This is a genomic window from Mycobacterium paraffinicum, assembly GCF_025822865.1.
GTDB lineage: Bacteria > Actinomycetota > Actinomycetes > Mycobacteriales > Mycobacteriaceae > Mycobacterium > Mycobacterium paraffinicum.
On the sequence record NZ_JACKUR010000014.1, the window covers coordinates 1 to 57,671 of the forward strand.

42 protein-coding genes and 1 pseudogene (1 of these 43 running past the window's edge) are annotated in these 57,671 nt (G+C 67.4%); 22 read left to right on the plus strand and 21 right to left on the minus strand.

Annotated features, from left to right (window positions below):
- Positions 1-115: 115 nt before the first annotated feature.
- Positions 116-187, minus strand: a pseudogene (locus H7J89_RS25715) (cysteine hydrolase); the annotation flags it as partial.
- Between the two features lie 59 nt (positions 188-246).
- On the opposite strand from H7J89_RS25715, the gene H7J89_RS03705 reads away from it, so the two are divergent.
- Positions 247-2,289 carry an NAD(+) synthase gene (locus tag H7J89_RS03705; protein WP_264036591.1) on the plus strand — a complete coding sequence of 681 codons (2,043 nt, stop codon included), beginning with the start codon at positions 247-249 and terminating at the stop codon, positions 2,287-2,289.
- A gap of 48 nt (positions 2,290-2,337) precedes the next feature.
- Here the strand turns inward: H7J89_RS03705 and H7J89_RS03710 are convergent, their stop codons facing one another.
- From H7J89_RS03710 to H7J89_RS03735, 6 genes are all read right to left on the minus strand, one after another.
- Positions 2,338-2,745: a hypothetical protein gene (locus tag H7J89_RS03710; protein WP_264036594.1), complete on the minus strand. Its 408-nt coding sequence runs from the start codon at positions 2,743-2,745 to the stop codon at positions 2,338-2,340.
- Positions 2,746-2,874: 129 nt separating this feature from the next.
- Positions 2,875-3,423, minus strand: coding sequence for a YbhB/YbcL family Raf kinase inhibitor-like protein (locus tag H7J89_RS03715; RefSeq protein ID WP_264036597.1), 549 nt, complete (start codon positions 3,421-3,423; stop codon positions 2,875-2,877).
- The gene (locus H7J89_RS03720; protein ID WP_264036599.1) at positions 3,420-3,980 is read right to left on the minus strand and encodes a LeuD/DmdB family oxidoreductase small subunit; all 561 of its coding nucleotides are present in this window, start codon (positions 3,978-3,980) and stop codon (positions 3,420-3,422) included. Before H7J89_RS03720 ends, H7J89_RS03715 begins: the two co-directional genes overlap by 4 nt.
- Positions 3,977-5,224, minus strand: coding sequence for a 3-isopropylmalate dehydratase large subunit (locus H7J89_RS03725; RefSeq protein WP_264036601.1), 1,248 nt, complete (start codon positions 5,222-5,224; stop codon positions 3,977-3,979). Before H7J89_RS03725 ends, H7J89_RS03720 begins: the two co-directional genes overlap by 4 nt.
- On the minus strand, positions 5,215-6,099 hold the full coding sequence (locus tag H7J89_RS03730) for an isocitrate lyase/PEP mutase family protein (protein WP_264036603.1): 885 nt from the start codon (positions 6,097-6,099) through the stop codon (positions 5,215-5,217). The genes H7J89_RS03725 and H7J89_RS03730 overlap by 10 nt, the downstream gene beginning before the upstream one ends.
- 10 nt (positions 6,100-6,109) lie before the next feature.
- The gene (locus tag H7J89_RS03735) at positions 6,110-7,531 is read right to left on the minus strand and encodes an MmgE/PrpD family protein (RefSeq protein WP_264036605.1); all 1,422 of its coding nucleotides are present in this window, start codon (positions 7,529-7,531) and stop codon (positions 6,110-6,112) included.
- 78 nt (positions 7,532-7,609) lie between these two features.
- Between H7J89_RS03735 and H7J89_RS03740 the strand changes: the two genes are divergently transcribed.
- Positions 7,610-8,428 (plus strand): GntR family transcriptional regulator, encoded by an 819-nt coding sequence (locus H7J89_RS03740; protein ID WP_276041702.1) that lies wholly within the window; start codon positions 7,610-7,612, stop codon positions 8,426-8,428.
- On the opposite strand, the gene H7J89_RS03745 is transcribed toward H7J89_RS03740, so the two are convergent.
- Together H7J89_RS03745 and H7J89_RS03750 are read right to left on the minus strand one after the other, a co-directional pair.
- Positions 8,425-9,303 carry a ribokinase gene (locus H7J89_RS03745; protein WP_264036609.1) on the minus strand — a complete coding sequence of 293 codons (879 nt, stop codon included), beginning with the start codon at positions 9,301-9,303 and terminating at the stop codon, positions 8,425-8,427. The genes H7J89_RS03740 and H7J89_RS03745 overlap by 4 nt on opposite strands.
- A 63-nt stretch (positions 9,304-9,366) precedes the next feature.
- Positions 9,367-9,990, minus strand: a complete 624-nt coding sequence (locus H7J89_RS03750; protein WP_264037082.1) for a cation efflux transmembrane domain-containing protein — start codon at positions 9,988-9,990, stop codon at positions 9,367-9,369.
- 203 nt (positions 9,991-10,193) lie between these two features.
- On the opposite strand from H7J89_RS03750, the gene H7J89_RS03755 reads away from it, so the two are divergent.
- From H7J89_RS03755 to H7J89_RS03800, 10 genes are all read left to right on the plus strand, one after another.
- On the plus strand, positions 10,194-12,434 hold the full coding sequence (locus H7J89_RS03755; RefSeq protein ID WP_264036611.1) for an adenylate/guanylate cyclase domain-containing protein: 2,241 nt from the start codon (positions 10,194-10,196) through the stop codon (positions 12,432-12,434).
- On the plus strand, positions 12,431-13,876 hold the full coding sequence (locus tag H7J89_RS03760) for a mechanosensitive ion channel domain-containing protein (protein WP_264036613.1): 1,446 nt from the start codon (positions 12,431-12,433) through the stop codon (positions 13,874-13,876). The genes H7J89_RS03755 and H7J89_RS03760 overlap by 4 nt, the downstream gene beginning before the upstream one ends.
- 190 nt (positions 13,877-14,066) lie before the next feature.
- Positions 14,067-15,296 (plus strand): glutamate-5-semialdehyde dehydrogenase, encoded by a 1,230-nt coding sequence (locus H7J89_RS03765; protein ID WP_264037083.1) that lies wholly within the window; start codon positions 14,067-14,069, stop codon positions 15,294-15,296.
- Between the two features lie 34 nt (positions 15,297-15,330).
- Positions 15,331-16,206 (plus strand): AAA family ATPase, encoded by an 876-nt coding sequence (locus tag H7J89_RS03770; protein ID WP_264036615.1) that lies wholly within the window; start codon positions 15,331-15,333, stop codon positions 16,204-16,206.
- 10 nt (positions 16,207-16,216) lie between these two features.
- A complete protein-coding gene (locus H7J89_RS03775; protein WP_264036617.1) occupies positions 16,217-17,662 on the plus strand; it encodes a vWA domain-containing protein in 1,446 nt (481 codons plus the stop codon).
- Positions 17,663-17,818: 156 nt separating this feature from the next.
- Complete coding sequence (nadD, locus tag H7J89_RS03780; RefSeq protein WP_264037085.1) at positions 17,819-18,472, plus strand: nicotinate-nucleotide adenylyltransferase; 654 nt, start codon at positions 17,819-17,821, stop codon at positions 18,470-18,472.
- On the plus strand, positions 18,469-18,858 hold the full coding sequence (rsfS, locus tag H7J89_RS03785; RefSeq protein WP_264036619.1) for a ribosome silencing factor: 390 nt from the start codon (positions 18,469-18,471) through the stop codon (positions 18,856-18,858). The genes nadD and rsfS overlap by 4 nt, the downstream gene beginning before the upstream one ends.
- Positions 18,855-19,529, plus strand: a complete 675-nt coding sequence (gpgP, locus tag H7J89_RS03790) for a glucosyl-3-phosphoglycerate phosphatase (RefSeq protein WP_264036621.1) — start codon at positions 18,855-18,857, stop codon at positions 19,527-19,529. Before rsfS ends, gpgP begins: the two co-directional genes overlap by 4 nt.
- Positions 19,519-20,256 carry a diglucosylglycerate octanoyltransferase gene (gene octT, locus H7J89_RS03795; protein WP_264036622.1) on the plus strand — a complete coding sequence of 246 codons (738 nt, stop codon included), beginning with the start codon at positions 19,519-19,521 and terminating at the stop codon, positions 20,254-20,256. Before gpgP ends, octT begins: the two co-directional genes overlap by 11 nt.
- Before the next feature lie 4 nt (positions 20,257-20,260).
- Complete coding sequence (locus H7J89_RS03800; RefSeq protein WP_264036623.1) at positions 20,261-21,094, plus strand: DegV family protein; 834 nt, start codon at positions 20,261-20,263, stop codon at positions 21,092-21,094.
- Here the strand turns inward: H7J89_RS03800 and H7J89_RS03805 are convergent.
- The 6 genes from H7J89_RS03805 to H7J89_RS03830 form a co-directional block, all read right to left on the minus strand.
- Complete coding sequence (locus H7J89_RS03805; RefSeq protein ID WP_264036624.1) at positions 21,091-23,991, minus strand: MMPL/RND family transporter; 2,901 nt, start codon at positions 23,989-23,991, stop codon at positions 21,091-21,093. The two genes, H7J89_RS03800 and H7J89_RS03805, sit on opposite strands and share 4 nt — an antisense overlap.
- On the minus strand, positions 23,988-24,416 hold the full coding sequence (locus H7J89_RS03810) for an MmpS family transport accessory protein (RefSeq protein WP_264036625.1): 429 nt from the start codon (positions 24,414-24,416) through the stop codon (positions 23,988-23,990). The genes H7J89_RS03805 and H7J89_RS03810 overlap by 4 nt, the downstream gene beginning before the upstream one ends.
- Before the next feature lie 204 nt (positions 24,417-24,620).
- Positions 24,621-25,679 carry an NAD(P)H-dependent amine dehydrogenase family protein gene (locus H7J89_RS03815; RefSeq protein ID WP_264036627.1) on the minus strand — a complete coding sequence of 353 codons (1,059 nt, stop codon included), beginning with the start codon at positions 25,677-25,679 and terminating at the stop codon, positions 24,621-24,623.
- A gap of 74 nt (positions 25,680-25,753) precedes the next feature.
- The gene (gene pe, locus H7J89_RS03820; protein WP_264037086.1) at positions 25,754-26,839 is read right to left on the minus strand and encodes an acyltransferase PE; all 1,086 of its coding nucleotides are present in this window, start codon (positions 26,837-26,839) and stop codon (positions 25,754-25,756) included.
- A 72-nt stretch (positions 26,840-26,911) separates the two neighbouring features.
- Positions 26,912-29,911 (minus strand): MMPL/RND family transporter, encoded by a 3,000-nt coding sequence (locus H7J89_RS03825; RefSeq protein ID WP_264036629.1) that lies wholly within the window; start codon positions 29,909-29,911, stop codon positions 26,912-26,914.
- Between the two features lie 76 nt (positions 29,912-29,987).
- Positions 29,988-31,409 (minus strand): condensation domain-containing protein, encoded by a 1,422-nt coding sequence (locus H7J89_RS03830; protein WP_264036630.1) that lies wholly within the window; start codon positions 31,407-31,409, stop codon positions 29,988-29,990.
- A 329-nt stretch (positions 31,410-31,738) separates the two neighbouring features.
- On the opposite strand from H7J89_RS03830, the gene H7J89_RS03835 reads away from it, so the two are divergent.
- Positions 31,739-42,727 carry a type I polyketide synthase gene (locus H7J89_RS03835; protein WP_264036631.1) on the plus strand — a complete coding sequence of 3,663 codons (10,989 nt, stop codon included), beginning with the start codon at positions 31,739-31,741 and terminating at the stop codon, positions 42,725-42,727.
- A gap of 39 nt (positions 42,728-42,766) precedes the next feature.
- Here H7J89_RS03835 and H7J89_RS03840 read toward each other — a convergent pair whose 3' ends face one another.
- From H7J89_RS03840 to H7J89_RS03850, 3 genes are read right to left on the minus strand one after another with little or no spacing between them, the layout of a single operon-like run.
- Entirely contained in the window at positions 42,767-43,189 is a 423-nt protein-coding gene (locus H7J89_RS03840; RefSeq protein WP_264036633.1) for a PPOX class F420-dependent oxidoreductase, read from the minus strand.
- A 3-nt stretch (positions 43,190-43,192) separates the two neighbouring features.
- Positions 43,193-44,311: an acyl-CoA dehydrogenase family protein gene (locus H7J89_RS03845; RefSeq protein WP_264036635.1), complete on the minus strand. Its 1,119-nt coding sequence runs from the start codon at positions 44,309-44,311 to the stop codon at positions 43,193-43,195.
- A gap of 7 nt (positions 44,312-44,318) precedes the next feature.
- Positions 44,319-45,479: an acyl-CoA dehydrogenase family protein gene (locus H7J89_RS03850; RefSeq protein WP_264036637.1), complete on the minus strand. Its 1,161-nt coding sequence runs from the start codon at positions 45,477-45,479 to the stop codon at positions 44,319-44,321.
- A 194-nt stretch (positions 45,480-45,673) separates the two neighbouring features.
- Here H7J89_RS03850 and H7J89_RS03855 point away from each other — a divergent pair, with 194 nt between their 5' ends.
- Genes H7J89_RS03855 through holA form a run of 3 tightly spaced genes read left to right on the plus strand, consistent with a single transcriptional unit; the run spans position 45,674 to position 49,119 of the window.
- On the plus strand, positions 45,674-46,525 hold the full coding sequence (locus tag H7J89_RS03855) for a ComEA family DNA-binding protein (RefSeq protein ID WP_264036639.1): 852 nt from the start codon (positions 45,674-45,676) through the stop codon (positions 46,523-46,525).
- A 6-nt stretch (positions 46,526-46,531) separates the two neighbouring features.
- Positions 46,532-48,124, plus strand: a complete 1,593-nt coding sequence (locus H7J89_RS03860) for a ComEC/Rec2 family competence protein (protein WP_264036640.1) — start codon at positions 46,532-46,534, stop codon at positions 48,122-48,124.
- 44 nt (positions 48,125-48,168) lie between these two features.
- Entirely contained in the window at positions 48,169-49,119 is a 951-nt protein-coding gene (gene holA, locus H7J89_RS03865; RefSeq protein ID WP_372513712.1) for a DNA polymerase III subunit delta, read from the plus strand.
- Between the two features lie 9 nt (positions 49,120-49,128).
- On the opposite strand, the gene rpsT is transcribed toward holA, so the two are convergent.
- A complete protein-coding gene (gene rpsT, locus H7J89_RS03870; protein WP_264036645.1) occupies positions 49,129-49,389 on the minus strand; it encodes a 30S ribosomal protein S20 in 261 nt (86 codons plus the stop codon).
- Positions 49,390-49,534: 145 nt separating this feature from the next.
- On the opposite strand from rpsT, the gene H7J89_RS03875 reads away from it, so the two are divergent.
- Genes H7J89_RS03875 through H7J89_RS03890 form a run of 4 tightly spaced genes read left to right on the plus strand, consistent with a single transcriptional unit; the run spans position 49,535 to position 53,724 of the window.
- A complete protein-coding gene (locus tag H7J89_RS03875) occupies positions 49,535-51,208 on the plus strand; it encodes a circularly permuted type 2 ATP-grasp protein (RefSeq protein WP_264036647.1) in 1,674 nt (557 codons plus the stop codon).
- Entirely contained in the window at positions 51,208-52,185 is a 978-nt protein-coding gene (locus H7J89_RS03880; protein WP_264036649.1) for an alpha-E domain-containing protein, read from the plus strand. The genes H7J89_RS03875 and H7J89_RS03880 overlap by 1 nt, the downstream gene beginning before the upstream one ends.
- A complete protein-coding gene (locus H7J89_RS03885; protein WP_264036651.1) occupies positions 52,185-53,024 on the plus strand; it encodes a transglutaminase family protein in 840 nt (279 codons plus the stop codon). Before H7J89_RS03880 ends, H7J89_RS03885 begins: the two co-directional genes overlap by 1 nt.
- A gap of 25 nt (positions 53,025-53,049) precedes the next feature.
- Positions 53,050-53,724 carry a hypothetical protein gene (locus tag H7J89_RS03890; RefSeq protein WP_264036654.1) on the plus strand — a complete coding sequence of 225 codons (675 nt, stop codon included), beginning with the start codon at positions 53,050-53,052 and terminating at the stop codon, positions 53,722-53,724.
- Positions 53,725-53,727: 3 nt separating this feature from the next.
- Here H7J89_RS03890 and H7J89_RS03895 read toward each other — a convergent pair whose 3' ends face one another.
- A complete protein-coding gene (locus tag H7J89_RS03895) occupies positions 53,728-54,567 on the minus strand; it encodes a ribonuclease Z (RefSeq protein WP_264036656.1) in 840 nt (279 codons plus the stop codon).
- A 193-nt stretch (positions 54,568-54,760) separates the two neighbouring features.
- Here H7J89_RS03895 and H7J89_RS03900 point away from each other — a divergent pair, with 193 nt between their 5' ends.
- Positions 54,761-55,189, plus strand: coding sequence for a CBS domain-containing protein (locus tag H7J89_RS03900; RefSeq protein WP_264036658.1), 429 nt, complete (start codon positions 54,761-54,763; stop codon positions 55,187-55,189).
- Between the two features lie 160 nt (positions 55,190-55,349).
- Here the strand turns inward: H7J89_RS03900 and H7J89_RS03905 are convergent, their stop codons facing one another.
- Entirely contained in the window at positions 55,350-55,949 is a 600-nt protein-coding gene (locus H7J89_RS03905; RefSeq protein WP_264036660.1) for a type II toxin-antitoxin system PemK/MazF family toxin, read from the minus strand.
- Between the two features lie 128 nt (positions 55,950-56,077).
- Here H7J89_RS03905 and lepA point away from each other — a divergent pair, with 128 nt between their 5' ends.
- Positions 56,078-57,671: the 5' portion of a translation elongation factor 4 gene (lepA, locus tag H7J89_RS03910; RefSeq protein WP_372513713.1), read on the plus strand. 269 nt of this gene lie beyond the right edge of the window; the window shows 1,594 of its 1,863 coding nt (coding positions 1-1,594); the start codon lies at positions 56,078-56,080; its stop codon lies off the right edge, out of view.

Sequence of the window (57,671 nt, forward strand, 5' to 3'; positions counted from 1 at the left end):
GCCCACAACGACGACCCCAAACCGTACGTATGGACCGCCACCGCCGAATCCATCCTCGCCAAGGTTGCGCGCGGACGGATCGCACTCGAAAAAGTCAGCTAAATACAGGACACACCACTAGTTCTTCAGCATCGGGATGCTGATAGGTGTTCATCATGTCGACCACGACCACGGCAGTATCGCTCATGATGGAGGGGATACCCGGCGGCCGCGGGTTGACACAGGTCAGGCGACAATGGAAGGGCGATGGACTTTTACAACGCTTACAGCCAGGGCTTTGTCCGGGTCGCCGCGTGCACGCATCACACCACGCTCGGTGACCCGGCGGCCAACGCGGAGTCGGTGCTGCGGTTGGCGCAGGCCTGTCACGACGACGGCGCCGCGCTGGCCGTGTTCCCGGAGTTGACGTTGTCCGGGTACTCCCTCGAGGACATCGTGATGCAGGACCTGTTGCTCGACGACGTCGCAGCCGCCATCGAGAGCATCGTCGGGTCCTCGACCGATCTGCTGCCGGTTCTGGTCGTCGGTGCCCCACTGCGCTACCGCCACCGCATCTACAACACCGCGGTGGTCATCCACCGTGGCACGGTGCTCGGGGTGGTGCCGAAGTCCTACCTGCCCACCTACCGGGAGTTCTACGAGCGGCGCCAGCTCGCGGCCGGAGACGACGAGCGCGGCACCATCCGGATCTGTGACGCCGACGTCCCGTTCGGCCCGGACCTGTTGTTCGCCGCATCGGATGTGCCCGATTTCGTGCTGCACGTCGAAATCTGCGAGGACATGTTCGTGCCGATTCCGCCCAGCGCGGAAGCGGCGCTGGCGGGCGCGACGGTGCTGGCCAACCTGTCCGGCAGCCCGATCACGATCGGCCGTGCCGAGGACCGCTGCCTGTTGGCCCGTTCGGCGTCGGCGCGGTGCCTGGCCGCCTACGTCTACGCCGCCGCGGGCGAGGGAGAGTCGACCACCGATCTGGCCTGGGACGGTCAGACCATGGTGTGGGAGAACGGCGAACTGCTGGCCTCATCCGAGCGCTTTCCGAAAGGGGAGCGATACAGCATCGCCGACGTCGACATCGACCTGCTGCGCTCGGAACGGCTGCGCATGGGGACATTCGACGACAACCGGCGCCACCACCGCGGGTCGGCCGAGTCGTTCCGGCACATCGACTTTCGGCTGGACCCGCCCGACGGCGATATCGGACTGCGCCGCGACATCGAGCGCTTCCCGTTCGTCCCCGCCGATCCGCAACGCCTGGAACAGGATTGCTACGAGGCCTACAACATCCAGGTGTCCGGGCTGGAGCAGCGGCTGCGGGCGCTGAACTACCCGAAGATCGTCATCGGGATTTCCGGTGGCCTGGACTCGACCCACGCGTTGATCGTCGCCGCACGGGCGATGGACCGCGAAGAGCGGCCGCGCAGCGACATTTTGGCGTTCACGCTGCCCGGGTTCGCGACGGGCGATCGCACCAAACGCAACGCGATCGAGCTGTGCCGCGCACTCGGGGTCACCTTCTCCGAAATCGACATCACCGAGACCGCAATGGTGATGTTCAAGGAGATCGACCATCCGTTCGGGCGCGGGGAGAAGGTTTACGACGTCACCTTCGAGAACGTGCAGGCGGGCCTGCGCACCGACTACCTGTTCCGGCTGGCCAACCAGCGTGGCGGCATCGTGCTCGGCACCGGTGACCTTTCCGAGATCGGGCTGGGCTGGTCGACTTACGGGGTGGGCGACCAGATGTCGCACTACAACGTCAATGGGGGCGTCCCGAAGACGCTCATCCAGCACCTGATCCGTTGGGTCATCTCGTCCGGGCAGTTCGAGTCCGACGTCACCGACGTGCTGCAGTCGGTGCTGGACACCGAGATCTCCCCGGAGCTCGTACCGAAGGGCGAAGAGGAAGAGCTGCAGAGCAGCGAGGACAAGGTCGGACCGTATGCCCTGCAGGACTTCTCGCTGTTCCACGTGCTGCGCTACGGTTTCCGGCCGTCGAAGATCGCGTTCCTGGCGTGGCACGCGTGGAGCGACCCCGAGCGCGGGAACTGGCCGCCGGGATTCCCCGCCGACAAGCGACCGGTGTACTCGCTCAAGGAGATTCGGCATTGGCTCGGCGTCTTCGTGCAGCGGTTCTACTCTTTCAGCCAGTTCAAGCGCTCGGCATTGCCCAACGGCCCCAAGGTGTCGCACGGTGGTGCGCTGTCACCGCGCGGTGATTGGCGTGCCCCGTCGGATATGTCCGCGCGCATCTGGCTCGACGAGATCGAGCGGCAAATTCCCGAGGAGTAGCACGCTCCGAGCCCGCCCGGGATCGCCGGACGGGCCCCGAGCGTCCGCTCACGCCCTCGCGCGGCGCCAGCCCTGGTACTGCAACTCCGCGAAAACCAGCGTGTAGGCGCCCGCGGCCAGATTCAACGCGACGCCGGCCGAGGTCAGCGGGAAGGCATCCGCGAGCACCAGGACGACGGAGGCCACCGTGTAGGCCACATTGGCGATGATGACGCCCATACCGGCGCGCAGTACCGATCGCATCCTGGCGAGCCCGAACACGAGCACGCCGTAGCCGATCAAGAACGCGGCCATGGTGTACTCGAACGCCGTCGTGGTGCCCGAGAGCTCGGCGAGCCGGCCGGCCAGCGGGATACCGGCCAGGCCGACCACCCCGCTGATGGCGGCGTCGGCGCGCATGGCCAGGCGAAGCAGGCCGTCCCGGGTGCTAGTGCGGTCGATGGTGGTGGCGGACATTGATGTTCCTTTCGTCGATGGCTGACAACGGTCGCCACTGACGCTGCTCGCAAACCACTGCCAGATCGACGCCAGACGCTGCCAACCACTGCCAACCGCAGGTCAGGCGGGTCGGGTCGGCCCGTCGGCTCAGCGTTCGTACGTTCCGGTCAGCACACCGCGGGCCAGCACGTGCCCACCGATCGCGGCGAGCAGCGCCTTGGCCGTGGCGATGCTGTCCGGCACCTCCTGATCGATCGCCAAAAGGTGGAATCGGTAGTGGTGCGGGCCGTGGCCGGGGATCGGGCGCGGCCCGGCGTAGCCGCGGTGGCCCAGATCGGCGCGCAGGCACCGGATGCCTGCCGCGTCCGGTTGCAACCCGCCGGTATCGAGGGCGTCCAGCGTCGGCTCGATCACCGCGACGGTGTGCAGCAGCGGGCGGGGCAGCGGCACGTCGACGTCGTCGATGATGAGCACCAGCTGCCGGGTTCCCGGCGGCGGTGCGCTCCACCGCAACGGCGGCGAGACATTGTCCCCGACGCCCTTGCCGGCGCTGGAGGTCGGCATGCCGCCGCCATCGGCGAACGCGGTGCTGCTGAGGCTGATGGAGGCGGGCGCATCGAACGCCGGCCCGGCGAGGGGACTTCGGTGCGCGCCGGCGCGTACGCCACGCAGCAGCCGGCCCGGCAGCGCCGTCATGCGCCGCTGCCCGCGCCGCGAATCGCGACGGTGGGCGACCGCAGGAGTTCACCCAATTCGCCGGGAAGATAGCCCTGCTCGACCAACCGCGGCAGCACGCCGCCGCTTTCGATGATGTCGAGGAGGAGCCCGGGGAGCTTGGGGACGCGTCCGGATGCCCCCGTGGTGTCGTTGCGCCAGATGCCGCAGGTCAGGTCGAAGGTTCCCGTGTCGCCCTCGTGGAAAACGCTGGTGGCGTCGGGCACGGTCATCGCCGGGAGCCCGGCGTTGACCGCGTTGCGAAAGAACAAGGAGTTGAACTCCTCGGCGACCAGTCCCGCGATACCGAGCTCGACGAAGAGGGCCCCCACCGGCCGGGAGGATCCGAGCCCGAAGTTCCTGCCCGCCACGACGATGTCACCCCGGGACACCTGGTCGGTCCAACCCGGGCGGACCTGGTAGAAGACGTGCCTGGCCGCTTCCGACGGATCCATCTTCATCGCGAAGGCCGGGTACATGGCGTCGGTGTTGAGGTTGTCTCCGAACACCCAGACCTTGCCGCGAAACTCCACGGTCATGCCGTCACACTCCTTGGGTCGGTGATGTAGCCGGTGATCGCCGACGCGGCGACGGTTGCCGGTGATGCCATGAAGATCTCCGCCTCGGTGCTGCCCATGCGCCCGGTGAAGTTGCGGGTGCTCGAGGTGATGCAAACCTCCCCGGGACCGACCACACCCATGTGGTAGCCGAAACAGGCGCCGCAGGTGGAGTTGGTGATGACGGCACCCGCGTCGGCCAGGTCCTGCAAGTACCCCAGCTGCATGGCGTCCCGGTACACCGCCTGGGAGGCGGGCGTGACCAACAGGCGCACACCCGGTGCGACGGACTTGCCGCGCACCACCCGTGCGGCGATCGCGAGGTCCTCGAGCTGTCCGTTCGCGCACGAGCCGATAAACGCCTGGTCGACCTTGTGGCGGTCCAGCCGGGAGACGGGCAGCCCGTTGCGGCTGACCGTTCCCGGCCGCGCCACGTAGGGCTCCAGTGTCGCCAGGTCGACGCGGCGGATCTCTTGGTATCCGGCATCGGAATCCGGTGTGACGGAGCCGTACTCGGTAACGCCACGGTCGTCGAGAAACGACGTCAATACGTCGTCGGGCTCGAACGTGGCGAAGTCGGCGGAAACCTCGGCGCACTGGGTCGCGATGGTGCGCCGGTCATGCATCGGAATGCCGGCCAGGCCGGTGCCACCGAATTCCAGGTTGCGGTTCGGGGCATCGCCGTACTCGTTGGCGATATGCAAGAAGATGTCTTTTCCGCTGACGGTCTCGGGCTTGACGCCCTCGAGCTCATAGCGGATTGTGGGCGCGACCTGAAACCATGTCGTGCCGGTGCACATGATCGAATAGATCTCCGCGGGCCCGAGGCCCCGCGCGGCGGTGTTGTAAGCGCCCGCGGCGCAGGTGTGAGAGTCGGTGCAGGCCAAGATTTCTCCGGGCCGCGCCAGTCCGTTCTCGGCGATCACCTGATGGCAGATGCCGTGCCGGCCGACGTCGTAGAACCGTTCGATGCCGAAATCGGCGACGAACTGGCGGGCGCGCGGACCACCCGCGGCGTCTTTGATGGTCGGTGCGGGCACGGCGTGGTCCATGACGACCGCCAGCTTGTCGGGGTCGTGGATCCGGTTGGGCGTGATCCACATCGTGGCGAACTGCAGATCGATGAGCACGGTCATATCGACGTCGACCACCACCGTGTCACCCGCGGACACCGCATCGAGACCGGCCTTGCGGGCGAAGATCTTCTCGATGATCGTCATGCCCATGAGGGGTCCTTTCGGGCGTAGCGGGCGTCGCGTTCCAGCCAGTCGGCCATCCCCACCATGTTGAAGAAATCGGCGGGTGTGCTGGGGAGGTGGCCGGCGATGTCGGTGCCGTTCAGTTCGCAAAGGCTTTGCAACATAGCGAAAGTCGCCTGCATCAGCAGGTTGCTCGGGTGGATCGCGACGGCGTAGCCCAACTCTTGCAGCCGCGAGGCCGACTGCAGCGGCGTCATGCCACCGAGCACCTGGTTGATCAGCAGGGGAGCGTCGACTTCGCGCGCGATGCGCTCGATCTCGGCGGCGTCCTGCGGCGCCTCGACGAAGATGATGTCCGCGCCAGCCTGCGCATACCGGTTTGCGCGCTCGATGGCAGCGTCCAGGCCGAGGGGGGCCCGCACGTCGGTGCGGGCCACCACCAGCAGGTTGTCATCGGAGCGCGCGTCCAACGCCGCGGCCAGAGTCTGTTCGAACACCGCCGCGTCGACCACCTGTTTGTCGGGCAGGTGGCCGCAACGTTTCGGAAAGACCTGGTCCTCCAACTGAATTGCGGCCACCCCCGCCGCATCGTAGGAGCGAACGGTGCGCACCACGTTCATGGGCGCGCCGTAGCCGGTGTCGGCGTCGGCGATCAGAGGGACGTCATCCAGCGCGTCGGTGATCATCGCGGCCCGGCCGGCCATCTCGGTCGCGGTGACCAGCCCGATGTCGGGCAGGCCGAAGCCGGAGGCCGCCACGCCGGCGCCGGTCATGTACGCCGCGACGTGGCCGGTGCGTTTCGTCAGGTGCGCGGAGATGCCGTCGAAAACGCCTGGCGCGACGATGAGTTCACCGGTGCTGAGCGAGTCCTTCAGCCGTTGTCGGGCCGAGGTGGTGGGCATGACTTTCCTTTCAGTCCAGGGCGCCCGCGACCGGCGCCGCGAGCAGATCCGTCAGCTGTTCGGCGTCGTCGAGGTCGTCGAGGTTGACCACCGCGCGCTCGATCGCTTCGGCGCGCGACCGGCTGGTCACCCGGTCGGCGAGCGAGTGGAACTTCGCGACGAGTTCGTCGTTGGTGACGGGGTCGTTGGGCGCGCCGTGCGGCAAGGCCACGCGGGCGCGGTGCACCGCACCGTCACGGGTGGTCACCGCGACGTCGGTGCGGAATCTTTCGGCGAAGTCGGCGTGGGTGAGCGATTCGTCCAGGTGCACCGTCGTCGCCGCGATGAGCGACCAGATGTCGTCGGAATCGAGGCGGGCGGGGGTGAACTGCTCGGGCAGCACGTTGCCGTCGAGTAGCGCCGCGGCGGTTGCATAGCCGATGTTCATCTGGGCACCGATCGGGGGCAGCGGTCTCTCCGGTTGCCACCAGCCGTGCTTGTAGACGGTCTCGCCGACGACGATGTCGATTTTCGAAATATCCCGGGGTGCAAGGGATTCACGCAGCCGCCTGGCGGCATCGATCGCTGCGTGCACCCCACCCATCGCGGCGTAGGACTTGACCATGATGATGGTGGTCTCCCACCGTTGGCCGAGTTCGCCGGTCAGCGGCGCGGCGTCGGGGTGGTGGCCCTCGCCGAAAACGCTGAGAAACCCGCCATATTCGCGCTCGAACACCCGCTTGATGCCGGTGTAACCGGCCGCCGCCAGTCCCGCCGCGTAGAAGCCGTTGCGCGCCGCCAAGCCGTGGTGCATGCGCTTGCTCATGGCCTCGTGCTGGGCGGCCATCAGACCTGCCGACTGGGTGCCGGCCAGCCCGAGGGCGTCCTCCAGTTGCGCCGGCGCCAGCCCGCGTAACTTTCCGGACGCCATTGCCGCGGCGTGCGTGCCGAAAACTGACCCCGAGTGCCAGCCGCGGTCGAGCATTTGGGTGCCGTGCAGCGTGTAGCCGACACGCGGACCCACCTCGAAGCCGGCGACCGCGGCGAGCAGGAGGTCGGCACCGGTCGAGGGGTACGGCCGCGTGGACGCCGTTGACAGCAGCGCGGGAATCAGCAGCGAGCAGCTGTGCAGCGGGGCAAGGGGATGAAAGTCGTCGAGCTCGAAGCCCTGGATGAAGGTGCCGTTGAGTATCGCGGCCGCGGGCGCCCCGGTGGCGCGTCCGGTGCCGATGACGACGGTGTCGCCGGGGCCTTCCAGCGCGAGGACAGCGTCGGTCGCGATTCGTGACCACGGCAGTTGCGCCCCGACGAGCGCACAGCCGATGCCGTCCAGGAGCAGGTGTTTCGCACGGTCGAGGACGGGACGCGGGACGTCGTCGAGCGTGAGACCGGAGACCCAGGTCGCAAGCCGCCCGGTCGGTCCGTCCGGGTCGGTGGCGGCCGGTGCGGTCATTGGATCTCCTGGGCTCCGATAGTTGTTATATACATATAACAACCGGTCGGGCTACGCAAGGGAGTTCGTGTGGAAGCATTGACGACCGTGCAGCAGCGCAAAGGTGGGCCGGTCTCAGCGGCGGCCGGCGTGCCGCTGCACCGGCAGCTGTTCTTGGTGCTGCACGACGAGATCGATCGTGGCGTCATCGCCCCCGGCGACGCGTTGCCCACCGAGCAGACCCTGTGCGATCAGTTCGGCGTATCGCGCATCACCGTGCGCCGGGCCCTGGCGGACCTGGCCGAGCAGGGATACATCGAGCGCAGGCACGGCGTCGGATCGTTCGTGCGGCCGCACGGACCGGCGGATGTCTCGGGTGTTCTGGCGTCCGGGCGTTCCTTCATGCAGGGGCTGCGACAGACGCAATTCGAAACCAAGGTCGACGTCGTCGAGCTGGGGAAGCGCCGTCCCCCGAGGGCCATCGGCGAGGCGTTGGAAACTCCCGGCGAGCTGCTGCAGATCGTGCGGGTGCGGCGCCAGCGCCGGACCGATGAGCCATTGATGGTGACCGAAGCCTGGCTGCCACTGGAATGGGCCGACGTGCTGGCCGAGCGGGAGTTGCGGCGCAGGCCGCTTTACGAGCTGTTATCGGACGGGGGCGTCGTCGTGGACCGCGTGCTGCACGAGGTCACGGCCGAGATCGCCGGACCGCGCCACGCGCACCTGCTCGGCACGGCCATCGGCGCCGCGCTGCTGCGCGTCAACCGCCTGTCGTTCGTGACTGAAGCGCCGCATCACTACGTGTCGACCGTGTTGTCGCCGAGCCGCAGCCGTGTCCTGTTCAGCCAGACGGCGGAGGAGATGGAGACCGGCAACGGCCTGAGAATCGCCCACGACGTCGGCGGGGACACCGGCTAGCGGGCGTCGTGCAGCGCCACGTCGATCGCTCGGGCGTCCGGTGCGCAATTGCCGGCGCCCGGCACTAGCGTCGCCAGGGCGCCCGCGGCGCAGGCGCGCCGCAACGCGCGCAGCCGCTGGGCAGGCGAACCGGGATGGGGCGGCCAGCTGCCGGCCAGCACCCCGGCGAACACGTCGCCGGCCCCGGTGGTGTCAACCGGGGCCACCGCGGGAGCCGGCACCAGGAATTCGCCGTCGACGCCGATGTACCGGGCGCCGCGCGAACCCAGCGTGGTCACCAGGTGACTGGGCCGCCACGGCCACTCATTGGCCTCGGTTTCGTTGGCGATCACCACATCGGCCGCGGCCGCCAGCTCGGCCAGCGAGTCCGGGTTCCGGCCGGTCGGCGATGCGTTGACAATGACGACCGCCCCGGCCGAACGGGCCTGCTGCGCCGCAGTCACCGCCGCCCGCACCGGAATTTCCAGCTGCGTCAATAACACATCGCAGCCGGCGATGACGCTTCGGACGGCGGTGGCATCCAGCGCCAGCCGATCGTTGGCGCCCGGCGCGACCACGATGGTGTTCTCGGCGTCGGCGTCAACGACGACGATCGCCGTGCCGCTCGGTCCGGGCGTTTCGGCGGTGGCGTCCAGGCCGACGCCATTGTCCAGCAGGTGAGCGCGCAAACGCCCGGCGGCCGGGTCATCGCCGATCGCGCCGACGAACTGCACCCGTGCGCCGGCACGCGCCGCCGCCACCGCCTGATTACCGCCCTTGCCGCCCGGAGCGTAGGTCAATGACGAGGCCAGCACCGTCTCGCCGGGGCGGGGAAGGGCATCGACGCGCATCGACAGGTCCATATTCACGCTGCCGACCACACAGACTCGTGCCATCACGTTGACGTTAGTCGTTCCAAGAGCCAAATCATCTGCGGTGCAAAGGATTTGGCGCGCACGTTAGCATGCGCATTCCTCACCGCGCCACGCCCCGAAACCCTCCCGGACCGCAACGCCTGCGATGACGAGTCCGACGGCCGGGTCCAGCCACCAGCCGGCCGGCCACACGGCGATGACGGCCAGCGTCGCAAGCACCGCGGCGGATTGCGCGGCACACAAATAGTTTTGCGTTCCCTCCCCGGCAGTGGCCCGCGATTCCAGGCGCCTGCCAAGCCGCTGCTTGGCCCATCCCAGAAGCGGCATCAGGACCAGCGCGACGGCGGTCAGGGCGATCCCGATCAGCGTCGTCTCGGGGCGCGCCCCGGTAAGCAGATTCCGGACCGATTCGACGGCGATGTAGGGCGCGATGAGCCAGAACGAAATGGCCACCCCGCGTTGCGCCCGGCGCTCCGAAGCCTCCGACAGGGTGCGCGAACCCGTGAACCGCCATACGACGATCACGCTCGCCAGGCCCTCCACCGCGCTACCCAGCGCCCAGCCGATCAGCGAGATGGATCCGGCGACGAACCCTTGCCACAGGCCGAGCGCGCCCTCCGCGCACATCCACAGCAGGCTCGCCCACGCCAGCCATCGCGCGAACCGCGCGGCCCGTACCCACTCGGCGTCGCGATCGGCGCGTTGCATGGTTGTCACCTCGGTCGCCCCGCAACCGCAACCCTCCGCGCACCCATCGCTCATAGCGCCAAGCATAAGTGGGCTCCATTGGCTGAAGAAAGGCGCGGCCGGCGTTGGCGTCGAATGCTTTGGCGCAATCGCCCATATCTCGAGACACGCGCGCTAGTGTGCTGCGTGAGCGATGCTGCGTGTCCGAGGAAGGGCGAAGTCGAGTGACATCGAGCGAGCTAAGAGACGCTGAGCCGGCTTCCAACACCACACCGGAACATGCCGCGGGGCAGGCTCCGGCCGACATGCCTGTGACAGAGCAGGGCCAGGCCCGCAAGCGCCATAAGTTTCGCCGCCGTCGGCTTTTCCGGCTGGGCCTGCAATCCAAGCTGCTGCTGACATTGCTCGTCTGCAGCATCCTGTCCATCGGGGTGATCGCCTTCATCGGGGCGTCGTCGGGCCGCAACGCGCTGCGCCAAGTCGAGTCCGAGCGACTCACCGAACTGCGCGAGTCCCAGGCGCGGCAGGTGCAGTCGCTTTTCAAAGAGGTGACGAATTCCCTGATCGTCTACAGCGGCGGCTTCAGCATTGTCGAGGCGACGACCGCTTTCACCGACGGCTTCGCGCAGTTGTCCAACGCGACGATCACGCCGCCCCAGCAGCAGGCGCTCGTCAACTACTACGACAACAACATGATCAAACCGATCAAGCAGATCACCGGCGAGGAACTCGATCGCAACGCGATATTCCCGAGTTCCAACGCGCAGAAGTACCTTCAGGCGAATTACACCGCGCCGAACCCATCGATCGCCGAGGCGAGGAAGGTTGAGGACGCCGGCGACGGCAGCGCGTGGTCGGCCGCCAGCGCCCGTTACGGCTTCTACATGCGCAACATCGTCACCCGGTTCGAATACCCCGATGCGCTGTTGCTGGACATGCAGGGCAATGTCGTCTTTTCGGTGAACAAGGGACCCGACCTCGGCACCAATATTCTCACCGGCCCGTACCGGGAATCCAATCTGCGCGAGGCATACCAGAAAGCGTTGCGCTCCAACGATGTCGACTTCGTCTGGATCACCGACTTCCAGCCCTACCAACCGCAGCTCGACACCCCCACCGCGTGGGTGGTGTCCCCAGTGGGAATGAACGGCAAATTGAACGGCGTCATGGCCCTGCCGCTGCCGATCTCGAAGATCAACAAGATCATGACCGCCGACAAGCACTGGGAGGCCGCCGGTATGGGGCCGGCAACGGAGACGTATCTGGCCGGCCCCGACAACCTGATGCGTTCCGACTCAAGGCTTTTCCTGGAGGACCCGGCCGAATACAAGCGCGAGGCCGTGGCATCGGGCACCCCGTCCGACGTCGTGGAGGAGGCGATCCGGCTAGGTGGTACGACGCTGGTACAGCCGGTCCCGACCGCGGGCCTGCGCGCCGCCCAACGCGGACAGACCGGGGTCGTGAGTGCCACCGACTACCTGGGCAACCGGGAGTTGGAGGCCTACGCCCCACTGACCGTGCCGAACTCCGATCTGCACTGGTCAATTCTGGCGACGCGGGACAACTCCGATGCCTTTGCGCGGCTGGGCAGGTTCAGCAGGACGCTGGTGCTGACGGTGGCAGTCATGATCTTCACCATCTGCGTGGCCTCGATGGTATTGGCCCAGCTGATGTTGCGGCCGATCCGCCGGCTGCAGGCCGGTACGCAGAAGATCAGCTCCGGCGACTACGAGGTCAACATCCCGGTCAAGACACGCGACGAAATCGGTGAGCTGACTTCGGCTTTCAATGAGATGAGCCGAAATCTCGCGATCAAGGAGGAGTTACTCAACGAGCAGCGCCGGGAGAACGACCGCCTGTTGCTGGCGCTCATGCCCGAGTCTGTCGTCCAGCGGTATCGCGAGGGTCAGCAGACCATCGCGGAGGAACACCAGGACGTGGCCATCATCTTCGCCGAGGTCGTCGGGCTCGACGAGGTTTCCGTGGATGTGTCCGGCGACGAGTTGGTCGGGATCGTCGACGAACTGTTCCGGCAGTTCGATTCGGCAGCCGAATCGCTCGGCGTCGAACGGATCCGCACGTTCCACAATGGCTATCTCGCCAGCTGCGGTGTGGTCACGCCACGGCTGGACAGCATTCACCGCAGCGTCGACTTCGCCGTCGAAATGCGCCACATCATCGAGCGATTCAACAATCAAACCGGTCACGAGCTGCGGCTCCGCGTGGGCATCAACACCGGGAACGTCATCAGCGGACTGGTCGGCCGCTCGGGGCTCGTCTACGACATGTGGGGCGCCGCGGTGAGTCTGGCCTACCAAATGCAGAGTGGCGCAAACCAATCGGGGATTTACGTCACCTCGCAGGTTTATGAGGCGATGCGTGACGTGCGGCAGTTCACGCCAGCCGGCACCATCTCGGTCGGTGGAACCGACCAGGCGATATACCGGTTGTCGGAGCGATCATGAACTTGTTCGGATCATCGTGGTTCTACTGGGCCATCGGCATCGCGCTCGGATTCCCGGTCGCTTTGATTCTGCTCACCGAGGTGCACCGCGCGCTGGTCCGGCGACACAGCCATTTGGCCAGGCAGGCAAGCCTGTTGCGGAACTACCTGCTGCCACTGGGTGCGCTGTTGCTGCTGCTCGTCAAGGCTTCGCAGGTGTCGGCCGGAGATGGTTCGGTACGGATCCTCACCACGGTGTTCGGCCTGCTGGTCCTGGTGCTGGTGCTGTCGGCCCTGAACGCCACCGTGTTCGAGGGCGCGCCCGAAGAAAGCTGGCGCAAACGACTGCCCGCCATCTTCATCGACGTCGCCCGCTTCGGAGTGATCGGCGTCGGCCTGGCGCTGATGCTGTCGTTCATCTGGGGCGTTCGGATCGGTGGGTTGTTCACCGCACTGGGCATCACGTCGGTGGTCATCGGCCTGATGCTGCAGAACTCCGTCGGCCAGATCGTGTCCGGCTTGTTCATGCTGTTCGAGCAGCCGTTCCGGATCAACGATTGGCTGGACACCGGAACGGCACGGGGGCGCGTCGTCGAAGTCAACTGGCGCTCCGTACACATCGACACCGGCAGCGGCATCCGCATCATGCCCAACTCGATGCTGGCCGGCACCTCGTTCACAAATCTCAGTCGCCCGTCCCGCGCGTACGACTGCGCGATCACCACCAAATTCGCGGCCGGCGATCCGCCGGACAAGGTGTGCGCAATGCTCAGCCGCGTCGCCGCCGCACTGCCGGCCCGCAAACCCGAAACCGCGCCAACCACGGTCGCTCTGGGCGGGGCCCAGTACCGCACGACCATCAGGCTGATCTCGCCTGCCGACGCCGAAACCACCGAAGCGATCTTCCTGCGCTGGGTTTGGTACGCCGCCCGGCGGGCGCGCCTGCGGCTCGACGGGGCGGACGACAACTACTCCACCAAGCAGCGGGTGGAGAAAGCGTTGCGCACGGTGGTGGCGCCGGCGTTGCGACTGAGTCACACCGACCAGCAATCGCTGGTGCCGTACGCGAAGCTCGTCCGCTACGGTGCCGACGAAATCATGGAGTCCGCCGGCCAGGTGTCGCCCGGGATGACCTTCTTGGTCGCCGGCCGGGTGCGGTTGACCGCGACCACCGAAGACGGTTCGGTGGTGCCGGTCAGCGTCCTCGACGAGGGATCGTTCCTGGGCCTGACCGCGCTGACCCGTCAGCCCAACCTCGCCGGCGCGTACGCACTGGACGAGGTGACGGCGCTGCAGATCGATCGTGAGCACCTCGAGCACCTGGTGCTGCGTAAGCCATTGCTGCTCCAAGACTTAGGCCGACTGATCGACGAGCGGCAAGCCAAGGTTCGGCAGGTGACACGTCGGGACCGGGTCGGGCCGGCCGGCGTCGAGGCACAACGGTCGGCGAAACAGCTGGGCTGAACCCCCGCGCGGCCGAATCTCGATCGCGGGCACGTTACGCGCGCAGCGGATGCCGTAATACCCGGGCCGCCTCACCTGGCCAGTTAAGGCCCGATACCCTGGTTCAATGAGTCTGCAAGCACCATTCCTCAGCGGTGGGGGTCCCTCCCGCCCGCAGGGCAGGGGGACGGCTCAACAGCGCGAGTCTGACTTGCGCCGGGAGGTCCACAACGCCGCTCGCCGCGCCCGGGTCGCCTCCCGCGTCCTGGCCTTGCTGCCGACGGTCGCCAAGGACCAGGCGCTGCGGTCGGCGGCCGACGCGATATCGGCCCACACCGATTTGATCCTGTCGGCCAATGCCGAAGACCTCAGCGCCGCCGAAGCCTCCGGCACCCCGACCGCGATGCTCGACCGGTTGGCGCTGGACCCCGGACGTGTCCAGGGAATCGCCGCCGGCCTGCGTCAGGTCGCCGGGTTGCCCGACCCGGTCGGCGAGGTGCTGCGCGGCTACACCCTGCCCAACGGTTTGCATCTGCGGCAGCAGCGCGTGCCGCTCGGCGTCGTCGGCATGATCTACGAAGGCCGGCCCAACGTCACCGTCGACGCCTTCGGTCTGGCGCTCAAGTCGGGCAACGCCGTGTTGCTGCGCGGAAGTTCCTCGGCCGCGCGGTCCAACCAGGCGCTGGTGCAGGTGCTACGCGCTTCGCTGGTCAGCGAGGACCTGCCCGCCGATGCGGTGCAACTGCTTTCGGCCGCCGATCGCTCCACGGTTACGCACCTGATCCAGGCCCGCGGCCTGGTCGACGTAGTGATTCCGCGCGGGGGAGCCAGCCTGATCAACGCCGTGGTCCGCGACGCGCAGGTACCCACCATCGAGACCGGCGTGGGCAACTGTCACGTGTACGTCCACGAGGGCGCCGACCTGGACCTGGCGGAACGGATCCTGCTGAACTCCAAGACCCGTCGGCCCAGCGTCTGCAACGCCGCCGAGACGCTGTTGGTCGATGCCGCCATCGCCAAGAAGGCGCTGCCCCGATTGGTGACCGCCCTCGAGGATGCCGGCGTGACCGTGCACGGCGGGTTCTCGGCGGACGCGGGGGAGGACGACCTGCGCCGTGAGTACCTGTCGATGGACATCGCGGTCGCGGTGGTCGACGGCATCGACGCCGCGATCGCCCACATCAACGAGTACGGCACCGGGCACACCGAGGCCATCGTCACCAGCAATATGGCTGCGGCGCAACGGTTCAGCGACGGCGTCGACGCCGCCGCGGTGATGATCAACGCATCGACGGCGTTCACCGACGGTGAGCAGTTCGGTTTCGGCGCCGAAATCGGCATCTCCACCCAGAAATTGCATGCGCGCGGCCCAATGGGGCTGCCGGAATTGACCTCGACCAAGTGGATCGCGTGGGGTGACGGGCAAATCCGCCCCGCCTGACCGCGACGAAAAGTGCTTTAGGAGAACCGAGATAGTGAGCGTGCCCGCCCGGCCCAAGCCGCTGTTCGCCGACATCGACGACGTCTCGCGACGGTTGGCCGAGACCGGTTACCTGCCCGACACCGCCACCGCGACCGCGGTGTTCCTGGCCGACCGGCTGGGCAAACCGCTGCTGGTGGAGGGCCCCGCCGGTGTGGGCAAGACCGAGCTGGCCCGCGCCGTCGCCCAGGCGACCGGTTCCGGGCTGGTCCGCCTGCAGTGCTACGAGGGGGTGGACGAGGCTCGCGCGCTCTACGAGTGGAACCACGCCAAGCAGATACTTCGTATTCAGGCCGGCTCGGGAGACTGGGACCAGACCAAGGACGACGTCTTCAGCGAGGAGTTCCTGCTGCAGCGCCCGCTGCTGACCGCCATCCGGCGCACCGAGCCCACGGTGCTGCTGATCGACGAAACCGACAAGGCCGACATCGAAATCGAGGGCCTGCTGCTCGAGGTGCTGTCGGACTTCGCGGTGACCGTGCCCGAGCTGGGCACGATCACCGCCGAGCGGACACCGTTCGTCGTGCTGACCTCCAACGCCACCCGCGAACTGTCGGAGGCCCTCAAGCGTCGCTGCCTGTTCTTGCACATCGATTTTCCCAGCCCTGACCTGGAACGCCGCATCCTGTTATCGCGGGTGCCCGAGTTGCCCCAGCACCTCGCCGACGAACTGGTGCGCATCATCGGCGTGCTGCGTGGCATGCAACTCAAGAAACTGCCGTCCGTGGCCGAGACCATCGACTGGGGCCGGACGCTGCTCGCGCTGGGTCTGGACACCATTGACGACTCCGTCGTCGCCGCCACCCTGGGCGTGGTTCTCAAGCATCAGTCCGACCAGCAGCGCGCAACCGGCGAGCTCCGGTTGAACTAGGGACGCACCGATGGCCCCCCGCCGCATCCGACCCGCCCGGCCGCTCGCCCCGCACGGGCTGCCCGGCCACCTGGTTGGCTTCGTGGAAGCTCTTCGCGCGGTGGGCATTTCGGTGGGGCCTTCCGAAACCGTGGACGCCGGGCGGGTGATGGCCACCCTCGGCTTGGGCGATCGCGAGGTGTTACGCGAGGGCATCTCCTGCGCCGTGTTGCGCCGTCCCGAACACCGCGAGACCTACGACGCCATGTTCGACCTGTGGTTCCCCGCGGCCTTGGGTACGCGCGCGGTGGTGACCGACGAGGAGGCCGACGCGGCGGCGGACGACTCTTTGCCGCCCGACGACGTCGAGGCGATGCGCCAGATGCTGCTGGATCTACTCAACGAGAACCCCGAGCTCGCCGACATGGACCAGCGGCTGGTCGCGATGATCGCGCGCATCGTGGAGGCCTACGGCAAATACAGCTCCAGCCGCGGCCCGTCGTTCTCGTCGTACCAGGCGCTCAAGGCGATGGCCCTGGACGAGTTGGAGGGCAAGCTGCTGGCGGGGCTGCTCGCCCCGTACGGCGACGAACCCACGCCCACCCAGGAACAGATCGCCAAAGCGCTCGCCGCGCAACGGATCACCCAGTTGCGCAAGATGGTCGATGCCGAGACCAAACGACGCACCGCCGAACAACTCGGTCGCGACCACGTCCAGATGTACGGCATCCCACAGCTTTCCGAGAACGTCGAATTCCTGCGCGCCTCTGGCGAGCAGTTGCGCCAGATGCAACGGGTGGTGGCCCCGTTGGCCCGGACCCTGGCCACCCGGCTGGCGGCCCGGCGGCGACGCAGCCGCGCCGGGGTGATCGACCTGCGCAAGACCCTGCGCAAGTCGATGTCCACCGGCGGCGTGCCGATCGACGTGGTACTGGCCAAACCCCGCCCCGCGCGACCGGAACTGGTGGTGCTGTGCGACGTGTCCGGCTCCGTCGCCGGATTCAGCCACTTCACCCTGCTCCTGGTACACGCGCTGCGCCAACAATTCTCGCGGGTTCGGGTGTTCGCCTTCATCGACACCACCGACGAGGTGACCCACATGTTCGGGCCAGAAGCCGACCTGGCCGTGGCGATCCAGCGGATCACCCGCGAGGCCGGCGTCTACAGCCGCGACGGGCATTCCGACTACGGCAACGCGTTCGCGTCGTTCGTGCAGGCGTTCCCCAATGTCCTGTCGCCGCGCAGCTCGCTGCTGGTGCTCGGCGACGGCCGCACCAACTACCGCAACCCGGAGACCGAGCTGCTGGCCCACATGGTGACCGCCAGCCGGCACGCGCACTGGCTGAACCCTGAGCCCAAGCACCTGTGGGGCAGCGGCGACTCGGCGGTGCCGCGCTACCAAGAGGTCATCGCGATGCACGAATGCCGGTCGGCCAAGCAGCTCGCGGCGGTGATCGACCAGCTGTTGCTGGTCTGAGGCGGCGTTCGCCTCGCGTCACGCTGGCGTGACGCTCGAAGGCCAGAGCTGCGCCGGCGTGACGCTCGCGGGAGGCGGCCCGAGGAGGTGGGCGGCCGGCTGAGTAATCAAGCCGGATCGCCGCCTCAAGTAAGCTGGCAAATCGTGCAAAAGCAGCTGCGCAGGCTGGGAGTGATGGGTGGGACGTTCGATCCCATCCATTACGGGCACCTGGTTGCCGCCAGTGAGGTCGCCGACCTGTTCGACCTCGACGAAGTGGTGTTCGTGCCCAGCGGTCAGCCCTGGCAGAAGGACCGGCACGTTTCCGCCGCCGAGGACCGATATCTGATGACGGTGATCGCCACCGCCTCCAACCCCCGCTTCTCGGTGAGCCGGGTCGACATCGACCGCGCCGGGCCCACCTACACGAAGGACACCCTGCGGGACCTGCACGCCCTCAACCCCGATTCGCAGCTGCACTTCATCACCGGCGCCGACGCCCTGGCGTCCATCCTGTCCTGGCAGGGCTGGGAGGAGCTGTTTCAGTTGGCGCGGTTCGTCGGCGTCAGCCGGCCCGGCTACGAGCTGCGGCGTGAACACATCACCGGCGTGCTCGGCGAGCTGGCGGAGGACGTGCTGACGCTCGTCGAGATCCCGGCGCTGGCGATCTCGTCGACCGACTGCCGTCTGCGCGCCGAACAGCATCGGCCCCTGTGGTACTTGATGCCCGACGGCGTCGTGCAGTACGTCTCCAAGCGCCGGCTCTATCGCGGCGAACAATCGAAGGACACCGTGAGCCGATCAACCCTGCCCGCCGGGAACAACACATGACCGCGACCCAGGAGGCGATCGACATGGCGACCGTGGCCGCCGGCGCGGCCGCATCGAAGCTGGCCGACGATGTCGTCGTGATCGACGTGTCCGGCCAACTCGTCATCACCGACTGCTTCGTCATCGCCTCGGCGTCCAACGAGCGGCAGGTCAATGCCATCGTCGACGAGGTCGAGGAGAAGATGCGCAGGGCTGGCTACAAGCCGGCGCGCCGGGAGGGCACCCGGGAGGGCCGCTGGACGCTGCTGGACTACCGCGACATCGTCGTGCACATCCAGCACCAGGATGACCGCGACTTCTATGCCCTGGACCGGTTGTGGGGCGACTGCCCGGTCGTGCCCGTGGACCTGGCCGCGGTTCCCGACGAGTCGGCGGGCACGCAATGACCATTCGTCGCCTGATCATGTTGCGGCACGGGCAAACCGAGTTCAACGCCGGCAGCCGCATGCAGGGGCAGCTGGATTCCCAACTCAGCGAACTCGGGCGGGCGCAAGCGATCGCCGCCGCCGAGGTGCTCGGCAAGCTACAGCCGTTGCTCATCGTGTCGTCGGATCTGCATCGCGCCTACGACACGGCGATCCGGCTCGGCGAGCGGACCGGCCAGCCGATCCGCGTGGATCCCCGGTTGAGGGAAACCCATCTCGGCGACTGGCAGGGACTGACGCACACCGAGGTCGACACGCAGGCCCCCGGGGCCCGGCTGGCCTGGCGCGAAGACGCCACCTGGGCGCCCCATGGTGGCGAAAGTCGGGTCGACGTCGCCGCCCGCAGTGTGCCGTTGGTGACCGAACTGGTCTCCGGCGAGCCGGAATGGGGCGGCCCCCAGCACGCCGATCGGCCGGTGGTGCTGGTGGCCCACGGCGGGCTGATCGCCGCGCTGTCGGCCGCGCTGCTCAAGCTTCCGGTCGCCAACTGGCCGACGTTGGGCGGCATGGGCAACGCCAGCTGGGTGCAGCTTTCCGGCCATTCCGACGAATCCGGGGCGGGTTTCGACAGCATCCGCTGGCGCCTCGACGTGTGGAACGCTTCGGCGCAGGTGTCCAACGATGTCCTCTGATGCACGGCCCACCCTGCTGATCTTCGCCGACTCGCTGGCCTACTACGGGCCGACCGGCGGCCTGCCCGCCGACGATCCGCGCATATGGCCCAATGTCGTTGCCGCACAATTGGGTTGGGATGTCGAACTCATCGGTCGCATCGGCTGGACCTGCCGCGACATCTGGTGGGCGGCGACCCAGGACCCGCGCGCCTGGGCCGCGCTGCCCAGGGCCGGCGCCGTCATTTTCGCGACCGGCGGCATGGATTCGCTGCCGTCGGTGCTGCCGACCGCGCTGCGCGAACTGATCCGCTACGTGCGCCCGCCGCGAGTGCGGCGCTGGGTCCGCGACGGCTACGGCTGGCTGCAGCCCAGGCTCTCGCCGGTGGCCCGGTCCGCGCTGCCCGCGCACCTGAGCGCCGACTACCTCGAACAGACCCGCAGCGCAATCGATTTCAACCGCCCGGGCATTCCGATCGTGGCCTCGCTGCCGTCGGTGCATATCGCCGACACCTACGGCAGGGCCCACCATGGCCGCCCGGCGACCGCCGCGGCGATCACCGAGTGGGCGCAAACCCACGACGTTCCGCTGGTGGACCTCAAAGCGGCTGTCGCCGAGCACATCATGAGCGGACGCGGAAATCCCGACGGCATTCACTGGAATTTCGAAGCGCACCAGGCGGTTGCCGAGCTGATGCTGAAGGCCCTGGCCGAAGCCGGCGTTCCGACCGACAAGCCACGCGGGTAGCTCGATGTCCGTCCTGGTGGTGACCGATGCGTCGGCGCGCTTGCCGGCCGACTTGCTTCAGCAGTGGGCGATACGGGTTGTGCCGCTGCACATTCTGCTCGACGGCGTCGATCTGCGCGACGGCGTGGACCAGATCCCTGAAGACGTCTACAAGCGTCACGCCACCACCGCGGCGGCCACGCCCGCAGAACTGGCCGACGCCTACCAGCAGGCGCTGGCCGACAGCGGCGGGGACGGCGTGGTGGCGGTGCACATTTCGTCCGCACTGTCGGGCACCTGCGGCGCCGCCGAACGGACCGCCGCCGACCTGAACACCCACGTGCGGGTCGTCGACTCGAAGTCGACCGCCATGGGCACGGGCTTCATTGCGTTGGCCGCCGCACGGGCCGCGGCCGCCGGTGGCGACCTCGACGCCGTCGCCGCCGCGGCGGATGCGGCCGCACGGCATAGCCATGCGTTCATGGTGGTGCACCGGCTCGACAACCTGCGCCGCAGTGGACGGATCGGCGGCGCCAAGGCATGGCTGGGCACGGCGCTGGCGCTCAAACCGCTGCTTCGCATCGACGACGACGGCAAACTCGTTCTGGCCCAACGGGTACGCACCGTCACCCACGCGACGGAGGCGATGGTCGACCGGGTCTGCCAGGTCACCGGCGACAGTCCGGCCGCGCTGGCGGTGCATCACGTCGCCAACCCGGACGGCGCCAAGGATGTGGCGGCGGAGCTCGCGCGCAGACTACCGGCCTGCGAGCCGGCGATCATCACCCCGTTGGGCCCGGTGCTGGCGTTGCATGTCGGCGCCGGAGCCGTCGCGGTCGTCGTGCAGCTGCCGACTTAAGCCGGCACCGGGCGCCTGGCGTTGTCGCCGCGGGGGTGTACCACTTGCGGCCACCAGAACCACCGTCCCAGCAACGTCGCGATCGACGGCATCAGCAGCGTGCGCACGATCAGGGTGTCGAGCAGCAGACCGATGCACACCGTCGACCCGAATTGGCCCAGCACCCGCAAGTCGCTGCCGAGCATCGAGGCCATGGTGAAGGCGAACACCAGACCCGCGGCCGTCACCACCCCACCGGTGCCGGCCATCGACCGGATGATCCCCGTCTTGAGCCCGGCATGGATCTCTTCTTTGAATCGCGAGACCAGCAGCAGGTTGTAGTCGGATCCGACCGCCAGCAGGATAATCACGGACAGCGCCATCACGATCCAGTGGATCCTGATCCCGAACAGGTCCTGCCAGATGAGCACGGACAGACCGAATGACGCCGCGATCGAGCTGGCCGCGGTGCCGACGATCACCAGCGCGGCCACCACGCTGCGGGTGAGCAACAGCATGATCATGAAGATCAGCGTCAGGGCCGACACCACGGCGATCATCAGGTCGTACTTCTCGCCGTCGGCCATGTCCTTGAACGTCGCGGCGGTGCCGCCCAGATAGACCCGAGCGTCGGACAGCGACGACTGCTTGATACCCTCCTGCGCGGCGGTGCGTTCGGCGTCGACTTGCGCAATGCCCTCCGGCGACATCGGATCGCCCTGATGCGTGATGAAGAACCGCGCCGACTTACCGTCCGGCGACAAGAACATCCGAAGGCCGGTCTGGAAGTCCGGGTTGTCGAAGGCCTCGGGCGGCAGGTAGAAGAAGTCGTCGTTCTTCGACGCGTCGAAGCTTTGACCCATCACGATCGCGGTGTTGCTCATGGCCTCCATCTGATCGATCATCGCCTTGAACGTCTGATACAGGGTGAGCGTGATGCCTCTGGTCGTCTTCAGCGTGGTGATCAGCGTGGGAAACAGCTCCGTCAGGTCGCGGGATGCTTTCGCGGTGTGCTCGATATCGGTTGTCAGGTAGTGGAATTGCTCGGCGAGCTGATCGAACCCGTCGAACGTGTCGAACAGCGACCGCAACCCGATGCACAACGGAATGTCGTAGCAGTGTCGCTCCCAGTAGAAGTACGAGCGCACCGGCCGGAAGGTGTCGTCGAAGTCCGCAATGTGGTCGCGAAGGGTGTCGGTGATCTGCGACGTCACCGCGGTGGTCTTTGCGCTGTCGTCGGCGGCCTTGGCCAGGTCCAGCGACACTTCGTACTGCCGCTGGGTGGTTTCGATCTGAGTTTGCAGGTCGTCGGCCATCCGGTGGATGTCGGCGATGCGCTCCTTGAGGAAGCTCATGTTCTGCATCGTCGTCTGGCTTTGGGCGCTGTTCTGGAACGGTATCGAGCTGTGCTGGATCGGGATGCCCAGCGGTCTGGTGATGTCCTGGACCATGGCGATCCCGAGCGTGCGCATCTCGTTCTTGGCGACCCGGTCCAACACCAGCATGTCGGCTGGGTTCCGCATGTCGTGATCGGACTCGATCATCAGCAGGTCGGGGTTCATCCGGGCCTCGGAGAAATGCCGGTTCGCGGCCTCTTGTCCTTGATTGGACGGGGCTGACAACGGCAGGTAATGGCGGTCGTTGTAGCTGGTGTGAAAGCTCGGCAGGGCGATCATGCCGACCAGCACGACCGCGGCGCTCACGGCCAGAATTGGTGCCGGCCAGCGTACTACGGCGGTACCCACCCGGCGCCACAGCCGTCCACGTTTGGCCTGCTTTTCGAACAGGTGGAAGCGGCTGCCGGCGAACACCACCGCGGGCCCCAGCGTGACGCCGGCCAGCACCACGACGATCATCCCGATCGCCACCGGCGCGCCCATGGTGTTGAACCACGGCAGCCGGGTAAAACTGAGGCAATAGGTCGCGCCCGCGATCGTCAGGCCCGACCCTAAGACGACCGGGGCGACGCCCTTGAATGTGGTGTAGTACGCGGTTTCTCGGTCCTCGCCCGCGGCCAACGCCTCCTGATAGCGGCCGATCAGGAAAATGCCGTAGTCCGTCCCCGCGGCGATCGCCAACATGGTGAGGATGTTGGCGGCGAAAGTGGTAAGCCCGAATGCGTCGTGGTACGCGAGAACCGCGACGACTCCCCGCGAACACGCCAGCGCGACAAAGGTCATGAACAGCTGCACCAGCGTGGTGACGATGGACCGGTAGACCAGCAGCAACATGATCGCGATGGCGCCCAGGGTGAACAGCGTGATCTTGGCCAGGCTGGCGTTACCGATGATGTGCATATCGTCGGACAGCGCGGCAGGACCCGTGACGTAGGCCTTCACGCCGGGTGGCGCCTTATTCTCCTCGATCACCTTGCGGACGGAATCCACGGACTGGTTGGCCAGCGTCGTGCCCTGGTTACCGGCGAGGTTCACCTGAACGTAGGCGCTCTTGGCGTCGGCGCTCTGCGCGCCCGCCGCCGTCAGCCGGTCGCCCCAGAAGTCCTGGATGTGCTGGATGTGCTTGGGATCCTGACGAAGTTGCCTTATCAGCTTGTCGTAGTACTGGTGCGCGTCGGGGCCGAGCGGTTGCTGGCCCTCCAACACGATCATCACGGTGCTGTTGGAGTCGAACTCGTGGAAATTGTGGCCCAGGCGCATCATCGCCTTCATCGACGGTGCGTCCAGCGGTGTCATCGGAGCCGAGTGGGCCTCCCCGACCTTTTCCAGGGTGGGCACGATGACGTTCACCAGGACCGTGACGAGCACCCAGCCAACGATGATCGGCACCGCGAAGATGCGGATCGCATGCGGCAGGTACGGCCGGTGGCCCCGCTCGGCCCTGGGCAGGCCCTTGGTGTTGATCGGGCCGGTGTCGGCCACGCTCAGGTCGCGTGGGGTCTCGTTGCTCGCGTCGCTCATGCGGACTTCACCAGGCAGAAGGTCTGCGCGTTGTGACCGTCTGAACTCCGCTGTTCGCGGACGACGCCGTCGACGGTGATCTTGCAACCGATCTCACTGCCGTCGCTCTGGGCCATGACGTTGGCGCTGACCGACGGCAAGGTCGTCGAGATGGTGGTCGACCACGGCAGCGGCGCCGCGTTCACCTGATGGGTGTTGGCGTTCTCGTCCCAGTAGTTGATGTTGGCGGTGGCGCCGGGCGGGCCGGTGATGTCGTAGACCACGACCTTCGGGTTGAACTGCACGATCTCGATCCCCTTGCCGGCGTTCGCGTTGAGGTCTTGCGAGCCGAAGATCTTGTGTAGCCGCGACACGATCAACGCCGAAAGGGCCAGCACCACTACCAAAACCAGCGGTATCCACGCCCGCTTGAGCACGCGAGTCACCGTGGGAGTACGTGGACCCGAGTCTGGACTAGCCACCACCTGACCGCCTTCCGCCTACCCGCCGTCCGGGCACTGCCGCGAAGCTCACCTACGTCGTCGACCACACCGATGTCTTTCGACCATTTTGCTCAGCTAAGCACTCTAAACCTTAGTGCACGCAAGCGTTCCTCCGGGGGCCTTCGATGTGGTGAACGGCATACGCGCTTACCCGGCCACCCGGCCGGTGACCGGCGGCAAATCGGCCAGCGTCACGATCCCGGGCTCGGCGGCCACCACGGCCGGGACCGCGTTGGTCACCGGCATCGCCGTGTAGATCATTCCCAATCCCATGAACCCGGGTTCCGTCCAATCCTTCGGCGGCAGGCAATGCAGGACGGTCCGCATGTTGGGCAGCCCGTACACCTGAATGACGTGGCCGTGCTCCAGTGGCTTGGGCGGCACCACGTGATTGCCCATGGTCCAGTTGAACCCGACGCTGACCACGTTGCGGTCGCCCTGCCAGCCGCGGTGGTAGCCGTAGACACTGCCGACCGTTCCCTCGGGGATTTTCATGAAGCCCAGATCCGAATCCCCGGTGGCCGCGGTGAAGGTCACGTCGAAGGTCATCCGGTCCAGCTTGGCCCCGATCGCGTCGGCCATCATGGCCGCCGACTCGGCGAAGACCTCGCTTTCGCGCCGCACGCTTTCCGCCAGCCCCGGCGTATCGGGATCCTGCGAGAAGCCCATCGCCGTCTGTGTTTCCGCCGATTCGTAGGTCGAGCAATCCACCGACTCGGTGATGCGAATTTCGTCGACGCGTTCGCACGCGCCGCTGAGCACCATGCCGACCATGTTCGTCATGCCCGGGTGCGCTCCGCTGCCGAAGATGGTCGAACCGCCTCGTTTGCAGGCATCCACGATGCGTTCGCGGTCCTCGGGTGTCTGCTTGCCTCCGGTGATCCAGGCCGCGCTGGAGCACACGTTGACGCCCGCTTCCAGCAATCGCACCAACTCATCGATGTTGGGCCACAACGGGTTATAACAGCACGCATCGGCGCCCGAGGCGAGCAGCGCGTCGATGTCGTTCGTCGCGCGCACACCGGTCGGTTCCGGCCAGCCGGCCAGTTCGGCGGCATCCACGCCGACCTTGTCCGCCCCGTGCGCGTACACCCCGACCAATTCCATGTCCGGCCTGCCGATGATGGCGTGCAGCGAACGTCGCCCGATGTTCCCGGTCGTCCACTGGATGACGCGCAGCGGGCGGTCTGTCGGCGGCTTGCTCATCGCGTCTCCTTTGACGTCGGCGAATCTGGGTCATTATCGCCGACGTGCGCCCGGGCGTGTCTACACCCTCGAGGTCAGCGGTTGCCCTGGTTCAGCGCAGCCATGGCGCTCGACATCAGCTGCGAAAAGGGATCGCCGCCCCCGCCGAAGGTGGCCTGACTGGCCGGTGCAATCACGGCCGCGGGGTCGAAGCCCCGCACCGGGTCCACTTGAAGCGGAGCGGTAAGCGGGTCGTCGTTGCGCGAGTATCCCGCATTCACCATCGGAGTCAGTTCCGCGTCGAGCTGATTCAGCACGTCTTCCGGCACGCCGAGGTAGCCCAACGGCAGTACCAGCGGGAGGTGTCTTTCCGGAATCAGATACGTCGTTGTCTTCGCGCCCCTGGAGTTGACGGTCGTCCTGATGTTCTGCGGCGGCACCATGCTCGGGTCGGTGAACGCGACCGCGGTATGACCGGTCGCTTCGCCCACGAGGGTGTTGGCCAGCGCTAACAGGTTGTCCGGCCGGTCGGGAAAGTCGGCGATCATGTCGTACGCGGCGACGAAAGCCTTGGTGTCGTATTGGCTCTCCACCGGGGGCGGGATGCGGTAGTCGAGCGCGGGAACGACGGAACCAACCGGAAAGAAGGAGGTCAGGAAACTCTCGCCGAAGCCGTGCCGCCCGACCGGGTTGCCAAATGTGCTGAAGACCAATTGGTTTGGTGGGGGAGCGGTCGGGTCACTGGCGAGCCTGGCCTGCTCGGCGTCAAGCACGAGCGAACCCTCGGACAACCCGATCGCGGCGCCGGGCCCACCCCTGCGGATCGCCGCATCCAGGTTCTCGGCCCCGACGGCGACCGACTCGCCCACGCTGGGCCCGTCCACGCCCACCCCCGGGAAGGCTTCATCCAGCCGGCCTATCCCCGGAAAGAGCCGTTCGAGCACGTGGCCCTGGACCTGCCCCGCAGGGTAGTCGACGATTTCTCGCTTCAGGCCGGGAAACCAGCCGGCACCCAGGCGCCTGCCGTACTCGTCGTAGGGAATACCCGGAACGTGAGCGCCGCCCAAGGCGTACGCCGTCCCGTCGCCGGGCTCGTCATCGGCCGTCGCGATCCCGAGGCCGAAATATCCTGTGACGCCGAGGGTTACCACAGCGGTAACTCCTGCGAGTACTTTCTGCATCGCCGCTTCCCGCCTGCCCGACTTGGTCTCGTAGTGTCGCATATCGCTCGTGGGCCTCGCAGCTGATGGGTACTAGTCCGCACGCCCGGCCGGTGAGCGGGATCGCGACCATTGCGCTCCCGGTCGCGATGGCCACCAGCTCGCCCGCCCGACCAGCGTAGCCAAGGCGGGCACCGTTATGGTGCGGACCAGGAAGGTGTCGAGCAAGATTCCGATCCCGATCACGAAGCCGCCCTGAACCACGGTGCCGATGCTGGAAAACACCAGGCCCCACATCGAGGCGGCGAAAATCAAACCCGCCGCGGTGATCACACCGCCGGTCGAACTCAATGCGCGAATGACGCTGTAACGCATGCTGCGCGGGGACTCGTCACGCATTCGCGAGACGAAAAGCATATTGTAATCGGCTCCGACGGCGACCAATACCACGAAGGCCAATGGCGGCACGCTCCAATGCAATTGCTGGCCCAGTAGGAATTGAAACGTCAGGACGCCGATACCCACAGCCGACAAATACGAAATGACGACGGAACCGACCAGATACAGCGGTGCGACGACCGCGCGCAGCAGCGCGATCAGCGTCATCAGGACAACAACGATGGTGACGACAATGATGAACTTGATGTCGTGCTCATAAAAATCTCGCGTGTCCCGCAGCGTAACGGGATATCCGGCCATCGATATCGAGGCGTCTGCCAATGAGGTATTCGGTTGGGCTCCCCGGGCGGTATCGCTGATCGCACTGACCTGATCCATCGCCTCGGAGCTGAACGGGTTGAGTTTGGTCTGAACCAAATACCGCACCGAGTGCCCGTCGGGCGAAATGAACGCCTTGGCGGCTTTCTTGAACTCCTCCATGTGCAGCAGCTGCGCCGGAACGTTGAACCCCGCCATCGACGGTTCCGCCGCGTCACGTTTCAGCGTGAGGAGGAACGCCGACGCCTCGCCGAGCCCCGTACCCATCTGTTTGATCTGGTCGACGAGTTGGTCCACCCCATCGGCCACCTGCCGGCTTCCGCTGGCGAACCGGTCAGCGCCTTGTTGCAGGTGGTTCAGGTCGGCCTGCAGGCCACCGGGCTGGTCCAGCCCCATGGCATGCAGCGCCTTGACGAAGTTGGCGAGTGCACCACGCAGGTGATCCACCGATGCGTTGAGGGTCTGCCGGTCTTGGAACGCCTGGAGCTGGCCCGCCAGATCGTTGATCTGGTCGAGGCTTCCGTCACCACGGGCATTGACCACGCGCTCGAATTGGGCTCGGGTGGCGCTGCAGGAGGGATCGGCATCGCAAACCTGGTTGCCCTCGAGCGCCGCCAGCACCGGGGCCACCCAGGCGAACATGTCCTTGACGGCGGCAAAGTTGACGCCGATGGTATGGCCGAGGGAATTGATGCTGCTGACGAGCTTGGCGGCGGTGACGACTTCCTTGACCAACTTGTCGCCGCCGTACTGGGTCCTCATCGAAGTGAAAGCCTCAGTCAGGCCTTGCATCCCGGCAACCATCTGGTTGACCTGGCCCCGCACATCGCCGAGGTTGTCGGCCAGGGTGTTGGCCCCAGCGAGCAGTCGGTCGAGATCATCGGCGTGGTCGCTGATCAGGGCCGAACCGGCGCCCAGGCGAGCGCCGATAGCGCCCGCCTGGTAGGTGGCCCTGAACTGTTCCGGTACCGCGCCCGCGGGCCGGGTCACGCCGCTGACTGCAGCGACGTTCGGCAGTTGGCTGACTCGGTCGGCCATCTGCTCCAGATCCGCGAGCGCCCGCGGCGTACGCAGGTCATGCGGTGACTCGACGAGGATGTATTCCGGAATGGACTGATTGACCGGGAAGTGGCGATCCAGCGCGGCATACCCGATCGAACTCGGTGCTGAGGACCGCAGGGCCTTGCGGTCGTCGTAGTTGTAGCGCACCAAACCCGCACAGCTGGCGAGAATGATCAGCACCAGCATGCTGGCAACCAGATGAACCCTGGGCCGGCGCACGATGCGTATCCCCGAACGTCGCCAGAACCGGGCGGTCAGTTCGCGGGGGGGCTTGACCCAGCCGCGCGGCCCGGCCACTACCAAGATGGCCGGCAGCAAGGTCATCGCCGCGAGGAAGGCGACACCGATCCCGATGGCCGATGAGATACCCACCGTGGAGAACACACCCATCCGGGCGAAACTTATTCCGAGAAAAGTGATTCCGACCGTGGCCGCGGATGCGGCGATCACTTTTCCGATCGAGGTGAGCGCCCGCCGCACGGCTTCGTCGAAGTCCGCTCCGCGCCGCAGATAGTCGTGGTAGCGGCTGATGAGGAAGACCGCGTAGTCGGTTCCCGCGCCGGCGATGATGGCGCTCAAGAAGACGATGGACTGGTTCGAAACGCCTAGGCCGCCGATTTGGGAGATTCCGGCGACGACCGCCTGCGCGATCACCATCGACGCCCCGATCGCGAGCAGCGGCAGCAGCATGGTGAGCGGGTTGCGGTAGACCACCAGCAGGACGACGAGCACCAGGGCGGCGATCGCCAGTTCAATCGGAAGGCGATCCCGCTCGCCCGCGACGGTGAGATCGCTGACGGTGGCCGCGGGCCCGGTTAGGTTCGCTGTCAACGGGGATCCGGCGACGTTGTGTTTGACGATGTCGGCAACGCGGAGGTAAGCGGCGTAGGACTTCGGAGTGCCCAATTCGCCGGCGAGGCCAACCGGCAGCAGCCAGGATTTGCGGTCCTTACTGGTCAGAACCGGACGCAAGGGCGGCGTGTTGACGAAATCCTGCAACATCAACACGTCGCGCCGGTCGTCGTGCAGGGCGCTCACCAGCTTGCGGTAGGTGGCTTCGTCGGCGGGCCCAAGCCCTTTCTCGTCGCTAAGGACCACCAGCATGAGGTTCTCTGCGCCCGATTCGTGAAACGCTTCGGTCATCTTCCGGGCGGCCACGCTCGACGGCGCGCCGCTCGGCAGCATCGCGAGTGGGTGCTTCTGCGCCATCTCGTTCAGGGGCGGGAACGTCAGCGGCAATGCGACCGCGATCAGGACCCAAAACCCTATGACGACCCCGGGCCAACGCACCACAAAATCAGCTAGTCGTCGCACATCGACCTCGCTACGCACCCGGCCGCGTGAAAAGGCCGAGTCCGGAGAACATCAGCAGGCATCGTAGGGTTCCCCGCTAGGCAACGCGCCCCCAATGACCGCTATCAGCGACCCGCAAACACACCGACTTCATCGCCGCGACATACCGGGCGACTGATTTTCGGGCAACCGCGTTGTCTGGAAACATTATCGCCATTACGGTGCCTTCCTCGTACCGGAAGGTATAGATCGTTAGCTGATACGAATACCTTCCGTCGGAGTAGATCCCAATGTTGTTGGTGTAGCCCATTTCAGCTGCCGCGAGCACGGCGTTCATCGGAGCGGCATCCCCGTGCAGAAAATTTGTCACCGGAAAGTTGGGACGGGGCCTGCTCAGCCACGGCGCCAATTCCAGCACGCGGTAATAGGGGACCTTCGCCATGTTCAGACCCGAGTCAAAGGAAGTCTGAGCCGCCCAGGCCGCGTCACTGAAGGACACGGCGGCAATCGGCACGGTGATCGGAACCAAGCCGGTAAACCAACCCTGCGTCATGAAGTTGTCCGAAGTCTTTCGGGTATCTCTGGGGGTGAGCCCGTAATAGGTGGCGGCACCGGTGAATTCGTGTTCCACCTGGGCGAGGCAGGCGAACAAGCCGCCGACGAAGCGCGCACCCGCCGCCGAGCAGGCCGCTTCGAATCTCGCGGTTTGTTGCGCGTCCATCAGGGTGTCCGTGATCATCTCACTCTTGCTGGGCTCCAACGGATTTCCCAGCGGCAAAGGGAACTCCGGCAGGCTTCCATCATTGTTCTTGGCGAAGTCAATCCACGCGCGTACCTGCGGCGAATCCACGGTCAAGTCTGACGTGTACCGGCGCTCTTCGGCGCAGAAATCGTCAAAGCTGCCGGCGGCGGGCAGCTCGAGGGGCCCGGCGCCACCCGTCAACGCCGTGTACATCGCGTGGGACTCCACCATCGTGATGCCGATCAGAGCCGCGTCCCCGTGGACGTGGTCAATGCTCGCGTAGAAGGTGAAGTGATTCTCGTTTTGGACGATCCCGAAGCTGAAGCACTCCCAGTGCAGCGGATCGGGTGTGGCCACCACATGGTCGTGCAAGTCGTCCACGGCCATTTCGCCGTGGTCGGTGGGCGCGAATTCAATATCGGCGGGATCGTCGATGGTATGCCGAATGATGTCGCCCGCGTCGGTGTGCTCAAACCAGCTGCGGTACGTGTCATGCCGGCGCAGATATGCGTTGAGCGCCTCATTCATGGCGGAGATGTCGCACCGGCCGGGGACTTCGCAGGTCGCGATGATTTGCCGTGAATAGTCGAGTCCCGAGGTCGTTTGCCGGTGATAACCCCGAAGATGCTGGCTCTGCATGTAGCTGACGGGCACCGGACTGACCGGCGCTTGCCGGGCCCTTTCCCGGGCCGTGGGCGTCGGGTGCCAGGAGATGACAACGCCCGGGCTCGGCGACCAATCACGGATTGAGCCGATGGTGATTTTCCCGATGCGCAATGTCTTCTCCTCGTTCCGGAGGGCTGCAGTTCCGGCCGGCCGGTGGCGACATCAAGATAGCTTCTTCGGCACCCACCGTCCCCGACATGCCGGGCTGGACGTGCTCAGCGACAGGCGGGGCCACCGACTAGGGTGATGGACGGCCCGGCGTGGGACGCAGTCTGGCATCCGGCGACACTACTCGCCGCGGGGGGAACGATTCTCCTGCGTATCGGGTCGGCATGTGGTGCAGTGGTCGGGTCGTACGGTTTGGTCCGGAGCTACGGACCCGTCGCCGGAGACCGGCCCTGGGGATCTACCTTCGCGGGTCGATGCGAGAGGACAGATGCATGGCAACCGTCGAAGCTCCAATGGAGAAGCCATCGGGTTTCGCAATAGTCGGCTACGCAGCGCGTGTTCCGGGTGCTGCTGACGCGTCGGAGTTCTGGGACGTGCTGCAGCACGGGCGGGATGCGGTGTCAGAGGTGCCCCCGGACCGGTGGGGTGTCGAGGAGTTCTTCGACCCCGATGCCGACGCACCCGGGAAGATTGTGAGCCGGCGGGCGGGCTTCGTCGACGACGCCGTGGGGTTCGACGCGCCGTTCTTCGGGGTCTCGGCGCGTGAGGTCATGCTGATGGACCCGCAGCATCGGCTGTTGCTGGAGACGGCATGGCAGGCGGTGGAGCATTCAGGCACGGCCCCAACGGCTTTGGCGAATACCAACACCGGGGTTTTCATTGGTCTGTCCACCCATGACTACCTGGCGATGGTCTCGGATGAGCTGAAGTACGACGCGATCGACGCGTACATGGCGATCGGGACGGCGGCCGCCGCGGCAGCCGGCCGGATCAGTTACCGGCTGGGGCTGCAGGGCCCGGCCGTCACCGTCGACACCGCGTGCAGTTCGTCGTTGGTGGCGGTCCATCAGGCCTGCCAAGCGCTGCGGCTGGGGGAATGTGACCTCGCGCTGGCCGGCGGCGCGAATGTCCTGCTCAGCCCCGCCACGATGATGACGTTTTCGCGGGCGCACATGCTCGCGCCGGATGGCCGCTGCAAGACATTCGACGCGGCCGCGGACGGCTACGTGCGCGGTGAGGGTTGCGGTGTCGTCGTCCTGAAACGGCTCGACGACGCGATCCGCGACGGTGACCGGATTCGGGCCGTGGTCCGCGGCAGCGCGGTGAATCAAGACGGCGCATCGGGCGGGTTGACCGTGCCGAACGGTGTCGCCCAGCAGCGCGTCATCGCCGAGGCGCTGAAGCGCGCCGGCGTCTCTGCCCGCGACGTGGGATACCTGGAGGCGCACGGGACCGGGACGTCGCTGGGCGACCCGATCGAAGTCCAGGCCGCGGCCGCGGTACTCGGCGAGGGTCGTGATGCGGGCCGGCCGCTGTTGATCGGGTCGGTGAAGACCAATATCGGGCATCTGGAAGCCGCCGCGGGGATCGCCGGGATCATCAAGGTCGTCCTGTCGCTCGAGCACCAGGTATTGCCCAAGCACCTGAACTTCGAGAACCCATCGCCCTACATTCCCTGGGATCGGCTTGCGGTGCGGGTGGTGGACGAGGCCACCAGCTGGGAGCGCAACGGCCGACCCCGGGTCGCGGGGGTCAGTTCGTTCGGGTTCTCCGGGACCAACGCCCACGTCATCCTCGAGGAAGCGCCCCAGCTCGCCGCGCCCGCGGAACCCGCCGCGCCGACCGCGGACGGACGATTCAGCGTGTTGCCGCTGTCGGCACGCACCCCCGCCGCCTTGGCGCAGCTGGCCGGTCGATACCGCAGCTGGTTGAGCGCGCATCCGGAAACCAGCCTGTCGGAGCTGTGCTTCACCGCCGGCGTCGGGCGAGCTCACTTCGAGCACCGCGCCGCGTTGGTGGTCAATTCGACGGAGTCCGCCGCCGAGTTGCTCGGGGCGCTCGCCGACGACCGTCCCGCACCGGGTTTGGTGCGGGGAACGTGCAATGACCGCCCGAAGACGGCGTGGTTGTTCCCGGGTCAAGGCAGCCAGTTCGCCGGCATGGCCCGGGAGTTGTTCGAAACCGAACCGGTGTTCGCCGAAACGATGACCCGCTGCGCGGCGGTGGTCGATGGCGCGCTCGAAAAACCAATGCTGGACGTCATTTTCGACCCCGGCAGCTCCGAAGATCTGCGGCGGACGACCTACGCCCAGCCCGCGTTGTTCGCCGTGGAGATGGGCTTGGCCAGGCTCTGGCAGTCGTGGGGCCTCGAACCCGACGTGGTGCTGGGTCACAGCGTCGGCCAGTATGCCGCCGCATGCGTCGCCGGTGTGTTCAGCCTCGAGGACGGAGCGTTGTTGCTCGCCGAACGCGGCCGCCTCTTCGGCGGTTTGCCGGCGGGCGGTCGGATGGTGGCGGTCTTCGCCACCGCGGAGCGGGTCGAGGGCTGCACCGACGAGTTCCCGCGGCTCTCGGTGGCCGCCTACAACGGTGCCAATACCGTGCTGTCGGGCCCCGCAGGGGATCTGGACCGGGCGGTGGCCGGCTTGACCGCCGACGGTGTTCGGTGCGAGTCGCTGGACACCAGCCACGCGTTCCATTCGGCGCTCCTGGACCCGGCCCTCGATGAATTCGAGTCGTACGCAAGCCGATTCGACTTCCGCCCGCCACAACGGACTCTGGTCTGCAACCGCACCGGCGCCGCCCTCGGCCGGAATGCGAAACTCGATGGGCCGTACTGGCGCCGCCACGCGCGCCAGCCGATCGAATTCGCCAAGAGCGTGGCCACCCTGGCCGATCTCAACTGCGCCATGCTGCTGGAGGTGGGTCCGCAACCGGTGCTCACCGCCGCGGCCTTGCGGGCATGGCCTGACCCGGCGGCGCCGCGGGCGATCGCGTCGTTGCGCCGAACCGGCGGCGACCACCGCCAGATCATCGAAGCCCTTGCCACCGCCTACGCCGGCGGTCACCTGCCCGACTTCGGGGCTCTGCAGCACGGGCCGATGCGCAAGCTCGACTTGCCCACTTATCCGTTCCAGCATCGCCGGTACTGGTTCCGCGACAACGACGTTCCGCCCACCCAGACGACCGAGAAAACCGATGCCCGCCGCACCGAAGCCGTCCAGCTTCTCGAGGACGGCCGGATCGAGGAACTCGCCGCGATGATCGACGGTGCGAACCCCAGCCGGCAGACTGCCGACGTGCTGACCAGGCTTGCGGCACAACACAACCAACAGCGGGAAACCGAGTCCATTGCGGATGCTCGGTACGAGATCCGTTGGGAGAAATCCGTTGCCGCGGCCACGCGCACGGACACCGTCTCCTGGCTGTTGATCGGCGATGACGCCGAAGCCGTCGCACCGTTGATCGACGCGCTGACCGCTCAGGGCCAGCCGTTCCGGATCGTCGGGCTGCCGGTGTCCGACGCCGACGAGGAGCGGCTCGAATCGACGCTGCGCGCGGCGGCGGCAGAGCAACCGACGCTACGCATCCTGCATTGCGCGGGTCTCGATCGGGGCAATGCGCCATCGATGCGTTCCTTGTTGCGGATGCAACACCATGTGCTGGGCGGAACGCGTCGACTCTTCCGCGCCGCGGCCGCCGCCGAAATCCGCGCACCCATCTGGCTGATAACCCTTGGCGCGCAACGCGTCACCATCGCCGACAGCGTACGGCCGGCACAGTCCTGTCTGTGGGGATTCGGGCGCGCCGCTTCCCTGGAGCATCCGCAATTGTGGGGCGGCCTGGCTGATCTGTCCGACGGTACTGCCGACGAGTGGACCCGGTTGATCGATCATGTGGTGGCAGTGCCGCGCGGCGAAGACCAAGTCGCGCTGCGAGACGAAGGCGTCTATGTCGCCCGGCTGACCCGGCGCGAAGGGCGGCCGATCGCAACACCGCTCGCCTTGCGTGCTGACGCCACCTATTTGGTGACCGGTGGATTGGGCGCGGTGGGACTGGAAATCGCCGGATACCTGGCCGCGCACGGTGCCGGGCACCTGGTACTGACGGGCCGGCGCTCGCCCAGCGATGCGGCGCAACGTCGCATCGATGCCATGGGCGAACAGTGGGGCTGCCAAACGCGGGTCATCACAGCCGATGTCGCCAATCCGCACGACGTTGCCCGCCTGCTGGCCACCGTGCAGGCCGAACTGCCGCCGCTCGCCGGGATCGTCCATGCCGCAGGAGAGATCGGTAACACGCCGCTGCGCAGCTTGGACGATGCCGAAGTGGATCGGGTGTTCGCGGGAAAGGTCTGGGGCGCTTGGCATTTGAGCGAAGCCGCCGCAGACCTGCCGCTGGACTTCTTCCTCAGCACATCCTCGATCGCCTCGGTATGGGGCAGCTTTGGCCAGACCGCCTACGGCGCGGCGAACGCCTTCCTGGACGGATTGTCCTGGCGGCTCCGCGAGCAGGGTGTCACCGCGGTGAGCGTCAACTTCGGTCCGTGGACGGCCGGCATGGCCGACGAAGACGCGCGTGCGCGACTGGAGCAACGCGGAGTCCGCACGATGCCGCCCGCGGACGCGCTGGCCGGGATGGCCGAGCTCATGGTCGCTTCTGTGCCGCAAGGGGTGGTGGCCCGGATCGACTGGTCCCGTTTCCTGCCGCTCTACCAGCAGGCGGGCAAGCGGTCCTTCCTCGAGGAGCTCGGACGCGAGGTGCCCGAGTCGGTGACGGCCCCCGAACCTTCCTCTGGGCCCACCCGGTTCGTGGAACAGCTCACCCTCGCCCCGGCGCAGCAGCGCAAGAAACTTCTCGTCGATTACCTGCGCGATGTTGTCGCCGAGGTGACACGGATCGACGCGGCGGAGATTCGCGAGGAGGCCGGATTCTTCGACCTGGGCATGGATTCGCTGATGGCGGTCGAATTGCGGCGCCGCGTGGAGCATGCGGTGGGCAAGGAACTGCCGGCAACCCTGGCGATGGACTATCCGCGCGTCACCGACGTGGCGGAGTACCTGCTCGCCGACGTCCTCGGCCTCACCGCGCAGGCGGGCTCCAAGGCGGCTGCCCAGCCGCCGTCGGTGTCGACCGGGTCCGCGGACGAGCCGATCGCGATCGTCGCGGTGGCGTGCCGTTTTCCGGCCTCGCCCGACCCCGAAGCGTATTGGGAGGTCCTGTCCGGGGCCGTCGACGCGATCCGGGAGATCCCGGATGACCGCTTCGAAATCGACGAGTACTACGACCCGGATCCCGAAACACCGGGCAAGATCTACAGCCGCAGCGGCGGATTCCTCGACGGGATCGGCGAATTCGATCCGGAGTTCTTCGGTATCTCCCCGCGCGAGGCCTTATGGATGGATCCGCAGCAGCGGTTGATGCTGGAGATCGCTTGGGAGGGCCTGGAACGCGCCGGGTATTCTCCTGCGGCCCTGCGTGGTAGCCGAAGCGGCATCTTCGTCGGCGTGGCCGCCAACGAATACTCACACCTGCTGTCGCGGGACTCGGTCGAGAGCATCGAAGCCCACTTCATCACCGGCAACGCGCTCAACGCCATCGCGGGTCGAGTCGCCTTCGCGCTCGGGCTGGAAGGACCGGCCGTGGCGGTGGACACCGCGTGCAGCTCCTCGCTGGTGGCCGTCCATCAGGCCTGCCAGGCGTTGCACTCCGGCGACTGCGATCTGGCGCTGGCCGGCGGGGTGAACGTTTTGCTGAGTCCGGCCTCGATCGTCGCCGCCTCCCGTGCCCGGATGTTGTCGCCGGACGGAAGGTGCAAGACCTTCGACGCCGCCGCCGACGGCTATGTGCGCAGTGAAGGCTGCGGTGTTCTGGTGCTCAAGAGGCTGAGCGATGCGCAGCGCAGCGGCGACCGCATCTGCGCGGTCATCCGTGGCAGCGCGGTCAATCAGGACGGCGCCTCCAGCGGTCTGACGGTGCCCAATGGGGGTGCGCAGCAACGGCTTATCTCCGCGGCGCTGGCCCGGGCCGGTGTTGCCGGTCCAGACATCGACTACCTCGAGGCGCACGGCACGGGTACCTCCCTGGGTGACCCGATCGAGGTGCAGGCCGCCGCGGCCGTCTACGGTGCCGGCCGCGACGCGAACCGGCCGTTGCTCATTGGATCGGCGAAGACCAACCTCGGCCACCTCGAGTCGGCCGCGGGGGTCGCGGGTTTGATCAAGGTCGTGTTGTCTCTGCAGCACGAGGTTCTGCCGCAGAACCTGCATTTCCAGAATCCCTCGCCGCATATTCCTTGGGACTCGTTGCCGGTGCGGGTGGTCGACAGGGCGATGCCCTGGCACGCCAACGGCAGGCCCCGCCGGGCCGGAGTGAGCTCGTTCGGGTTCACCGGCACGAACGCCCATGTGCTGATCGAGGAGGCACCGCCGCAAACGGTGACCGGCGACCCCGCAAACGGTGATGCGACGGCGCCGGAGTCGGGCGCCTCGGGTGACCAGATCGGCGTGTTTCCCTTGTCGGCGCGCTCGCCGCAGGCGTTGGCGGCGTTGGCGCAGCGCTACGGCACCTGGCTGGACGCACACCCCGAGGTCGACATCGCCGATCTGTGCTTCACGGCCGGCGTCGGGCGTTCGCATTTCGAACACCGCGCCGCGCTGGTCGTAGATTCCATCAAGGGCGCCCGCGACGCATTGGCGGAATTGGCCGAGGGCCGGGTGCGGCCGGGTGTGGCCCGCGGCGAGTGTGCCGACCCGCCGAAGACGGCGTGGCTGTTCACCGGTCAGGGCAGCCAGTACCCGGGGATGGCTCGCGAATTGTTCGACTCGGAGCCGGTATTCGCCGAAACGGTGACGAGGTGCGCGGAAGCGGTCGAAGGTCTGCTGCCACGTCCGTTGCTGGAAGTGGTGTTCGACACCGACCGGGACAGCGGGGGAGACGCGTTGCGGCACACCTCCTTTGCCCAGCCGGCACTCTTCGCCATCGAGATGGGCCTGGCCCGGTTATGGCAGTCGTGGGGCATCGAACCCGACGTTGTGCTTGGGCACAGCGTCGGCCAGTATGCCGCTGCGTGCGTGGCCGAAGTGTTCAGCCTCGAGGACGGGGTGCGGTTGATGGCCGAACGCGGCCGGTTCTTCGGCAATCTGCCCGAGGGTGGCCGAATGGTGGCGGTGTTCGCCGACCCCGAGCAGGTCGAGGACGCCGCCAAGCAGTTCTCCGGCGTTTCGGTCGCCGCCTACAACGGCCGCAATACGGTGCTCTCCGGTCCGGGCGCCGATCTGGAAAAGATTGTCGCGACCTTCAGCGATGACGGGATCCGTTGCACCTGGCTGGATACCAGCCACGCCTTTCACTCGGAGCTGCTGGAGCCGGCACTCGACGAATTCGAGTCGTATGCGGCGCGGCTGCAGTTCGCCACCCCGACACGGCCGCTGGTTTGCAACCGCACCGGCGCCGTGCTCACGGCGGAAACCGCGCTCGACGGGCAATACTGGCGGCGGCATTCCCGCCAGCCGGTGCAGTTCACCGAGAGCGTCCGCACGCTGGCGGCGCTGGGATGCTCGGTGTTGATGGAGATCGGTCCGCAACCGATTTTGACCGCGGCTGCGGTGCAGGTCTGGCCGGAACACTCGCCGACACCACGGGCGATCGTTTCCCTGCGCAAGGGCGCGGGCGCCCGGCGCCAGATGGCCGAAGCGCTTTCCGTGGCGTATGTCGCCGGACATCGGCCCGAGTTCGCTGTGCTGCAACGACTTCCACGCCGCAGGCTCGACCTGCCCACCTATCCGTTCCAGCGCCGGCACTTCTGGCCCAAGGCGTCCGGGATCGCGGGCACCGATGCCCAGGGCGGCACGGTATCCGCCATCTTGGGTGCTGAAAAGGACCTCGCCTCGGGTGACGTGGTCTATACCAGCCGGTTGTCCGTCAAGTCCCAGCCGTGGCTGTCCCATCACGTCATTTATGGCACCGTCGTCGTTCCCGGCGCGACCTACGCGGCGATGGCCCTCGCGGCGGTGGGGACGCCGGCTCACGTGCGAGACGTCTTCTTCTATGAGCCGATCATCTTGGCCGACAAGCAATCTCGCGAGGTCCAGCTGACATTGCATCCCTCCGAGGATCGGGGCGGCTGGACCTTCCAAGTGCACAGTCGCCCATATGGCGTCCGCGATGCCGAGTGGGCACTGAACGCCGATGGCGCCGTCTTCACCGGTGTCGACGAAGAGCCGGCAGTTGAGCCGGCCGACCCCGTCGACGCGGCGATCGAGCGGTTGAACCGCACCCGTCCCCAGCAGCTGTTCGACACCTTCGCCGACATGGAGCTGGCGTGGGGTCCCACTTGGTCGACGTGCCTGAAATCGCTGTGGGTGGGCGAAGGTGAGGCGGTCGGCGATGTCGTCGTCGGCGATGAACTCGCCGAACACCTGGGAAGTGAGCCGGTCCATCCGGTGCTGCTGGACCTGTGCACCGGCGTCGCCTTCCCGGCCTTCCCGGCGCTGCTGGCGGCGACCGAACGGGGAGCGGTTCCGGATCTGTTTCTCCCGCTGCGGTACGGGCGGGTGGTGCTGTCGGATCGGATGCCGCGGCGGTTCTATTGCCGCGCGAAGTGGCGTACCGGCGGCGTCGAAAGCGAAACCCAGGTCTTCGATCTCGATTTCGTGGATCGCAATGGCCGTCACCTGGGCGGGATACGCGAGTTCACCGTCAAACGCGCGCCCCGGGAAGCCTTGTTGCGTGGGCTTGGCGGCGATGTTTCCCGGCTGCTGTACACGCTCGGCTGGCATGAGGTGCCGGTGCCGGAGCCGATCAGCGATCCCGGGCCCGGCGAAAAGGCCCACGGCACATGGCTGATCGCGGGGTTCGACGAGCTGGCGGCCGCGTTGCCGGGTTGTATCCGGTCCGAAGGGGGGATGGGCCGGCAGGGCTGGCAGCAGCTCATCGCGCACGCGCAGGAGAGCGGCGCGCCGGTCACCGGCATCGTCTGGCGCGGCAGGGGCCGACCGAACGCGGAGGAGTCGAGTGACGAATTCAGCGCTCGGATGGAGGCCGACGTCGACAACCTCCTCGGCGCGATGCGCACCCTGCTGGCCGAAGAGGGAGTGCAACTGCCTGGTGGGCTGTCGATCATCACCGAACGAGCGGTGGCGACCGAACCCGGCGAGCAGGTCGATCCGGTGCAGGCGGCGCTGTGGGGACTCGGACGTACCGCCATCGCCGAGCAGCCCACGCTGCGCTGCAGGCTGATCGACCACGACGGATCGGATGCGGCCGCGCACTCGCTAGCGCGCTTGCTCCGCGCACCGGACGGATCTGTTCACGAGCCGGAACTGGCACTGCGGCAAGGAAAGTTCCTGGCATCGAGGCTGGTGCCGTGGGCGCGCAGCGGTCACCTTGCGGTGCCGCGCACAGGCGACTATGTCCTGGCGCCGACTGAACGCGGCGCCATCGACAACTTGCGACTCGCCGAGACGGAAGTGCTGTCGCCGGTTGCGGGCCAGGTGCAAGTTCGGGTGGAGGCCGCCGGTCTCAACTTCCGGGATGTGCTCAACGTGCTGGGCCTCTACCCGGGCGATCCGGGGCTGATCGGCGGCGACTTCTCCGGTATCGTCACCGAGTTGGGTGCCGGCGTAACCGGATTCGAGATCGGCCAGCGCGTCTTTGGCTTCATGCAGGGAGCGTTTGCCACTCGGATCAATGTTCCCGCTCAATTGCTGGCGCCGGTGCCGCACGGGCTCAGCGCGGTGGCCGCGGCGACCATTCCGGCTGCCGCACTCACGGCCCGGCTCGCGTTCGACTGGGCGCAGCTGAAGCCCGGTGACCGCGTGCTGATTCACGCCGCGAGCGGTGGTGTCGGACTGGCCGCCATCCAAATGGCGCAGCAGCACGGGGCGACCGTCTTCGCCACCGCCAGCGCCTACAAGCGCGCGACCCTACGCAAGTTGGGCGTCGAGTATGTGTACGACTCGCGCACAACGGATTTCGCCGAACAGATCCTCGCCGACACCGGCGGTGCCGGCGTCGACGTGGTGCTCAACAGCCTGACCAACGAGGGCTTTGTCGAAGCGACCGTGCGGGCCACCGCCCACAACGGTCGCTTGGCCGAGATCGCCAAGCGAGACATCTGGAGTCCGGAGCGTATGGCGGCGGCCCGTCCCGACATCGACTATGAAGTGGTCGCGCTGGATGGGACCATTCTGCAAGACCCAGAGCGCATCCGGCGATTGCTGGCCGAAGTGTCGGATGGGTTGGGCAGCGGCGAGTGGGCACCGCTGTCCGCCGGGATCTACCCGCTGAGCGAGGCCAAGACCGCGTTTCGGCGCATGCAGCAGGCGCGGCATATCGGCAAGATCGTGCTGCAGATGCCGAACCCGCTGCAGCCGCAGGGTGATCGGAGCTATCTGATCACCGGGGGCCTCGGTGCCCTCGGTTTGCACACGGCGTCCTACCTGGCCCAGCTCGGTGCCGGTGACATCGTGCTGACCGCCCGCCGCGCACCCGATGCGGCCGCACAACAGGCGATCGCCAACATCACTGAGCGTTACCGCTGCCGGATCCACACCCTTGCGGCCGACGTCGGCGACGAGTCCCAGGTCGAGGAGTTGCTGGAGCGGATCCGGGCGGAGCTACCGCCGCTGGCGGGGGTGGTGCACCTGGCGGGCGTGCTCGACGACGCGCTGCTGCCGCAGCAGAGTGTCGAGCGGTTCCGGACAGCCCTGCTGCCGAAAGCGTTGGGGGCCTGGAATTTGCACCGATTGACCAGAAAAGACGATCTGGACTTCTTCGTCCTCTACTCGTCGATCTCCAGCGTGCTCGGTTCACCCGGCCAGGCCAACTACGCAACCGCCAACGCGCTGCTCGACGGGCTCGTTGCCGAACGCAGAGCGCAAGGCCTGCCCGCGACCAGTGTCAACTTCGGTCCCTGGGCGCAGGGCGGCATGGCCGCTTCGGAGGCGGCGCGCGCGAATCTCGGTGCGCAAGGCCTCGTTTCGATGGAACCCACGGCGGCCCTCAATGCGCTCGGTGAAGTCGTCGCCCACGGAACGGGGCAGGCGACCGTGATCAAAGCCAACTGGCAGCGTGCCGCGAAGATGCTGCGCGGTTCACGCCCACCGATTCTCGACCACTTGCTGCCGAGCGACGCGGCGACGACACCTGGCGACAGCGAGCTGCTCAAGAAGCTGCACGAGGTGCCGGAGGCGGAGCGAGTCAGTTTCCTGACGGAATTCCTGCAGCACGAAGTACAACAATTCCTGCGGCTTGCGCAACCGCCCGCCGCGACCAGCCGCTTCCTCGACCTCGGTACCGATTCACTGATGGCGGTCGAACTCCGTAACCGGTTGTACGGCCAGTTCGGCGGCGCGTTCACCATCAGCGCCACGGCGGTTTTCGACTATCCGACGATCAGCTCGCTCGCCGAGTACCTGGCCAGTCAGGTGCCGGATCTGGACCCGGAGCCGATCGAACCCGTCGGCGCGCCCGGATGATCCTGGCGGTGAATCGGTTCGGATTCTTCGGCGCCGGCGTCAGTCGCTGATGTCGAATCCGGCGATGACCTTGGTCGGGCGCACCCGCACCACGAGTTCGCCGGGCGTGGAGTTGCGGCGGCCGAACTCCTCGGCGCGGTCGACGCCCATGTATCGGGCGCCGGCTCGGGTGGCGACGTCGAGCACGTCGGCTGGGTCATCGCTTACCGTCGCCACGCCCTGCACCTGAACGAACGAGTACGGCGGGTGAGGATCGTCGACGCAGATCACCACTCGCGGGTCGCGGCGCAGGGCACGGCCTTTCGACGTGTCGCGGCCGGTGTTGAAGGCCAGCTGGTCCCCGTCGACCACGAACCACACCGGCGCGACCAGCGGCCGACCGTCGCCGGCGACGTAGCCGAGCATCCCGGTACGGGTGCCGGCTGACAGGAACTCGACAACTCTGCCGGACAGCTTGGCCATGCGCTAGAGGCGGGCCAGGTCGTAGTCGCCGATGTGGTCGATCAGGTTGTGCAGGTGCTCGCCGGAGGTGCCCAGCGTGTGTTCGATCGCGGTGAGCCGGGCCGCATAGTGCGCCACCGGATATTCCGCGGTCACACCGATTCCGCCGTGCAGCTGGATCGCCTCCTGCGCGATGTGCCGGCCCGAGCGGCCGATCTGCAGCTTGGCCCGCGAGGCGATCACCGGATCGAAATTGCCGTCGGCGATCGACATCGACGCGTACAGGCCCATGCTGCGGGACAGTTCCAGCGACACGTACATGTCGGCCGCCCGCTGCGTGAGCGCCTGGAATTTGTTGAGCGTGACGCCGAACTGCTTGCGGGTCTTGAGGTAATCGGTGGTCAGCCGCAGCGCCTCCTCCATCGCCCCGACCGCTTCGGCGCACAGCCCGGCCTGGATGCGGATGATGGCGTCTCGGATGGCCTGCGACGCGTCGACGGCTTCACCCAAGGGTTCCGCCGGTGTCGCCTCGAAGTCGACCTGCGCGCCGCGCTGTCCGTCGAAGGTCCGGTACGGGTGACGCGTGACGGAGGTGCTTTCCGGGCTCGCGTCGACCAGGAACAGGCCGGTGCCGCCGTCCGGCAAGGCGGCGCTGACCACCAGGGTGTCCGCGCAGTCGCCGGCGAGCACCGGGTTCTTGCGTCCGGTCAATGTCCACGAATCGCCTTGCCGCGCAGCCTTGGTGCCCACGTCCGTGGTCGGCTTGCGGTGGCCGGGTTCCAGGTGGGCGAAGGCCAGCAGTCGTTGGCCGGCGGCGACGTCGTCGAGCTGTTCCTTCTGGGAGTCGGTGCCCAACTCGGCGATCAGCGCACCCGGTGCCAGCGCGGCGTGCAGGATCGGTTCGGGAGCCAGCCGGCGCCCCGCCTCGACGAGCACGACCATGATCTCGATCTGGCCCGCCTCCTCCGGGTCGAAGCCGAGGCCAAGGATCCCGGTGTCGGCGAGCTGACTCCATACCTCGCGGCTCCAGCCCAGATCGGAGCCGATCACCTTGTTGCGGCTCTCCGGGTCATAGCTGCGCGAGAGCAGTTCGCGGGTCGTGTCGCGCAGCAGGGTCTGCTCGTCGGTCAACTGAAAGTCCATGGCTGCCTCACAATCCCAGAATGGTGGACGCGATGATGTTGCGCTGCACCTCGTTGCTGCCGCCGTAGATCGACGTCTTGCGGTAGTTGAGGTAGTGCGGCGCACTGTGTTGCGCCCAGTCCGGAGACGCGATGCCTTCGCCGTCGGCCGGCAGGGCATCGGGCCCGGCCACCTCGACGAGCAGCTCGGTGGCGATCTGCTGCAATTGGCTGCCGCGCAATTTGAGCACCGACGAAGCCGGATTGGGCTGCCCGTTCGCGGAGTCCGTGACCACCCGCGACTGCGTGAGTTCCAGTGCCAGCAACTCGTTTTCGGCCTCCGCCAGTCGCGCCGCGAACAGGGGATCCTGCAGCACCCCGGTGGCCGCCGCGTGTTTCTTCACCTCGGCGAGTCGCACCTTGGTCCGGCCGACACCGGCGATGCCGGTGCGTTCGTTGCCCAACAGGAATTTGGCGTACGTCCAGCCCTTATTCTCTTCTCCCACAAGCTGGTTGGCGGGCACCCGGACGTCTTCGAAAAAGATCTCGTTGACCTCGTGGCCGCCGTCGATCGTCTTGATGGGCCGCAGCGTGATGCCGGGGGTCTTCATGTCGAACAGCAGAAACGAGATGCCCGCCTGCCGCTTGGGCGCCTGCGGGTCGGTGCGCACCAGACAGAAGATCCAGTCCGCGTACTGGCCGAGCGTGGTCCAGGTCTTCTGCCCATTGACGACGTAGCTGTCGCCGTCCCGCACCGCGGTGGTGCGCAAGGACGCCAGGTCCGAACCGGCCTCGGGCTCGGAGAACCCCTGGCACCACCAGATGTCGAGGCTGGCCGTCGGCGGCAGGAAGCGTTGTTTGACCTCCTCCGAACCGAATTCGGCGATCACCGGGCCCACCATCTTGGTGTTGAAGTTCAGCGGCTCCGGGACGCACGCCAGCTGCATCTCGTCGGCCCAAATCTGGTGCTGGGTCGCCGTCCAGTCCTTGCCGCCCCACTCGACCGGCCAGTTCGGTACCGCCAGACCGTGCTCGTGCAGGATCTTGTGGCTGGTGACGATGTCCTCGTGGTTCACCTCCGCCGAGCCCCGGCGCACCCGCTCGCGCAGCTCTTCCGGAATCTTGGTGGTGTAGATGGTGCGGAGCTCGTCGCGGAACGCGGCTTCCTCCGGTGTGAGCGCCAGTTGCACGGCGACCTCCTGTCGTCTGGGGTGAACGTGGCTACCAGCTTCGGATGGATGCCCGGTCCTGGCGATGCGTTCTTCGCTCCATCTTGACCCATCCCGTACAGCGGTTGTGCACAGCCTCGGTTTAGTCCACAGTCTCAGGTCGCGGCGCCGCCGGGTGGGGCGGATCTGGCGGTCGGCGCACCTACGGTCGGCGCATGCGAACAGAACTTCCCGCCGAGCGTCTGCAGCGGCGACTCGGGGCCGAACCGGACGCCGAGCCCGACGGCGCCGCGTCGACGTCGGCCGGGCAGGCGGTGGACGAGGACCAGAATTCGCTGCTGCCGCGGTGGCTGCCCGGTGTGTCGCCCGATCGGGGGTGGGTGGGCAGGCTGCGCGCCGACCCGGGACGTGCCGGTGCCATCGGGTTGGCGATCGTGGCCGCGCTGGCCGTTCTGGTCACGGTGTTCACGCTGCTGCGCGACCGGCCGGCGCCGGTGATGTCGGCCAAACTGCCGCCGGTCGAGAAGGCGTCGACGGCGAGCCCCAAGTCGTCGGCGAGCCCAAGTGCCGGCCCCGACCGGCCGGTGGTGGTGAGCGTGGTGGGCCTGGTGCGCAGCCCGGGACTGGTCACCCTGGCGCCCGGGGCGCGCGTCGCGGATGCGCTGCAGGCCGCTGGTGGCGCGGTGAACGGGGCGGACACCGTCGGGCTGAACATGGCGCGTCCGCTCGGCGACGGCGAGCAGATCGTCGTCGGGCTTCCGCCCGTCCCCGGGCGGCCTGCGGCGTTGGGCAGCTCGGTGGCCTCCGGTTCCACACCGACATCCAAGCCACCGCCACCGCGGACCGGAGCGGGGCCGGGGAAGCCGAAGGCAGGGGAGGTGCTCGACCTCAACACCGCGACCGTGGAGGACTTGGACGCCCTGCCCGGCGTCGGGCCGGTCACGGCCGCCGCGATCGTGGCCTGGCGGCAGGCCAACGGCAAATTCACCAACGTCGACCAGCTCGCCGACGTCGACGGCATCGGGCCCGCGCGGTTGGAGAAGTTGCGCGCCCTGGTCCGTGTCTGAACACCGGTGCGGGAACCCGGTCGCGCCGAATCGGATGCGGCACGCGTTGACGCGCGCCTGGCGCCGGCCGCGCTCACCTGCTGGGTGGTGACCGCCGCCGGGATCTGGTGGCCGATCGGCCGGGTGATCGCGGGGGCCTGTCTTTTGTCGGTCGCCGCCGCGGGCGCGCTGGTTTGGGGCACCGGGCGCCGGCGGGGCGAAACCGGGAGGCACCGGGCCGTCAGCGCCGGACTGGTCGCGGTCGGTGTCACCGGCGCGGGGTTCGGCTTTGCGGTCGCGTTGCGCGCCGAAGCGGTCGATCGCCACCCGATCACCGCGGCGTTCGGGACGGCCGCCCCGGTGACGGTCACTCCTACGGAGAGCCCGGTGTCGTTGGGCCGCGGCCAGCTGATGTTTCGCGCCACGCTGCAGCGCCTGCGCGACGCGCAGATCTCGGGGCGGGTGGTCGTCTTCGCGCGCGCATCGGAATTCGAATCCGAAGCCGACGGGTTGATGGTGGGCCGTCCGATGCGGTTCACCGCCCGGATCAGCCGCCCGACCCGCCGCGACCTCACCGTCGCTGTGCTCAACGCGTCGGGCCGCCCAACGCTGGGCACCGCCGGCGCCGTGCACCGGGTGGCGCACACGGTGCGGGCCCGATTCGGCGCCGCGGTTCGCGGCGCGTTGCCCGCCGACCAGGCGGCGATGTTGCCCGCGCTGGTGCTGGGCGACACATCGGCGGTTCCCGCCGGGACCGGCCGGGACTTTCGCGCGGCGGGGATGACGCACCTGATGGCGGTTTCGGGCGCCAACGTGACCATCGTGTGCGCGGCCGTGCTGCTCTCGGCGCGCCTGATCGGTCCCCGGGCGGCCGTCGCCCTCGCCGCCCTGACGCTGGTCGCCTTCGTCATCGTGGTGGAACCGACGGCGAGCGTGTTGCGGGCGGCCGTGATGGGCGCCATCGGGCTGGCGGGGTTGCTGTCTTCGCGGCGGCGGCAAGCCATCCCGGCGCTCTGCGCCGCGGTGCTGGTCTTGCTGGCGCTGGCCCCGCAGCTGGCCGTCGACGTGGGCTTCGCGCTGTCGGCGATCGCGACGGCGGCGTTGGTGTTGGTCGCGCCGGTCTGGTCGCGGGGCCTGGCGGGGAGAGGCTGCCCCAAGCCGCTGGCCGACGCCCTGGCGATCGCGGCGGCCGCACATGTCGTGACTGCTCCGCTGGTAGCGGGCATCTCCGGGCGGGTCAGCCTGGTGGCAGTGGGCGCCAACCTCGCGGCGGCGCCGGTCATCGCGCCGATCACCGTGCTGGGCAGCGCGGCGGCCGTGCTGAGCGTGGTGTGGCCGCCCGGCGCGCAGGTGTTGGTCCGTTTCACCGGCCCCGAACTGTGGTGGGTGGTGCGGGTGGCGCAATGGTCGGCGGGCGCGCCCGGGGCAACGCTGCCCGTTCCGTCCGGGGTGCCGGGAGTGGTGCTGGTCGCCGGGGTGACCGCGCTGATCGTCGTGGCGGTGACGAGGCTGCGCGGGCGGCGCTGGTTTGGCGCCGCGGTCGGCCTGGGCGGGTTGACGGCTGCCCTCTGCGCGCTGGCTTGGTGGTTGTCGAAGCTGGTGGATCCCGGGGTGGCGTAGTCGGTCCGTCGTGACACCATCGTGGGGTGACAGAAGTTTCGCCGTTGCACCTGGTCCTGGGAGACGAGGAGCTGCTGGTCGAGCGGGCGGTGGCCGACGTATTGCGGGCGGCGCGCCAGCGGGCCGGGATCGACGATGTTCCCGTCAGCCGCATGCGAGCCGGTGACGTCAGCACCTACGAACTCGCCGAGCTGCTGAGTCCGTCACTGTTCGGTGACGAGCGCATCGTCGTGCTGGAATCCGCCGGCGAAGCGGGCAAGGAGGCGGCCGCGGTGATCGCCTCGGCCGCGGCCGACATCCCGCTGGGCACGATGCTGGTGGTCGTGCATTCGGGCGGCGGCCGGGCCAAGGCGCTGGCCACCGAGTTGCAGTCACTGGGCGCCGTCGTGCATCCGTGCGCGCGGATCACCAAGGCCAGCGAGCGAATCGACTTCGTCCGCAAGGAGTTTCGTGCGCTACGCGTCAAGGTCGACGAGGAGACCGTGACCGCCATGCTGGACGCGGTCGGCTCCGACGTGCGGGAGCTGGCGGCCGCCTGTTCGCAGCTGGTTGCCGACACGGGTGGGGTCGTGAATGCCGCCGCGGTCCGCCGCTATCACAGCGGCAAAGCCGAGGTGAAGGGGTTCGACATCGCGGACAAGGCGGTGGCGGGCGACGTCGCGGGAGCGGCCGAAGCGCTGCGGTGGGCGATGATGCGCGGGGAGCCGCTGGTGGTGCTTGCCGACGCGCTGGCCGAAGCGGTCCACACGATCGGTCGGGTCGGGCCGCTGTCAGGCGACCCCTATCGGCTGGCGTCGCAGCTCGGAATGCCGCCGTGGCGGGTGCAGAAGGCCCAGAAGCAGGCGCGGTATTGGTCGCGCGACAGCGTCGCGGCCGCGATGAAGGTGGTGGCGGCGCTCAACGCCAACGTCAAGGGAGCCGTGGCGGACGCCGACTATGCGCTCGAATCGGCGGTCAGGAAGGTGGCCGAGCTGGCCGCGAACCGGAACCGATGAGCGAGCGGTTCAGATCTTGTTGAGCGCGCGCGCCAGGGCCGACTTCTTGTTGGCCGCCTGATTCTTGTGGATCACGCCCTTGCTGGCCGCTTTGTCCAGCTTGCGGGTGGTCGCGGCCAGCAACTCCGAGGCCTTGTCCTTGTCGCCGGCGTGGGCGGCCTCACGGAACGCGCGGACGGCGGTGCGAAGCGACGACTTCACGGACTTGTTGCGCAGTCGAGCGCGCTCGTTGGTGCGATTGCGCTTCTGCTGCGACTTGATGTTGGCCACGCTTCTAGTTCCTTCTCCGCTTCGACGATTGTTGGGGCGCCGGATATCACCACAGCGACTGCCCAGGTTATCAGTCGGTTACGTTTTCTCCCAAAACGGGAACCCGTGGCCTGCCATAACGCCAATTTGAGGCAGCATCTGAAAAGTGAGTCTTCCGAGCCAGCTCGAGGAAACCGGGCGGGGGTTGCGCGCCGCGCGTGCCGAGCGCATTTTCGGCGGCTACAACACGTCCTCGGACATCTATTCGATGGCATTTGACGAGATGTTCGATGCCCACGGCACCGTTCGGGGTCCCTATAAGGGCATCTACGCCGAGCTTGCGCCGTCGGACGCCTCGGACCTGAAGGCCCGCGCCGAAGCGCTGGGTCGCGCGTTCATCGACCAGGGCATCACGTTCTCGCTGTCGGGCCAGGAGCGGCCTTTTCCGCTCGACCTGGTTCCGCGGGTGATCTCGGCCGCCGAGTGGAGCCGGTTGGAGCGCGGCATCATCCAGCGCGTCAAGGCGCTCGAGATGTATCTCGACGACATCTACGGCGATCAGGAAATCCTGAACGACGACATCATCCCGCGCCGCCTGATCACTTCCTGCGAGCATTTTCACCGCGAGGCGATGGGCATCGTCCCGCCCAACGGCGTCCGCATCCACGTCGCGGGCATCGACCTGATCCGCGACGAGAAGGGCAACTTCCGGGTCCTGGAGGACAACCTGCGCTCGCCCTCCGGGGTGTCGTACGTCATGGAGAACCGGCGGACCATGGCGCGGGTATTCCCGAATCTGTTCGCCACCCACCGGGTGCGTGCGGTCGACGACTACGCCTCGCACCTGCTGCGCGCCTTGCGCAATTCCGCGGCCACCAACGAGGCCGATCCGACCGTGGTGGTGCTCACTCCCGGGGTGTACAACTCGGCCTACTTCGAGCACTCGCTGCTGGCCCGCCAGATGGGGGTCGAGCTGGTCGAGGGTCGCGACCTGTTCTGCCGCGACAACCAGGTCTACATGCGCACCACGGAGGGGGAGGTGCAGGTCGACGTCATCTACCGGCGCATCGACGACGCCTTCTTGGACCCGCTACAGTTCCGCGCCGACTCGGTCCTGGGGGTGGCCGGCCTGGTCAACGCCGCCCGCGCCGGCAACGTCGTCGTATCCAGCGCCATCGGCAACGGTGTGGGCGACGACAAGCTCGTCTACACCTATGTGCCGACGATGATCGAGTACTACCTGGGGGAGAAGCCGCTGCTGGCCAACGTCGAGACGTACCGGTGCTGGCTCGATGACGAACGCGAAGAGGTGCTGGACCGGATCGACGAATTGGTTCTCAAGCCGGTCGAGGGATCCGGCGGTTACGGCATCGTGTTCGGGCCGGAAGCCTCCGAGAAGGAGTTGGCCACCGTCGCCAAGAAGGTTCGCGACGACCCGCGCAGCTGGATCGCCCAGCCGATGATGGAACTGTCGACCGTGCCGACGCAGATCGGCAACACGCTGGCGCCCCGGTATGTCGACCTGCGGCCGTTCGCGGTCAACGACGGCGACGACGTCTGGGTGTTGCCCGGTGGGCTGACCCGGGTGGCCCTGGTCGAGGGTTCGCGGGTGGTGAACTCGAGCCAGGGCGGTGGCTCGAAGGACACCTGGGTGCTGGCGTCGCGGACCTCGGGCGGTGACCACGAGCTCGGCGCGGCGGAAGTCGTGCGCTCGCTGCCGGAGTCGATGTCCGACCCGGCGCTGGACGGTGCGCAGCGTTTCGCGCAGACCCAGACGCAACCCACGGAATCGCCCCAGGAACAGCAGCTTCAGCAGCAACAGCGGCGGGCGAAGCGCTGATGCTGGCCCGTAACGCGGAGGCGCTGTTCTGGATCGGTCGCTATGTCGAACGGGCCGACGACACCGCCCGCATCCTCGACGTGGTGCTGCACCAACTGCTCGAGGATTCCAGCGTCGACCCGGACCAGGCGTCGCGGCTGCTGCTGCGGGTGCTCGGCATCGACCCCCCCAGCTACGACCTCGACGTCTGGTCGCTCACCGACCTGGTGGCCTTCAGCACCAACGCTTCGGGTGGCTCTTCGATCGTCGACGCCGTCACGGCGGCGCGGGAAAACGCGAAGTCGGCGCGCGAGGTGACGTCCAGCGAGATCTGGGAGTGCCTCAACACCACCTACCACGCCCTGGCCGAGCGCGAGCGTGCCGCGAAACGCCTTGGGCCCCATGAATTCCTGTCCTACATCGAGGGCCGGGCGGCGATGTTCGCCGGCCTGGCCGACTCGACACTGTCCCGCGACGACGGATACCGCTTCATGGTGCTGGGCCGCGCGATCGAGCGGGTGGACATGACGGTGCGGCTGTTGCTTTCGCGAGTGGGGGACAGCGCTTCATCCCCGGCGTGGGTGACGCTGTTGCGTTCGGCGGGTGCGCATGACACCTACCTGCGCACCTACCGTGGCGTGCTGGACGCCGGGCGGGTGGTCGAATTCATGTTGCTGGACCGGTTGTTCCCGCGTTCGGTGTTCTATTCGCTGCGGCTCGCCGAACACAACCTCGACGAACTGCTGCACTCTCGGCAGAGCCGGATCGGGGCCACCGGTGAGGCGCAGCGGCTGCTCGGGCAGGCCCGAAGCGAACTCGAATTCGTGCAACCCGGGGTACTGCTGGAGTCCTTGGAGACGCGCCTGGCGGGCCTGCAACGAACCTGCCACGATGTCGGAGAAGCGTTGTCGGTGCAGTACTTTCACGTCACGCCGTGGGTGGCGTGGTCGGATGCCGGGGATCGCGGCCGGCTGGTCAGCAGGAAAGGGGACGGCTGATGTGGCGGCTGCGGGTGGTGCACACCACCGGGTACGCCTACCAGTCGGCGGTGACCGCGTCCTACAACGAAGCGCGGTTGACCCCACGGTCGAACACCAGGCAAAACGTCATCCTCAATCGCGTCGAAACGATCCCCGCGACCCGGTCCTATCGCTACATCGACTATTGGGGCACCGCCGTAACGGCGTTCGATCTGCACGCGCCGCACACCGACCTCACGGTGACGTCGTCGTCGGTGGTCGAGACCGAGCAGCCGGAACCGCCGGTGAGCGAAGTCGGCTGGGGTGACCTCAAGTCCGGGGCGGTGATCGATCGGTTCGACGAACTGCTTCGCCCCACCGGGCACACCCCGGCGAGCAAGAAGGTTGCGTCCGTGGCCAAGAAGATCGCCAAGTCGCACCAGCCGGCCGAGGCCGTCGCCGCCGCCGGCGACTGGGTGCGCGGTGAGCTGGACTATCTCCCGGGAACCACCAGCGTGCACTCGTCGGGGCTGGACGCGTTGAACGCGGGCAGGGGTGTCTGCCAGGACTTCGTGCACTTGTCGCTGATGTTGTTGCGGGCCATGGGGATTCCCGCGTACTACGTGTCGGGTTACCTGCATCCCAAGCGCGACGCCGTCGTCGGGGACACCGTGGACGGGCGCAGCCACGCGTGGATTCAGGCGTGGACGGGCGGCTGGTGGAGTTACGACCCCACCAACGGAACCGAGATCTCCGAGCAATACGTCGGCGTGGGCGCGGGCCGCGACTACACCGACGTCCCTCCCCTGAAAGGCATTTACTCCGGTCAGGGCGCGACCGATCTCGACGTCGTCGTGGAGATCACCCGGCTGGCTTAGCCGGCGCGGGCATAGCGTTCACGTCATGAACGACACTGGGTCTCACCGCGGTGGCCCCTGGTTGCTGCTGCTGTCCGTGCTGTGTGCTGCGGTGCTCTTCGGTGGGATCGCGGTCGGCGTCGCCCTGGGCGGTGTGATGCCGTTGCCATACGGCCCGGCGGCCGCGGTGGCGGCCTACGTCCGAGCGGAGCCGGTCGCCGTGCGCGTCATCGCGGTGGCGACGTTTGCGGCGTCGGTTCCGTTGGGGGTCTATGCGGCGACGGTCAGCGCCCGGCTGCGCCGGCTCGGCGCTGCCGGGCCGGGAGCGTCGATCGCGCTCGCGGGAGGCCTCGTGGCGGCCGGAGCGCTGGGGCTGTGCGGCTTGCTGGCCTGGCCACTGTCGCGGCCCGAAGTCGCTGCGGACGTGACCTTGGTCCGCGCGCTATACCTATTGGTGTTCCTGGTCGGCGGCCCGGGGCACATCGTGGCCCTGGGCCTGCTGGTCGCCGGGATCGCTGGACCCGGCCTGAGCCGGGGTTTGCTGCCGAGCCCGGTGGCCTGGGCCGGCCTGGGAATCGCCGCCCTCGCCGAAGCGGCGACGGCGGTGTTGGTCTGGCCGGACCTGGGCGTGATCCTGCCGGTTGCCAGGGTGTCGGCGCTGTGCTGGCTGGTGCTGGCCGGGGCGCTGCTGCCGTTGCGCCGCAACGGGATTGGAGAGTGACCGTTACGGCGCGTTGATTTCGACGCGATGCAGGTCGTCGCCGAGCTCGATCCGCCCGTCGAACGCCGACGCCGCCAGGGCCCGCCACTGCTCTTCTTGGCCCGGCACCAGCGCGGGCACGTAGTGCGTCATGACGAGGGTGCCCACCCCCGCGCGGGCCGCGGTTGCGGCGGCCTCCTCGACCGACGAATGGTAATCGCAGATGTCCTGAAGCCGCTGTTGCGGGATGTTGCCGACGATGTCCTTACGGATCACGGTGTGCACCAAAGCGCCGGCGCCGGCCGCCAGCTGGTCGAGGCCGGCGCAGGGCACCGTGTCCCCGGCGAGCACCACCGACGCCCTGCCGTAGTCGATGCGGAACCCGATGGTCGGGGTCACCGGTCGGTGATCGGTCGGTGCCACCCGGATCGACACGCCGTCGCGGTCCCACACCGCCCCCTCGGTGCACTCGTGGACCTCGACCGACGGTGGGGCGTTCAGGTCGGCGTGATGCGCGAGCCGGTACTCGATGTCGTGGCGGAACGCGTACAGCGTCGCCTCGACCGTCTCCGCGGTCCCGGGCGGTCCGATGATCGGCAGCGGCGCGGGGTCCGGTGCGAAGGTGCTGATCCAGCGGGTGATGAGCAGGTCGCCGAGGTCTCCGATGTGGTCGCTGTGCAGATGGGTGATCAGCAGCGCCGACAAACCGGCGGCGCCCACGCCCACCGCCGCCGCGCGCTGCAACACCCCACGCCCGCAGTCCACCAGAAACACCTGCCCGCCGGCCCGTACCAGGGTCGACGGTCCGGCCCGGTTCGGGTCGGGGATCGGGCTCCCCGTTCCCAGCAGCGTGATCTCGATCATGGGCCCTATCTTGCAAGCCGCGCCCCTGTCCAGTGGCCCAATCGGTCGATCCGACCGATCGAGCGCCCAGGTTTCGAACGGCGGCGTCAGGGTATGGACACGGATCGGCTACCGGTTCTCGTCGTGGCTTTTGCGCCGCACGAGTTAGCCGTAGCCTGTTGTGAAGCGGATCACAACCAGCTGGAGGCCTTTGATGCGGATTGCAGACGTCTTGCGGAACAAGGGCGCGGCGGTGGTGACCATCAACCCCGAGGCGACGGTGAAAGAGCTGCTCGCCGGCCTCGCCGAGCAGAACATCGGCGCCATGGTGGTCGTCGGCGACGAGGGCGTCGTCGGCATCGTCTCCGAGCGCGACGTCGTGCGCGAGCTGCACACCCATGGCGCCGGCGTGCTGTCGCGCCCGATCTCGAAGATCATGACCACCACCGTTGCCACCTGCACGAAAGCCGACACAGTCGACTCCCTGAGCGTGCTGATGACCAAGAACCGGGTGCGCCATGTGCCCGTGTTGGACGGCAAGAAGCTGATCGGGATCGTGAGCATCGGCGACGTGGTGAAGACCCGGATGGAAGAGCTCGAGGCCGAGCAGCAGCAGCTGCAGTCCTACATCACGCAAGGCTGACTGCCCGGCTTGTCCCCTGGCCGCTCCGCGGCCGGGGGTACCCACCTCACGGCGTTCCACGGCGCGCATCGTCGCCGGGCGGGGCTGACTGCGTGTTCGCCGAGCGTGCGTTCAGCGCGAATAAGCGGCCGGTTTTTTGCAATGGTCACACGTTGGGCGACTAGCTCCAGGAGTAGTCCGCGCGCAGCCGCTCGGCCACCACTTCGAAGATCTCGCGGTCCAGGATCGCGCCCTCGCGGCGAATGCTCTCCTCGGGGACGTCGAGCACCCGGTCCAGCCGAACCCAACTAGGCCTGCCCTCGTAATCCCAGGCGCCGGAACCGATTCCGATCCAGTCCCGGTCCTCGGCGTGGCGCTCCTGGCTGGACACCATCAACCCCAGCAGGACGCGGCGGTCACGACCGACCACGAGCACGGGCCGGTCCTTGCCCCGGGTCGGGTCGTCCTCATATACCACCCACGTCCAAACGATCTCGCCCGGATCGGCCCGGCCGTCGAGGTCGGGGGCGTAGACCAGCTTGCGTGCGCGCTGCGCGGTCGGGAAGCTCGTGCTGGTCACCGGGCGGCCCGCGGTGACCGCGGGCGGTTGCGGCGCGGCGGCGGCGATGACGTTCGCGGTGATCTTCACGGCGTGCTGCAGTTCGCGCAGCACGGTCTGCGAGTTCTGCACGTGCCGGGCCAGCCGCGGGGCCCGATCGAAGACCAGGTTTTCCGCGAAATGCTGGAACGTCTTCCACTGGGATTTGCGGGCCGACGCCATATTCGCAGCATAGACGCGGGCGCGCGGGTGCGATTGTGTCCAAGTATGTCTCGGGCACCCCGCCTAGATACCCTGGACATACCAATGAACCGGCGCTCAAGCGCCCGCAAGCGTGTCCAGACCAGGAGATTCCCATCAGCAGTTTCGCCGACAAGACCTTCACCGCGCCGGCGCAGATTCGGAACTTCTGCATCATCGCCCACATCGATCACGGCAAGTCCACGCTGGCGGACCGGATGCTTCAGCTCACCGGCGTCGTCGACGAGCGGATGATGCGGGCCCAGTACCTGGATCGGATGGACATCGAGCGGGAGCGCGGGATCACCATCAAGGCCCAGAACGTCCGGCTGCCCTGGAAAGTATCCGGCGGCGAGGCCGCCGGAACAGAATACGTCTTGCACCTGATCGACACTCCGGGCCACGTCGACTTCACCTACGAGGTGTCGCGGGCGCTGGAAGCCTGTGAGGGCGCGGTGCTGCTGGTCGACGCGGCCCAGGGCATCGAGGCGCAGACCCTGGCCAACCTGTACCTGGCCCTGGATCGGGATTTGACCATCATCCCGGTGCTCAACAAGATCGACCTGCCCGCGGCCGACCCGGACCGCTACGCGGGCGAGCTCGCACACATCATCGGCTGCGAGCCGGACGACGTGCTGCGGGTGTCCGGCAAAACCGGCGAGGGCGTGGCCCACCTCCTCGACGAGGTGGTCCGGCTGGTGCCGCATCCGCAAGGCGACGCCGACGCACCCACCCGCGCGATGATTTTCGACTCCGTCTACGACATCTACCGCGGCGTGGTGACCTACGTCCGGGTGATGGACGGCAAGATCGTCCCGCGGGAGCGCATCTTGATGATGTCCACGGGCGCCACCCACGAGTTGCTCGAAGTGGGCATCGTCTCGCCGGAACCCAAGGCCAGCGATGGACTGGGGGTGGGTGAGGTGGGCTACCTCATCACCGGTGTGAAGGACGTCCGCCAGTCCAAGGTCGGCGACACCGTGACGACAGCCCGGCACGGCGCCACCGAGGCCCTTACCGGGTACCGCGAGCCCAAGCCGATGGTGTACTCGGGCCTGTATCCGGTGGACGGCTCCGATTACCCGGATCTGCGCGACGCCCTGGACAGGCTGCAGCTCAATGACGCCGCCCTGACCTACGAGCCGGAAACGTCGGTGGCGCTGGGCTTCGGATTTCGGTGCGGCTTCCTGGGCCTGCTGCACATGGAGATCACCCGCGAACGCCTGGAGCGCGAGTTCAACCTGGATCTGATCTCCACGTCGCCGAACGTCGTCTACCGGGTCATCAAAGAGGACAACAGCGAAATCGTGGTGACCAACCCGTCGGACTGGCCGGAAGGCAAGGTGCGCACGGTGTACGAGCCGGTCGTCAAGACCACCATCATCGCGCCCAGCGAGTTCATCGGCACCATCATGGAGCTGTGCCAGTCGCGCCGCGGCGAGTTGGGTGGCATGGACTACCTGTCACCCGAGCGGGTGGAACTGCGCTACACGATGCCGCTCGGCGAGATCATCTTCGACTTCTTCGACTCGCTGAAGTCGCGCACCCGCGGCTACGCCAGCCTCGACTACGAGGAGGCCGGCGAGCAGGAGGCGCAACTGGTCAAGGTGGACATCCTGCTGCAGGGCGAGGCCGTCGACGCGTTCTCTGCGATCGTGCACAAGGACGGGGCGTCGGCGTACGGCAACAAGATGACCACCAAGC

What these genes read in the sequence shown, in the direction of transcription:
- H7J89_RS03885 (WP_264036651.1), top strand. Translation starts at nt 52,185, where the DNA reads ATGTGGCGGCTGCGGGTGGTGCACACCACCGGGTACGCCTACCAGTCG.
- H7J89_RS03720 (WP_264036599.1), bottom strand. Translation starts at nt 3,980, where the DNA reads ATGACCGTGGAGTTTCGCGGCAAGGTCTGGGTGTTCGGAGACAACCTC.
- H7J89_RS03835 (WP_264036631.1), top strand. Translation starts at nt 31,739, where the DNA reads ATGGCAACCGTCGAAGCTCCAATGGAGAAGCCATCGGGTTTCGCAATA.
- H7J89_RS03815 (WP_264036627.1), bottom strand. Translation starts at nt 25,679, where the DNA reads ATGAGCAAGCCGCCGACAGACCGCCCGCTGCGCGTCATCCAGTGGACG.
- H7J89_RS03890 (WP_264036654.1), top strand. Translation starts at nt 53,050, where the DNA reads ATGAACGACACTGGGTCTCACCGCGGTGGCCCCTGGTTGCTGCTGCTG.
- H7J89_RS03855 (WP_264036639.1), top strand. Translation starts at nt 45,674, where the DNA reads ATGCGAACAGAACTTCCCGCCGAGCGTCTGCAGCGGCGACTCGGGGCC.
- H7J89_RS03760 (WP_264036613.1), top strand. Translation starts at nt 12,431, where the DNA reads ATGAACTTGTTCGGATCATCGTGGTTCTACTGGGCCATCGGCATCGCG.
- H7J89_RS03900 (WP_264036658.1), top strand. Translation starts at nt 54,761, where the DNA reads ATGCGGATTGCAGACGTCTTGCGGAACAAGGGCGCGGCGGTGGTGACC.
- H7J89_RS03710 (WP_264036594.1), bottom strand. Translation starts at nt 2,745, where the DNA reads ATGTCCGCCACCACCATCGACCGCACTAGCACCCGGGACGGCCTGCTT.
- octT (WP_264036622.1), top strand. Translation starts at nt 19,519, where the DNA reads ATGTCCTCTGATGCACGGCCCACCCTGCTGATCTTCGCCGACTCGCTG.
- H7J89_RS03775 (WP_264036617.1), top strand. Translation starts at nt 16,217, where the DNA reads ATGGCCCCCCGCCGCATCCGACCCGCCCGGCCGCTCGCCCCGCACGGG.
- H7J89_RS03745 (WP_264036609.1), bottom strand. Translation starts at nt 9,303, where the DNA reads ATGGCACGAGTCTGTGTGGTCGGCAGCGTGAATATGGACCTGTCGATG.
- H7J89_RS03845 (WP_264036635.1), bottom strand. Translation starts at nt 44,311, where the DNA reads ATGGACTTTCAGTTGACCGACGAGCAGACCCTGCTGCGCGACACGACC.
- H7J89_RS03805 (WP_264036624.1), bottom strand. Translation starts at nt 23,991, where the DNA reads ATGAGCGACGCGAGCAACGAGACCCCACGCGACCTGAGCGTGGCCGAC.
- H7J89_RS03705 (WP_264036591.1), top strand. Translation starts at nt 247, where the DNA reads ATGGACTTTTACAACGCTTACAGCCAGGGCTTTGTCCGGGTCGCCGCG.
- H7J89_RS03895 (WP_264036656.1), bottom strand. Translation starts at nt 54,567, where the DNA reads ATGATCGAGATCACGCTGCTGGGAACGGGGAGCCCGATCCCCGACCCG.
- H7J89_RS03715 (WP_264036597.1), bottom strand. Translation starts at nt 3,423, where the DNA reads ATGACGGCGCTGCCGGGCCGGCTGCTGCGTGGCGTACGCGCCGGCGCG.
- H7J89_RS03880 (WP_264036649.1), top strand. Translation starts at nt 51,208, where the DNA reads ATGCTGGCCCGTAACGCGGAGGCGCTGTTCTGGATCGGTCGCTATGTC.
- H7J89_RS03905 (WP_264036660.1), bottom strand. Translation starts at nt 55,949, where the DNA reads ATGGCGTCGGCCCGCAAATCCCAGTGGAAGACGTTCCAGCATTTCGCG.
- H7J89_RS03840 (WP_264036633.1), bottom strand. Translation starts at nt 43,189, where the DNA reads ATGGCCAAGCTGTCCGGCAGAGTTGTCGAGTTCCTGTCAGCCGGCACC.
- H7J89_RS03800 (WP_264036623.1), top strand. Translation starts at nt 20,261, where the DNA reads ATGTCCGTCCTGGTGGTGACCGATGCGTCGGCGCGCTTGCCGGCCGAC.
- gpgP (WP_264036621.1), top strand. Translation starts at nt 18,855, where the DNA reads ATGACCATTCGTCGCCTGATCATGTTGCGGCACGGGCAAACCGAGTTC.
- pe (WP_264037086.1), bottom strand. Translation starts at nt 26,839, where the DNA reads ATGCAGAAAGTACTCGCAGGAGTTACCGCTGTGGTAACCCTCGGCGTC.
- H7J89_RS03725 (WP_264036601.1), bottom strand. Translation starts at nt 5,224, where the DNA reads ATGGGCATGACGATCATCGAGAAGATCTTCGCCCGCAAGGCCGGTCTC.
- rsfS (WP_264036619.1), top strand. Translation starts at nt 18,469, where the DNA reads ATGACCGCGACCCAGGAGGCGATCGACATGGCGACCGTGGCCGCCGGC.
- H7J89_RS03750 (WP_264037082.1), bottom strand. Translation starts at nt 9,990, where the DNA reads ATGCAACGCGCCGATCGCGACGCCGAGTGGGTACGGGCCGCGCGGTTC.
- H7J89_RS03730 (WP_264036603.1), bottom strand. Translation starts at nt 6,099, where the DNA reads ATGCCCACCACCTCGGCCCGACAACGGCTGAAGGACTCGCTCAGCACC.
- H7J89_RS03735 (WP_264036605.1), bottom strand. Translation starts at nt 7,531, where the DNA reads ATGACCGCACCGGCCGCCACCGACCCGGACGGACCGACCGGGCGGCTT.